Here is a 55,261-nt window from a genome sequence, read left to right on the forward strand (position 1 = left end):
CCGCAAAGGCGGTGATTCCGCAACTTTTCCGGATTGGATTCCGAGGCGGCGGATCTGCCGAGCCGTCTCGGCGGATGGCGTGAGAATCTTGCGGAAACAGTCAAAGGTCACCCGTGTGATGTCCGGCAACCAACGGGCGTTCCGGGACAGAGTGACGCTGAATTGGGCGTCGAACAGGACCAGCGGGATCGCCTGTTCGTCAGCGCGCGTGACAATGTTGGGCATCAGATCGCCACCGACCCACAACCCCATGTTCGGACGCCAGTATTCGATAAACTCGCGGGCGGCGCCACTCTGCTCCTGTGGCAGGTTGATCAAAGGGAACCTGCTGTCCGGCCAGTTGGACAGATCCTCATCCGGGGGGGCTGTCAGCAGGAAATTCAGCTTGGCCCTGACCTGCGACAGCCGACGGCAGAAGTCGGTCACAGCCCGCAGCCGATCCGGGGTGGCAACATGGATCCATAGCAGCTCACCTTCGGGGCGCGGCGGGTTGGATAGCGGCGCAACCCCGTTGCGCATCCCCCATGACAACACCCTGTAGGCGGCCAGGCTGAGTGAGCGCGGTTTGCTCATGTTCCGATTCCCGGCCCGGCCGGATCCAGCAGTGCCGACAGTTGCTGATGAATCAAGGCGCTGGCGGCGATCACGCCGTTCAACCTAGGACGCAAGTTGTTGAAGATCAGCCGTTGACCCGTACGGTCGGAACAGAGGCCACCGGCTTCTCGAATGATCAGGTCGCCGGCGGCAATGTCCCATTCCCAACTGGGGCGCAGGGTCAGCATGCCATCGAACCGCCCCTGCGCGACCAAAGCCATGCGATAGGCAAGTGACGGGCGATACGCGCGTTCGAAATCTGGCGCCTGCGCGTCGCGCCAGTGCCGAGCGTCAAGATTTGGCTTGGCGGCCAGAATTTCTGATTGCAAAAGCTCTCCGGTATCCGAGGTCGTGATCGTCTTACCATTGAGAGTGGCGCCCTGACCCTGTGCCGCCGTGTACAGCAAATCCCGCATCGGCAGGTAAATGACCGCCGCCGTCACCACGCCGTTATCGGCGACGGCTATGGAATGTGCCCAGGTGCGCGCGCCTTCTGCAAAGCTCCGGGTGCCGTCGATCGGGTCGATGATGAAAGTGCTGTTACGGTCCAGCCGGTCGGTGGAATCCTCGGATTCCTCACTTAGCCAGCCATAGCCCGGTCGCACCGAACACAACCGCTCCTCCAGCATCGTGTTCACGGCAAGATCCGCCTCGGTCACTGGGCCGGCGCCATCGGGTTTGTCCCAGCGCTGTGCTTGCGTGCCGGAATAGCGCGTGGCGATCTTGCCGGCCTCCAGCGCCGCCTCGATCAGCAGGGGCAGGTCAGTTGCCGGCAAGTGTCATTCCTTCGATCAGAAGCGACGGAACCACGCGCGACAGGTATGGGCGGGCATCGTTCGCCGGGATGATCCGGCGCAGCATGTCCCGCAGATTGCCCGCGATGGTGCATTCATTGACCGGATGCGTGATCTCGCCATTCTCGACCCAGAAGCCCGATGCACCCCTTGAATAGTCACCGGTATTGGGGTTGATCGTCGATCCGATCATGGATGTGACCAGCAACCCGGTTCCCATATCGCGCAGCAGGTCGGCGCGGCTTTGGTCACCTTGTGTCAGGCTCAGGTTCCAGTTGCTGGGCGATGGCGGGCCCGAGACCCCACGCGCGGCATTTCCCGTGGACGCCATGTCCAGTTTTCGCCCGCTTGACAGGTCCAGAGTCCAGCCGGTCAGAACGCCGTTTTCCACGATTGCCCGGCGTTGTGTCGGCAAACCCTCGGCATCAAAAGGGCGCGATCCCGAGATACGCGGGCGGTGCGGGTCTTCGATCAGGGACAGGTGCGCGGGCAGAACGTCCTGCCCCAAGCAATCCTTGAGCCAGGATGCGCCCCGTGCGATCGCCGCGCCATTGCTGGCGGCCAGAAGGTGGCCGATGAGCGAGGAGGAGATCCGTTCATCGAAGAGCACCGGAAAACTTCCTGTCTCAGGTTTGCGCGCACCAACCTGTTGCACGGCGCGTTCACCCGCTGTGCGCCCGATTTCCTCCGCGCTGCGCAGGTCGGATTGGAACGTCCGGCTGTCGCCGTCATAGTCCCGCTCCATCCCGGTGCCTTCGCCCGAGATCGCAACACAGGAAACCGACCGGCTGCTGCGCGCGTACCCGCCGGTGAACCCGTTTGTCGCGGCCAGATGCACATGGTGGGTTCCGTAACTTGCGGCCGCATCCGACACCTGGGTAACGCCGGCGACGGCCAGCGCTGCGGCCTCGGCCGTCAGAGCATCCTGCATCAGGGCTTCGGCGGACGGGGCCGGGGCGGGGTCTGACAATTCCAGTGACTCTATGTCCCAGCCTGTGGCCAGCTGGTCCTTGTCAGCCAGCCCGGAAAACGGATCTTCGGGGGCCTCCCTGGCCATCGCGACAGCGCGTTCCGCCATGGCGCGCAGGGTTTCAGGGCGGCTGTCGGAACTGGACACAATGGCGGATCGTTTGCCCAGAAACACCCGCAATCCCAAATCAGTCCCTTCCGAGCGTTCGGCATGTTCCAGCGCGCCGCCCCGCACTTCGACGGAAACAGAGGATCCGTCGATAACGATGGCATCCGCCGCGTCCGCGCCTGCCTTGCGGGCCACGTCAAGCAAGTGATGGCTGATTTCTTCTGGTGAGCAGGTCATGAGGCCTCCGGGTTGATTGCCAAGGACCTAGCCTTGGACCGCCCGTCTCGCAAGACCTGTGACCAGATTGTGCGTTGAGGATCGCGGTGAACCCGTGCCGTTTCAGAGGTTTGGGCAGGGGTTGGCAGGACAGAGAAAGGGCCGCATGTTGCGCGGCCCTTTCCGTTGATCGTCACTTGATACGCTGACCATTCGCCAAGATCTGGCCGTCTTCGGTGAACTCGATCTTCGAGTTCAGTGTGTCAGGTTCTTCGCCCGGAACTGCCATCAGACCCATCATCATGCGGGCACCCAGCGCGTCTTCGTCCGAGATGATTCCCATTCCGATCAGGGTGTCGATCAACTGGTTGGCACCAACCAATTGAAGGTTCGCCACGCCGCTTGGGCTGGGCAGGCCATCAAACTCTTCGGTGTTGGTGTTGTCGAAAGCAAAATCTCCGTCACCGGTCAGCTTGGCGCCAACCAGCGAAACCAGCAGTTCGTTAATCTTCAACGAGTGCAGTTCCCCCGGCGCTTCGTCGGATTCGACGTCGATTTCAGGATCGAAGATATTCATCAGCACTTTCGCGGTTCCCGTCGCATCCAGCGCAATCGTCGCCGGATCACGCGGCAGCGCACCCGCAGGATCGAAAATGCCCCACAATACGTCCGACATGGTGAAATCGGTCAGGTTCAGCCCAAAGCCGAAGGGTTGAACCTCGTCCGATTGCTGGATGGGGAATTCGAAGTTCAGGCCCGCCTTGGCCATCGAAAGTTCGATCGGGAATGGCAGGCCCGCCGTGGTAACGGCCATCTTCGTGCTGTTCTGGTCAATGTCATAGACGATACGCTCTGCATCGATGCTGGCTGCAAAACGCCCGCCTTCGGACGTGCTGTTCATCGAGAACGCCTGACCTTCGCTGGTCCCGCTCAGATCCGTGCTGCCCGCGGCATAGGTGAAGGTGCCGTCAAAGGAAAAACCGGCTTTGTAAAAGGCTTCTGGGTCCGAAAAGTCAAAATCCGGCGGGACCACGTTGTTGCCCTCAAATGCCAGTTGATCCAGTTGACCCTTGATCAACCCGTTTTCGCCGCTTTCAGGATCCTGAAAGTTCAGATCATAAGTTAACGTGGCTGCGTTGAATGTCTGACTGATGTTCCGATTGTCGCCGATCTGCATCCGCGAGCTGCCGGACAGATCGCTTGCTTGGACATCGATACCAAACACTTCATTGGGCAGAGCCTCACCATCGACCTCAATCGAATCCAGTTTCACGCCCAGATTGTCAGCCTTGTAGTCATAGGTCATGTCGTCCGGTGTGCCCGACACGACCATGTTCAGTTGGCTGTGGGAATAGGTGACAGTGGCTGCGAAGTTTTCGTCTTCGGCCTGACCGGTGATTTCCATGGGAAAACTTTCCGGCAGGTCAATGGTAACGGTCCCGTCACCATTTTCGGTCAGTGTCATTTCTGGCATGACCATCTGAAACTGTCCGTCCTCTTCGGGAAGGGCCACTGAAAGTGTCATGTTGGAAATCGTGGTGACGTCGCCCGAGGTGCTTTCGTCTCCTGTGACGGTGTAACCCATCGAGGTGAAATAGCTCTGCCAATCGGACCAGACGTCATCGGCGGACAGATCGGCAAACGCCCCTTGGGTGGCAACGGCATAAGCCAGAGCAGCGCCGCAGCTGCGGCGAAGGAAAACGGACATAAGGTAACCCTTCTTGATCAATTTGTGGCGCATGGTCGGTTTTGTGGCGGGTATCGTCAAGGGGGCAAGGGCTGGACCCTTTCCCCGTTTACGCGTTACGGCTGTAGCCGACCGAGATTGCAATGCGTGAGGAAGGGCAAATGCAGGGAAAAACTGTTCTCATAACCGGGGCCAGCCGAGGAATTGGGGCCGAGGCAGGGCGCGTTTTTGCCGCAGCCGGCGCCAATGTCGCATTGGTGGCTCGCAGCCAGGACCAGATTGACGCTCTGGCGGCCGCATTGGGCGATCAGGCCATCGCATTGGCCTGTGACGTCAGCGATTTCGCGCAGGTGGAACAAGCCGTGGCCACATGCGTGGACCGGTTCGGTGGGTTGGATGTTCTGATCGGCAACGCGGGTGTGATCGATCCGATCTTTCATCTCTCGAATGCTGACACCGAGGCGTGGAGCAAGGCCATCGACATCAATCTGAAAGGTATTTTCTACGGGATGCGCGCGGCGTTGCCAGTGATGCGGGCTGCGGGAGGAGGGAGCATTCTGACGATCTCGTCCGGTGCTGCATCGAATCCGGTCGAGGCCTGGAGCCACTATTGCGCCTCGAAGGCCGGGGCCAAGATGCTCACGGAATGTCTGCATCTGGAAGAAGCCCATAATGGTATTCGCGCCATGGGCCTGTCACCGGGGACGGTGGCCACCGATATGCAGCGGTCGATCAAGGCCAGCGGCATAAATCCCGTCAGTCAGCTGGACTGGGATGTGCATATCCCCGCTGATTGGCCCGCACGGGCGCTGTTGTGGATGTGCTCGGATGATGCCGATGAGTTTCTTGGCACTGAAATTTCGCTGCGGCTTGAAGACATTCGCAAACGGGCCGGGCTGATATGATCGATTTGACCAAAGAAGGCGGCCTGTGGACCGTCACGATCAACAATCCCGGCAAGGCGAACGCCCTGACCGGGGCCATGCTCGCGGAACTGGCCGAGATCGCCGAATCCGCGACAGAGGCCAAGGCGTTGATCCTGACCGGCGCAGGCAAAGTGTTCAGCGCCGGGGCAGATCTGGACGAAGCGCGCGCCGGTCTGGCCAAATCGGATGTCTGGGAAAGGCTGTCCGGCGCCATTGCCGCGTTGCCCTGTCTGACCGTTGCCGCGCTGAACGGCACTTTGGCAGGCGGGGCCAACGGTATGGCGCTGGCCTGCGATCTGCGCATTGCCGTGCCGTCGGCCAAGTTCTTCTATCCGGTGATGAAGCTGGGGTTTCTGCCACAACCGTCCGACCCCGCGCGGCTGGCGGCTCTGGTCGGACCGGCCAGGGCCAAGTTGATCCTTATGGCCGGTCAGAAAATCACCGCGCAGGAGGCGTATGAATTTGGCCTGGTGGACCGGATTGTCGATCCCGAACATCTGATGCAAACCGCACGCGATCTGGTGGCCGACAGCGTGAACGCCGACCCCGAGATCGCGGCGGGAATCGCAAGGTTGTGCTCATGAGGCTGTCTGCACTGCGCCTGCGGGTCGCTGACCCGGGTCGGCTGGCCGCGTTTTATCGCGACATTCTGGGCATGTCCGTCGGCCCAGCAGAAACCGGCCACCGTGTCGGCTATGACGGTGCAGACGCAGAAATTGTGTTGCTGCCGGGTGGAGGAGGGTACACCCACGACACGGGGCAGCGGTACTGGAAGATAGGAATCACCGTGCCGGATGTCGATCTTGCTGCGGCTCATCTGCGCAGGTTCGACGTTCCAGTGAGCACGCCGAACCAGTTTCTGGACATCGGCTACATGTGCCATCTTGCGGATCCCGAAGGGTTCGTCATCGAGCTGCTGCAACATGATTTCGAAGGCAACCGGCCGCCGCATGCAGCAGACCCCGACGCGCCTTTCGCGCAGGCTCGGATCGGTCAAATTACCCTTCGAACCGGCGATATTGCCGCCGAAGACGCGTTCTGGCGCGCCCGGGGCATGTCGTTGCTGTCAATGCAGGAGGTCGCCCCTTACGGCTTTGACCTGCATTTCTATGCCTTTACCAACGAAACCCCGCCCAATCCTGACCTTTGGGCTGTTGAAAACCGCGAATGGCTGTGGAAACGCGCCTATACGACGTTGGAATTCCAGCATGTTGCGGGCGCACAATTCGCCCATGTGCCGGACTTTCAGGGTATCGAGATCGAAGGTCTGTCCGAACCTCTCACAGATATTGTCGGCGACCAGATCCTGCCAGGTTGATCAGCGCCCGCGCCGCTTGCCCGGAACTTTCGAACGAAATCCGGGGGGGCGTTTGCGAACCCAAGTCAGAAATTTCTCGAGCCTTGGATGCGCACGCAGGGCCGCGACCGTGTTGAAACTGCGTGCCAGTTCGGCTTCGGTCAGGGTGGCGTGCACCTCTTTGTGGCAGATCTGATGCAGCAGAACGGTAGGTCCGCCCTTGCCTCCTTTGAGTTTTGGGATCAGATGATGCAGGCTGCCAGCCCCGTCGGGGATCGGGCGGCCGCAAAGCGGGCAGATCGGATCGCTGTTCGTCATGATGATGTGAAACTTGCGCCTGTGACGGGCGAAGGCAAGAGGGTGCGAATGGCGCAGGCAGTGGTGATCGGAGCAGGCCCCGCCGGGTTGATGGCGGCAGAACAGCTGGCCGCAGCCGGGCATTCCGTGTTGGTGGCCGAGGCCAAACCGTCGGTCGCGCGCAAGTTCCTGATGGCCGGGAAATCGGGGCTGAACCTGACCAAGGACGAGCCGCTTGACGACCTGATCCGCGCCTATGGTGAAGCAGCAGATTGGTTGCGTCCGATCATGTCTGACTTTGATGCCGAAGCTGTTCAGCACTGGGCGCGCGGGTTGGGGCAGACGCTGTTTGTCGGCTCGACGGGGCGCGTGTTTCCCGAAGCAATGAAGGCCTCACCCTTGTTGCGGGCCTGGTTGGCACGATTGGGCAAGGCCGGGGTCGAGATCAGAACCCGCTGGCGTTGGACTGGCTGGGATGGTGATGCGCCGGTGTTCGACACTCCGGACGGGCGGCGCAGCGTTTCGACGGATGTCACCGTGCTGGCACTGGGCGGTGCAAGCTGGGCCCGCCTTGGCTCGGACGGTCACTGGGCGCAGATATTGGCCGGAAAAGACGTGGCTTTGGCACCCTTTGAACCCGCAAACTCAGCCATTTCCGTTGATTGGAGCCCACATATGCAACCCCATTTCGGGGCCGCATTGAAATCGATCCGATGGATGGCAGGCGATTTGGTAAGCCGAGGTGAGGCTGCGATTTCCAGAACCGGTCTGGAAGGCGGAGGGCTGTATTCGCTGACACCGGCCTTGCGCGCGGGGCAGCCATTGTTTGCTGATCTGACGCCTGATCTGGACCAACAGGCTCTGCTGGCGCGGTTGTCCGCGAAACGGTCGAAAACAACGCTGTCCCAGTGGATGAGAAAATCGCTGAACCTGTCTGCTCAGAAAATCGCCCTGTTTCATGAAATGGCAAAACGCGGCGGCCATCCTCAATCCGTGCAAGTGAGCATGTTGAAAAAGCTGCCTATCCGGCATGCCGGCCTTCGCCCGATGGACGAAGCCATTTCGACCGCAGGTGGTGTCAAACGGACAGCGCTGGATGACCGGCTGATGCTGACGGCCCTGCCGGGTGTGTTCTGCGCCGGGGAAATGCTGGATTGGGAAGCCCCGACCGGGGGCTATCTGCTTACGGCTTGCCTGGCGACCGGGCGCTGGGCCGGTCGGTCTGCCGCGGACTGGCTGGAAAAGGCTGAGTGACCTAGCGGGATCGCGCCAACATCGCCAAACGGATCATCGCGCGTTCCACCAGCGCCATTGCGGGGGCTGTCTGCCCCGCAGACCGCAGCGCCAAATCCGTATCGGTCAGAACCGTCAGCGCGGTTTGCAGCTTGGCCGCCCCCCAACCTTGTGCCTGTCGCAGGATACGGTCACGCCGTTTGCCGTAAACCGGCGGACGCAGCTTGCCGATGCCCTGCGCAGCACCGCCGGGATCGGACGCGCAGGCATAGAGTGTCCGAAAATGCCGCATCGCTCCGATGCACAGAGTCACGCCATTGGTGCCCTGCGCCTGCAACCTCCGGATCAGCGGCCCGATCTCACCGGCGCGGCCTTCGGCCACGACGTTGAGAACATCATCCAGCGCCGCCTCGGTCGAGCGCGGAGCGCAGGCCTCGATATCTTCGATCGTCAAATCAGAGCTGTCACCGCGCTTGTAAAGAGACAGTTTTTCAATCGTTTGAGCGAAATCACCGGGGCTGAGGCTGACGGCCAATTCGCTGATTGCAGACATGACATCTTGGGGCACGTTTTTCATACCCGACTCGGCAAGAACCCGTTCCACTTCGGCGCGTGAGGGCGGGTCGTCATAAATGCCGACGGCATAGGCGGCAGGGTGGCCTTCGAACGCCTTGCGGATCTTCGAGCTGGGTTTCAATTGCCCCGCGGTCACGATGATCTGGGCGTCTCCGGGGGCCCAATCTTCGAGCGCGGCCAGAATTGCCGACGCCGCGGTTTCGGTTGCGTCTTCCACGAAAACGGCACGTGGACCGGGAAAGAAGCCGACCGCCTTGACCGCGTCCAGCAGCAGGGCGGGATCACCACGCAGATCGCCACCGGGCATGCGGGTCAGGCGCATTTCTTCTTCGGCTTGGGGGCCAAGCAGAGCGGCCAGCACCTGTTGCCGCTTGAGCGCAACCCGCATCGCATCCGCGCCATAGATCAGCAGCCCGGTCTTGTCCGCGTCCGGCTTGGCAAAATACCCCTCAGCCTCGCGCGGGCTCAGCTTCATGCGGCCAGATCCGGTGTGGCGTAAAGTCGGTTCATGATCTGACCCGACAGAATCATCATCAGCCGTCTCTTGGCATCGCGCTCATCCGCCAAGGTGGAAACGGTCGATCCTGCGGCAGAATATGACACAAAATCCGCCACCGAGCCCGAGGCGATGATCTGACCGGTTGCGTTGGACCGCAGCGTGTATTGCGCGCTTCCGTCGATCGTGTAGCGCTGCGTTTCGTTTGTGGTGGTGATTGCTGCGCCACGCGTTACGGTCGAAACCTGAACATCCAGCTTGTAATCGTTGACCGATCCGGCACTTCGCCCCAGTTGCTGTTCCAGGTTTTGGACCAGCAAATAGCTTTCCACGGTGTTGGGCGCCGACACCTCGACGCGGCCATATAAGGCCGAACCCGATCCGCCAGGTGCATAGACGGGCTCAAAGCCGCAGGCGGCCAGCGCCAGCGGCATCAGCAAAAACGTTCTGCGATCAAACGACAACATTCACAATCCGGCCCGGAACGACGATCACTTTCTTCGGCGCATTCCCTTCCAGCGCCTTTTGAACAGCTTCGGTGCTGAGCGCAATTTTTTCAACCTCGGCTTTGTCCAGATCCTTGGCCACGCTGATTTCCGCGCGACGCTTGCCGTTGATCTGGATCGGTAAGGTGACGGTGTCATCAACCAGCATCGCCTCGTCGGCGACGGGCCATGGCGCAACGGCCACAAGGCCTTCGCCGCCCTGATGGGCCCAAATATCTTCCGCCAGATGTGGTGTCATCGGCGACATCAGCTGTGCCAGCGTTTTGATGGCCTGCTTTTGGGCCGCAGCACCCGCTTTGGATTTCGCCAGAGTGTTGGTGAAGGCATAAAGCTTGGCGATGGCCGCGTTGAAGCCAAAGCTTTCAACACCCAAGGTCACATCGCGGATGGTTTTGTGCATCTCGCGCAAAAGCTCCTCATCGCCTTCGCCTGTGGCGTTCGTGTCCATGGCGCCGATCTTGTCGCAGAGGTTCCAGACTCGGTTGAGATGCTTGTACGCGGCCTCAGCCCCCGCAGCCGTCCATTCCACGTCCCGTTCGGGTGGCGAATCGGACAGCACGAACCAGCGCGCGGTATCGGCGCCGAAGGCCGAGATGATACTGACCGGGTCGACAACGTTCTTCTTGGATTTCGACATTTTGGCCGATGGGATGACTTCCAACGTCGGTTCCAATTCGCCGACACTTGATAGTTCATGAAAGCGAGCATTCCTCCACAAATCAATCACAGCATTGATGTCGCTCGAATCTACTCCCTTTGCCTCCACATAGCTGCGTAGGATTGCTTGCGGTTTGCCTTCAACCTCGAACCGAATAACATCTTCGGGAAAAAAGAACTCGAAGCGAGTTCCCCCGCCGGATTCCACCTCTAAGCCGTGTGAAACTTTTTTTCCAGGCAGATCGGTCATGACCGCGCCGCGATACATTTCGTGCGTCACCATGCCCTGCGTGAACAACGCGTCGAAGGGTTCGATGGCTTTGTCCGGCAAATGCCCGGTGATGTTCATCGCGCGGGCGAAGAACCGCGAATACAGCAGGTGCAGAATCGCGTGTTCGATCCCGCCGATATACTGGTCTACATTCATCCAGTATTCCGCCTCGGCCAGATCGGTGGGCGTTTCCGTGCGCGGAGCGGTGAACCGGGCGAAATACCATGACGAATCCACGAATGTGTCCATCGTGTCGGTCTCGCGCTTGGCAGGGGCGCCACAGTTTGGGCAGGCGCAGTCGCGCCAGGTCGGGTGGCGGTCCAGCGGGTTGCCCGGTTTGTCGAAGGTGACATCATCGGGCAGGCGAACCGGAAGGTTCTCTTTCTTTTCAGGGACCACACCACAGCTTTCGCAGTGAACGACAGGAATCGGACACCCCCAATAGCGCTGACGGCTCAAGCCCCAGTCTCGCAGGCGATATTTCGTGACCCCTTCGCCCCAACCGGCTTTTTCGGCGAAATCGATGGTGGTGTTGATCGCTTCTTCTCCGGTTGCTTCGGTCAGGCCCGCGAAATGGTTCACCCAGCGGACTTTCTCGGTTTTTGGCGGGACAAAGGCGATCTTGTCGACCGGTGTGTCGTCGTCCAGCGCAAAGAAGGTGTCGATCACCGGCAGATCGTATTTGCGGCAGAAATCAAGGTCGCGCTGGTCATGGGCCGGGCACGCGAAGATCGCGCCGGTGCCGTAATCCATCAGGATGAAATTGGCGATCCAGACCGGCAGTTCCCAGTTCGGGTCCAGCGGATGCTTGACGCGGATGCCGGTGTCGAAACCCAGCTTTTCGCCGGTTTCGATGGCCTCTTCCGTGGTGCCGCCCTTGCGGCATTCGGCGACGAATTCAGCGACTTCCGGGTTTTCGGCCTCAAGCTGTTTGGCGATCGGGTGATCGGGCGAGATCCCCACGAAGGACGCGCCCAGCAGCGTGTCGGGGCGCGTCGTGTAGACAGTGATCGGTTCCCCACCATCGGTGCGCTCGAACCCGAATTGCAGGCCGCGTGACTTGCCGATCCAGTTTTCCTGCATCAGTCGAACCTTGGCGGGCCAGTTTTCCAGCGTGTCCAGAGCGTTCAGCAGTTCTTCGGAATAATCCGAGATCTTGAAGAACCACTGCGTCAGCTCGCGCCGTTCCACCAGAGCACCCGAGCGCCAGCCGCGCCCGTTTTCCACCTGTTCATTGGCCAGAACGGTCATGTCGACCGGATCCCAGTTGACCACGGCATTCTTGCGATAGACCAGCCCGGCCTCGAGCATGTCGAGGAACAGCGCCTGCTGCTGGCCGTAGTACTCCGGATCACATGTGGCGAATTCACGGGACCAGTCGATCGACAGGCCCAGTGGCTTCATCTGGGCGCGCATGTCGGCGATATTGCCGTAAGTCCACTCTTTGGGGTGGCCGCCGATCGCCATGGCAGCGTTTTCCGCTGGCATTCCGAACGCGTCCCAGCCCATGGGGTGCAGAACATTGTGCCCGGTGGCCAGCTTGTGCCGCGCGATGACGTCGCCCATCGTATAGTTGCGCACATGCCCCATATGGATTCGGCCGGACGGGTAGGGGAACATCTCAAGCACATAGTATTTCGGCTTGTCCGCCTTGTGGTTGGCGGTGAAGATTCCTGCCTTGTCCCAGGCTTCTTGCCATTTTGCTTCGATTTCGGTGGCCGAATAGCGCGACATTGTGCGGTCCTTCGTGAATGAAAACGCCGGGTAGGAACCCGGCGTGGTATTAGTGTGATTTTCGGCGGAGTGCTAGAACTTGTTGTCCGCGATGCGCAGCTGACGCGCGCGGGACAGAATCGCATCCTCCACAGCACGGGTTGTTGCCGCGCTTACCGGGGCGCCTCCGCTGGATTGCAGGGCGACGGACAAAGACCGGGCCGCAAGCGCCGGATCACTGATGTGTACGGTCGCCCTGTATGACCGTCCTCCGCCCGGAGGAGTGCCGTAACCCGTTACGATCACTCCGGTAAACGGATCGACTTCCTGCACAGGCAAGAAGTTCAATATGTCCAGAGAAGCTGCCCACAAGTACCGGTTTACATTGGTGGTCTGCTCGGCCGTGCTGCGATCGAAAATGTCCCAAAGCGTGGTACGTTCAGGGTCGTTCAACTCGCGTTCATCGGAATTACCGCTGGCGGGATTGGGGGAATAAGTCGAAGTGCTTCGATTCTGCCCGCATGCCGCAATAGTGGTGGTCAGCATGATTAATCCCAAAATCGTAGGCAGGCGCATTGTCAGCAGGTCCTGTTTTCACTTGTTGTGCAGTATTCAGGGCATACTCCTAGCCAAGGACCCTCGCTGCAACAAGCCTATTCTTCTGAAATGTAGGCGTGTCAGCCTGATCCGGGCAAAAAGGAACTGTGGCATCCTTGCACCAATCTGACCCCAATGACGTGACCGGGTTTATGCCAAGCTTGCGCAATGGGGGCAAAAAGAGCGAAACGGTGTCCGTGCTGAGACATATGCCGAGGCATGTGTCGAGTAGATAACTCTTTTGAATGAAACCGAGGGAAACAAGATGAAAAAAGTTCTCTTCGCATCGACGGCGCTGATTGCGACCGCAGGCGTTGCAGCAGCTGAAGTTAACTTCAGCGGTTACGGCCGTTTTGGTATTGGCTACCAAGAAGATCGCACAGGTACTGTCACAGGCTCGGTGCGCCCGGCAGCTGCTCCGACTGTATGGACAACCCAGAACGGCGGTACTGTAACAACCACCAATGCCGTTACTGCTGACGTTAACGGCGTAGACGTCGACGATACCATCCTGGTATCGCGTTTCCGCCTGAACATCGACGGTATCGTTGAAACCGATAGCGGCGTTCGTTTTGAAGGCCGTGTTCGTCTGCAAGCTGATGAAAACGCGAACGGTGAAGCTGGCGAAGCTGGTCTGAACGGCGCGCGCTTCTCGGTCATCTATGGCGGTCTGCGTGTTGACGCGGGCAACGTGGCTGGCTCGTTCGACAACCTTGCAAACTACTACGGTAACGAAGTCGGCCTTGAGCTGTTCGCAGGTCAGTATTCGGGTGTTGACTACGGCTTCTTGGCCTATGATTCTACTGGCTCAGGTTCCAATGGCGTATTCTTCCAATACTCGGTTGGCGACTTCGCATTTGGCGCGTCGTACGATGTTGGCGCGACTACCGTAACCGTTCCCGCTCCTGGCACGCCTCCGGGCCCTGTCACTGTTAACGATGGCAACGACCGTTGGGACATCAGCGTAGCTTATACCTTCAACAACGTGACCGCTGCTCTGGCTTACGGTCAGACCGACTCGGCCACTGGCCCGAACCCAAGCCTGACCGTTCTGACACTGGGTGCTGAATTCGGCGACTTCTCGGGTACTCTGTTCGTCGCAGACGACGACAACACTGGGGCAACCCGTGGAACGGACTTCCGCCCTGCCGGTGCGGCCACAGATGGCACGGCATGGGGTCTGTCGGCAGCCTACAACTTGGGCGCCGCAACCACTCTGCTGTTCACTTATGGTGACGGTAGTGCAGATGGTGACAAACAGCAGATTGCGCTCGGTGCGATCTACGACCTGGGTGGCGGTGCATCGCTGCGTGGTGGTATCGGCCGCAACGACTGCTCTGTCTGCGCAAACGACCAGATCGTTGCTGACTTCGGTGCTCAGTTCAACTTCTAAGCTGATCTGAACCGTAAGGTTTAAGGGCGGGTCTTCGGACTCGCCCTTTTCTTTTGTGCCGACTTGGTGTTTTTCTGCGCCAAAGACAGATTGAGGGCCCCATGTCGTTGCAAGAAATCACCGCACGTATCGCCAAAGCCGAAGCCAAAGCTCAACGAAAGGCCGGTTCGGTCAAATTGATTGCCGTGTCCAAGGTGCAGCCCAACGAACGGGTTCAGGCGGTGCTGGAGCAGGGCCACAGGTGTTTTGGTGAGAATCGCGTACAGGAGGCGGCCAGCAAATGGCCCGCTTTCAAAGAGCAATTCGATGCCGTCGATCTGCATCTCATCGGCCCGTTGCAGACCAATAAGGCCAGGCAGGCGATGGAACTGTGCAATGCGATCCATTCGGTCGACCGCCCCAAACTGGCCAAAACCTTGGCGCGGCTGGCGCAAGAGGTGGGACACTGCCCCGACCTGTTCATTCAGGTCAATACGGGTGAAGAAGCGCAGAAGGCAGGCGTTCTTCCTGCGGAGGCGGACGGGTTTATCGCGGAATGCCGATCGCTGGACCTGCCGGTACGCGGGTTGATGTGCATCCCGCCGGTCGACGAAGAACCCACTTTGCATTTCGCCCTCTTGGCCAAGATCGCCGCGCGCAATGGGCTTGAGGGGTTGTCGATGGGGATGAGCGGTGATTTCGAGCAGGCCATCGCCTTGGGAGCGACCCATGTTCGTATCGGGTCGGCCATTTTTGGTGAGCGGGTCAAACCTCAGGGATGATTAGGCGCGTTCCAAGGGAGATTCGCCCTGCAATCCGGTGCAGATGGTCCCGACGGAAGGCAATGCAGCCCTCGGTGGGGTAGCCGGGCCTGCGCCATTGATGCAGAAAAATCGCCGATCCCTTGCCGGGAACGGCATTCGGCCAGTTCCAGTCGGTCAACAGGACCAGATCATAAAGCGGATCAGCCCGGCGCAGTTTTTCATGACTGAACGCATAAGGGGCCGGCACCATGTGATTGTAGTGGTTGTCCTCGACGTCATCCGACCACAAGTCCTGCGGCCCAATCGGGATCGCCCAAAAGTTGGGGGCGACCAGCCGGTCGGGCCGGTAGAGCATGCCAACGATTCGATGGCATCCGGTAGGTGTCGCCCCGTCACCCTCGTGTTTCGTGTTGCTCAATCCGCCTTTGCCAATCGAGCAGGGGAACGTCCTGCCGAGAAAGCGAACGCCACGCGGGGTGAGCACAAGATCGTTTGGGGTCACAACAGGTGCCCAGATTTCGCGGCTTTCGTGGCCAGGTATCCGCGGTTGTGCGCGGTTTCACCCACTTTCAAAGGAACGCGCTCGGTCACGGCGATCCCCGTGCGTTCCATCATCGAGATCTTGGCAGGGTTGTTCGTCAGCAGGCGCACCGAATTGAAACCCAGAGATTTCAGGATATCCGACCCGAGTCGGAAGTCGCGCTCATCATCCTCGAAACCCAGCCTGTGGTTTGCTTCTACCGTGTCAAAACCCTGATCTTGAAGAAAATAGGCGCGCATCTTGTTGGCCAGCCCGATACCACGCCCTTCCTGGTTCAGATACAGAAGAACGCCAGCCCCTTCGGCCCCCATTTGTGCCAGCGCGCCGCGCAATTGCGGACCGCAGTCGCATTTCAGGCTACCCATCAGATCGCCCGTGAAACAGGCGGAATGCAATCGGGCCAGCACTGGTTTGTCCCGATCCGGGCGGCCTATTTCGACCGCGTAATGTTCTTCTCCGCCATCTTCGGGGCGGAAAACATGCAGACGGCCGGCCTCGGATACTTCCATCGGAAGACGTGCGGCAACCACCTCATGCAGGGCGCTGCGGTCCGCCAGATGCGGGGCGGCGCGCGTGTGGTCAATGCAGGTCAGGCCGTGCGATACGGCAAAGGCCCGACCGTCTTCGACCGGTACGACGACCGCGGCGGGAAGAATGCGCGCGGACTTGGCCAACGCAATCGCGATGCGGTGCAAATTGGCGTTGCCGTGGCGCTCGGTCATCAACGGGCCTTTCATCGGCGCGTTCAGATCGTCAGAGGGATCAGCAACCGCCTGCACCCAAGTGATGTCTGCATCGGCGGGAAGCGAAACGCGCGCGAGATCGCCGTCATAGGCCCGCGCCTTGAGTGTTTCGGCCCGCCGCCCGGTAATGGCCACCACCGGGTCTCCGAGCTTTTTCAGATCGGCCAGGCGCTGCGGGTTGAGCGTTTCCGCAGAGATCGCCACAACGCTAAAGCCACTGTCATCGGTCAGCACCACTGGAACGCCCATGCGCAGGTCGGCCCGGGCCCGGGCAAGAAGTTCGGTGATATCGGGAATGAGGCTCATCTATGTTACCCTATAACGCTCAGCCCTTCTCCTAGCTGTTTCGAAAGGAAATGTGAAACATTTCTGCCAACTCTGACACGAAGGCGTGAAACCGTTGCAGCAAATCTTGTTGATTGCATATTCCGCGCGCAAGTGATGGAAAAGCGTTTGGAGGATCGGGAAATGGCTCAACTCAAGAAAATCCTTTTGGTGGACGATGACGAGGATCTGCGCGAGGCGCTCAGCGAGCAACTTGTCATGACCGAAGACTTTGACGTTTTCGAAGCGTCAGACGGCCAGTCCGCGATGGAGCGCGCACGCGAAGCGATCTATGATCTGGTTATTCTTGATGTGGGTTTGCCGGATACCGACGGGCGGGAACTGTGCCGCCTGATGCGCAAACAGGGCGTCAAAAGCCCGATTCTGATGCTGACCGGTCATGACAGCGATGCCGATACGATCCTGGGCCTGGACGCCGGCGCGAACGATTATGTCTCCAAACCGTTCAAATTTCCGGTATTGCTGGCCCGGATCCGCGCTCAGTTGCGGCAGCACGAACAATCCGAGGACGCGGTATTTGTTCTTGGCCCCTATACGTTCAAGCCGGCGATGAAGATGCTGATCACGGAAGAAGACCGCAAGATCCGTCTGACCGAGAAGGAAACCAACATCCTCAAGTTTCTGTACCGATCAACCGACGGTGTCGTGGCACGGGATGTGCTGTTGCACGAAGTGTGGGGATACAATGCCGGGGTCACGACCCACACGCTGGAAACCCACATCTATCGTCTGCGTCAGAAGATCGAGCCCGATCCGTCCAATGCGCGCCTTTTGGTCACAGAATCGGGTGGATATAGGCTGGTGTCTTAACTGGTTGTGGATTGATGTGGATCAAAGTGATACTCTGCACTCATAATTAGGTTACTCCCAACCCGTGCATGTCCGGGTTATGACATGTACCTCCCTGTTGGACTGCCGGGCCGAATGGCCCGGCTTTTTTTCGTTGCTGAGGGACGGTTTCCACACGAAGGCAGACAGCAGCACTGACCGATATTCGACCAATGATGGAGGTGAGTTCTGCCGCGTTCACCCTTCCGCCGGGGCAATGGCGCGCTGGTAAAGGTGCCACGTGGTGTGGCCAAGGATCGGAAGGGTCAAGATCAGACCCAGAAACGCCGGAACCAGCGACAACAGCATGGTGACCGAGATGATCGCCGCCCAGCCCAGCATGACCACCGGGCTTTCGGATACGACGCGCAAAGAGGTCAACATGGCGGAAATGAAGTTGGTTTCCCGGTCCAGCAGCAAGGGCATGGCGACGACGGTCACCGAAAACAGTACGGCCGACAGGAATGCGCCGACACAGGTGCCTATGGCAAGGAATATCCAACCCTGCGGTGTGAAGAATACGGCGTTCAAAAACCCGTCGAAATCCGAAAAGGATGCGTTCTGGAGGATGATCGCCAGCCAAAGCCGAACCTGGTAAATCCATACCCAAAAAATGAAAAGAGTGACAAAGGCCATCCAGCCCATTTCGCGTTTGCGTTGATTGGCCATAACGGTCAGGATTTCAGACCAGCCAAAGCTTTCGCCTTTCTGCAAGCGGCGCGACATTTCATAAAGCCCGGCGGCGGCAAAAGGGGCGATCAGCGGAAAGCCTGCAATGGCAGGGATAATCATCCAGATCTGGCCAAGCCAGATCAGGGCCCAAACCAACAGAATTCCGAAAACCGCAAAGAAAAGGCCGAAGAAACCGCTCATGACAGGGCGGGCCAGAAAGTCGGAAAACCCTGCCTTCAGTGACGCTGTGATATCATCTACAGTGACCCTGTTGACATTGGGCATGGTCTGCTGCTGTGGCGTCAGGTTTTCCGGCGGCGTAGAACCTGCGGATTCGGATGCCATGACACACTCCTCCCAAAGCATCGTGCCGGGCCGGTCTGTTCGCGAACAGACCCAGCGGTGAAACAGACATTCCTCATTCGCACACAAGTCTGCATCAGGCGAGGTATCAGGGCAAGAGGAAGCTCGACGGCGAAGCTCGTTGACCTGCCAACGGATAGTCCAGGGATGAAGCCGCCTTTTCTCGTGGCAACTGGCTTTGTGCCACGCTAACCTGCGCCAATCGCGACAAAGGAATCCCCGACATGCCTTTCACCCTTGCCACATGGAACATCAATTCCGTTCGCCTGCGTGAGCCTATCGTTTTGAAATTGCTGCAAGAAGAAGCCCCTGACGTATTGTGCCTGCAAGAGTGCAAGTCACCGGTTGAGAAGATCCCGACCGAAGGGTTTGCCGAACTGGGCTACACCCACATGATCGCGCGCGGGCAGAAGGGTTACAACGGCGTCGCCATCCTGTCGCGCCTGCCGATGGAAGAGGTGGGTGACAAGGATTTCGCGGGTCTCGGACATGCCCGCCATATTGCCGGGCGGTTGGAAAACGGTGTCACGATCCACAATTTCTATGTCCCGGCGGGCGGCGACGTGCCGGACCGGAACGTGAATGAGAAATTCGGCCAGAAGCTCGACTATCTCACTGATATGCGCGATTGGTTCCGTGCGGAAAAGCCGGCTAAATCCATCCTTGTCGGCGACCTGAACATCGCCCCGCGCGAGGATGATGTGTGGTCACACAAACAACTGCTGAAGGTCGTCTCGCACACGCCCATCGAGGTCGAGCATCTGGCCGACACACAGGAAGCAGGCGGCTGGGTCGATATCACCCGTCAGGATATTCCGGAAGGGCAGCTTTACAGCTGGTGGTCCTATCGCGCCCGGGATTGGGATGCGGCGGACAAGGGGCGCCGGCTGGACCATATCTGGGCCACGGCCGATATCTCGAACGCGGGCCATTCCAGCCGTATTCTGCGGGACGCCCGTGGATGGGAAAAACCCAGCGATCACGCTCCGGTCTTTGCCAGTTTCGACGTCTGATCCGCAACTCAGCCCTTGGTTTCCGCGGCAAGCGGCTGCATATAGGGCGCAAGTTCGAACGAAAGAGTGATTGCCATGGACCTTCTGAACGGCGGAAACGCCCCAGCAACCGATCTGATCAAAGACGGGACCGAGGCCACTTTCATGGCCGATGTGGTGGAAACCTCGCAGGAAACACCTGTGATCGTTGATTTCTGGGCACCTTGGTGTGGCCCGTGCAAAACCCTTGGGCCGATGCTGGAAGAGGCTGTGACAGCCGCGAAAGGCGCGGTGAAGATGGTCAAGATCAATGTGGATGAGGCACAGACAATTGCCGCGCAAATGCGCATCCAGTCGATCCCGACCGTCTATGCCTTTTTCAAAGGCCAGCCTGTGGACGGGTTTCAAGGCGCGTTGCCGGGATCCGAGATCAAGGCTTTCGTCGACCGTGTGATCGAAGCCGCAGGGGGGGAAAGCCCGGGGGGCCAACTGGATGATGCTGTGCAGGCCGCCGAGGAAATGCTTGCCGAAGGCGCGGCTGCGGACGCGGCTCAGACCTTTGTCGCAATTCTGGGCGAAGATCCGAACCACGCCGCGGCGTACGGTGGGCTGGTGCGGGCGCATATCGCCACCGGTGATCTGGAGCAGGCAGAAGCGATCCTGAACGGCGCTCCGGCCGAGATCTCCACATCGGCCGAGCTGGAGGCCGCACATGCGCAGCTGGAGCTCGCCAAGCAGGCGGCAGATGCCGGCCCCGTCGCCGAGCTGACGGCAGCAGTCGAGGCGGATCCGGACAACCATCAGGCCCGCTTTGATCTGGCGCAGGCGCTGCATGCGAACGGCAATGTGGAAGAAGCCGTGGCACAATTGCTGGAACTGTTCCGCCGGGATCGTGAATGGAATGAAGGCGCAGCCAAGACACAGCTTTTCACCATCTTCGATGCGCTCAAGCCCAATGACCCGATTGTTCTGAACGGACGTCGCAAACTCAGTTCTATGATATTTGCCTAATCTCTCATCAGAGCTAGAGTCGGGTACATGATGCATCCCGCCGACCTGCCGGAAACGGTATCAGTTTTTCCCTTGCCCGGGGCGCTGCTGCTCCCGCGTTCGCGCTTGCCGCTTCACATATTCGAGCCGCGCTATCTTCAGATGCTGGACGACGCGCTGAAAACCAAGGAACGGTTGATCGCAATGGTTCAGCCGAATCCTTCGGTCAATGACGACGACAAGCTGCACCGTATTGGATGCGCAGGGCGGGTGACGCAGTTTTCGGAAACCGAAGATGGCCGGTACCTGATCACGTTGACCGGTATATCCCGGTTCAGGGTCATGTCAGAGCTGGATTCGTTCACGCCCTACCGGAGGTGCGCGGTCTCGTGGGACGGGTTCGACCGTGATCTGGGAAAGGCCGAGAAAGACAACGGGTTTGACCGCAACGCGTTCCTGACACTGTTAGAGCGTTTCTTTTCATCCCGTCAATTGTCCACCGACTGGGATTCGCTCAAGGACGCAGAGGATGAACTTTTGGTGAATTCCCTGTCGATGCTTCTGGATTTCGACCCCGAGGACAAACAGGCCCTGCTGGAAGCCCCCTGCCTGCGCACCCGGCGCGAAACGTTGGTGACGCTGATTGAGTTCGCCTTGCGCGGCGGATCAAACGAGGAAAAACTGCAATGACCGACCCTGAACACGCCTTTGATCGCCACATGCTCGAGGCGATGATCTGCCCGCAGACACATACGACCCTGCACTATGACGCCGAAAAGCGAGAGCTCGTTTCAAAAGCGGCGGGTTTGGCTTTTCCCATCCGCAACGGCATTCCGGTCATGCTGGTCGATGAGGCCCGGCAGCTGGACTAAATCGGGCGCCCTTGCAACAGCTTGGGCAGATCCCCGGTCAGCCCGGCCGCTTCGCGAACGAAACCGCGACGGAGGCCGGGCAAAGCGCCGACAACCCCCATGCCAATGTCACGCCCAAGCCGCAGCAGCGGGTTGTCGTTGGAAAACAGCTTGTTGAAGACATCCGTCGCCATCGCCAGCGAGGCCGTGTCGAAACGGCGCCATTCCTGATAGCGCTCCAGTACCATCAACGAGCCGATATCCTCGCCGCGCCGTCCCGCCAAGGTCAGAACCTCAGCCAGAGCGCCGACATCGCGCAGGCCAGCGTTCAGGCCCTGACCGGCAATGGGGTGCATTCCGTGCGCGGCATCCCCGACCAGCGCCATGCGATCGCTGATGAAGGAATTGGCGATGGTCAGGTTCAGCGGATAAGTGAAACGATCACCCGCCAGACTGATTTCACCAAGAAAATCGCCAAATCGCGGGCGCAGCACTTGCACGTAGTCATCCCCGGGCAGGGCGTTGATGTGCTGTGCGGTGTCGGCGCGTTCGCTCCAGACGATGGAACTGCGATTGCCGGTCAACGGCAGAATCGCCAGCGGACCGGGTGGCATGAAAAACTGATGTGCAACGCCATTATGTGGCAGCTCATGTTCGATGGCGCAGACCAATGCCGTCTGGCCGTAATCCCAACCGGTGCGTTTGATGCCGGCCCGTGACGCGGTTCCGCTGCGGCGACCGTCACAGCCAACCAGCAGGCTGCCGCCCAGGGTTGTGCCGTCATCCAACGTCACGGTCACGCTGGCCGCGTCGGCCTGTTGCGAAACGACGGATTTGCCGCTTACCTGGGTGATGCGCGGTTCTTCGGCCATCGCGTCCAGAAAAGCACGGCGCAGGTGGCGATCCTCGACCATATATCCCATCGAGCCTTCTTCGATTTCGGCATGGTCGAAATGCATGAAAAAAGGCGATGGCCCTGTTCCGGCATGGCCATCTGTGACCTTGATTTCCAGCATCGGTTGGGCGTGCTGCGCGACGCGGTCCCAAATGCCGATGGCATCCAACAACCGCTGTGAGGCCAGAGCCAGCGCATAGGCGCGCCCGTCGAATGCCGCGTTCTTGCGCACCTTTTCGGCCAGCGCATCGATCACCGTGACCGAATGACCGGTTTGTGCCAGTGCCAGCGCCAAAGCAGGGCCGTTCAACCCGCCGCCCACGATCAGAATGTCAGAAGCCTGTGTCATGCCCTGCAATATGCGCGCCCTTTCGGGATTGTCCATGTGCAGTCCTGTCGCTACCGTCACCCAAAGCCGAAAATTCCGGAGGGGCAAGATGCAGGATTGGTTGACAATGACCGCGTGTGATTTGGGCCGTGGCATTGGCATGGGTCAGATCGATCCCGTCGAACTGACGGAAACCTACCTGTCCGCTATTGACGCTCATCCGCATCGGGACCGCATCTATGCCCGCGTCACCCATGACCGCGCGCGGGCTGAGGCTGAAGCCGCTCGGCAACGCGCGCAACTGGGCCTGCGCCGGTCGCTGCTGGACGGGGTCCCGATCAGTTGGAAAGATCTGTTCGACACCGCCGGCACCGTGACCGAGGCGGGTTCGGCTCTGCTGAAGGATCGCGTGCCGGATGCGGATGCGCTGGTGCTGCGCAATGCGACTCAGATGGGCACCGTTTGCCTGGGCAAGACGCATATGAGCGAGCTGGCCTTTTCCGGCCTTGGGTTGAATCCGATCACCGAAACCCCGCCCTGCATTCATGACGAGGCAGCAGTGCCCGGGGGGTCATCTTCGGGGGCGGCGGCCTCGGTCGCCTGGGGGTTGGCAGCGTGTGGCATCGGCTCGGACACGGGCGGTTCGGTGCGTATCCCGGCGGCTTGGAATGATCTGGTGGGGCTGAAAACCACTGCGGGGCGGCTCAGCCTGGAAGGTGTGGTGCCGCTGTGCCTGCGTTTCGACACGGTTGGACCTGTGGCGCGTTCGGTCGAGGACGCAGCGCATGTGCTGGCTCTGCTCGAGGGGGGAACACCTGCTGATCTGCGTGGCGCTTCGCTGAAAGGACGCCGTTTTGCCGATTTGCAGAACATTGCCAAGGACGACCTGCGCGACACACCGTGCAAGGCATATGACGAAGCCGTTGCCAAACTTGCCGACGCGGGGGCCGAGATCGTGCCGTTGGAAGTGCCCGAGTTGAACGAGGCCATGACGTTGACCAGCATCGTATACACGACCGAGGCCTATGGGCTGTGGCGCGATGTCATCGAAGCCAATCCCGAGGCAATGTATCCCGAGATTCTCGAACGCTTCCGCATTGGCATGGGGTATTCAGGCCCCGACTATGTGGCGGCCTGGGCCAAACTCAAGGCATGCCGCAGCGCCTGGGACGCGGCAACCGCCGGGTTTGACGCGGTTCTGGCGCCGACAGCGCCGATTTTGCCGCCCAATCTGGAGCGCTTGCTCAGCGATCACGACTATTACGTAACCGAGAATCTTCTGGCCTTGCGGAACACGCGGATTGGCAATCTGATGGGGCTGGCGGCACTGAGCCTGCCCACCGGAACGCCCGGCTGCGGGTTGATGATGCTGGGCTATCCCGGCTCGGAAGAGGCGTTGTTGCGGCTGGGTTCGGCAGCGGAAACGGTGCTGGCCTGAATGCCACAATCCCCTGATTCGGAACCTCTTTGTCTGGACGAAGAGGCACACGGACTGTAATCTGCCAAAAAAACGGGGCGCCAATGACCCCGATATTGAGGCAGTACCATGGTTTTCCCCGAGCGGTTTTCGAACCTACCGGCTTATGCATTCCCGCGTCTGCGCGCCCTGTTGGATCACCACCAGCCGGGCGGTGATGTCGTTCACATGACCATTGGTGCACCGACACATGATTTTCCGGCTTGGGTGACGGATGTCATCATGGAAAACGCCGCCGGGTTCCAGGGATATCCCCCGAACGAAGGGTCGGATGACCTGCGCACGGCGATTACGGATTGGATCAAGCGGCGATATGGGGTTCAGATGGACCCTGATGCCAACGTGATGGCGCTGAACGGCACGCGCGAGGGGCTATACAACGCCGCCATGGCTTTGTGCCCGGAACAGAAGAACGGTCAGCAGCCGATCATCCTGTGCCCGAACCCGTTTTATCAGGTCTACATGGTCGCCTCGCTGTCGGTCGGCGCGCAGCCCTATTTTGTGCCCGCTACCGCCGCGACAGGCCATCTGCCGGACTATGCCGGCCTGCCTGCGGACGTGCTGAACCGCACCGCCGTGGCCTATATCTGTTCACCCGCCAATCCGCAGGGGGCGGTTGCCTCGCGCGAGTATTGGGCCGACCTGATCCGTCTGGCCGAGCAGTACGATTTCCGTATTTTTGCGGATGAATGTTATTCCGAGATTTACCGTGAAGAAGCCCCGACAGGTATTCTGACTGTCGCGCAGGAGCTGGGCGCTGATCCTGAACGGATCACGCTGTTCAACTCGCTGTCCAAACGTTCGAATCTGGCCGGCTTGCGGTCGGGGCTTGTCGCCGGTGGCCCAAAGACGATCAAACAGGTCAAGCAGTTGCGCACCTATGCAGGGTCGCCTCTGCCTCTGCCCTTGCAAGCTGCCGCCGCAAAGGTTTGGGCGGATGAGGAACACGTTCGGCAAAACCGCGCGCTGTATCAGGAAAAATACGCCATTGCGGATGAGGTATTCGCAGGCGTGCAGGGCTATATGCCGCCCGAGGCCGGATTCTTTCTGTGGCTGCCGGTCGAGAATGGTGAAGACACCGCATTGAAAGTCTGGAAGGAAACCGGTGTCCGGGTCCTGCCGGGCGCATATCTTTCACAAGGCGATCCGGGGCAAAACCCGGGCACAGGATTTATCCGGGCTGCATTGGTGGCCCCAAAAACAGAGTTGCAGCGTGGTCTGATCACACTCCGCGACTGCATCTATTCGTGAGGTACGAGGGCAAAATGGCATCATATAACGCGCGCAACCGCGATCCATTGCTGGACAGCACAACGCAGGCAGCCCTGGAGCGACGCAGCAAGGAGTTGATTGGCATCGCCCTGATCCTGCTGGGTTTGGCTGCGGCCGCGATGATCTGGTCCTACACGCCCGATGATCCGAACTGGATGGTGTCCACCGACGCGCCGGTGCAAAACTGGATGGGGCGGATTGGGGCCTCGATCGCCGCTCCCTTGTTCATGATCGTCGGCTGGGGAAGCTGGGGCATCGCATTGGTTCTGATCGGTTGGGGATTTCGGTTTGCGGGCCATTTCGGCGAAGATCGCGCCATTGCGCGTCTGATCTTTGCGCCGATCTGGATCGCCGTCGTCTCGGTTTATGCCGCAACCCTCGTTCCTGATGCAGACTGGCGCGCGACTCACAGTTATGGTCTGGGCGGTTTGTTCGGCGATACGGTCATGGGCGCGTTGCTGACGCTGTTGCCGATTTCGTCACATTTTCTGGTGAAGCTGATGTCGCTGGCCATGGCGGTCGGGATGATTGCGCTGGGTATTTTTGTGCTGGGTTTCACCAAAACCGATGTCAAGCGGGGTTTCCGCGCCTTCCTGCTGGGGCTTGTGATGGCATACGACATACTGATGACCCTGATGGGCCGTGGTGCAGCTTCGGCTGCGCAGGCAGCACGGGATCGCCGTGCACAATGGGAAGAGCGCAAACTTGCACGTACCGCAGCGGCCGAAGCCGTGTTCGAGGATGATCTGGCTTATGCCGATCCAATCTTTGAAGAGCCCGAACTGGAAAGTCCCGAGCCTGTGGCCAAAACCGGTCTGTTGGCGCGCATGCCATCGCTGATCCGGCGCCCGGAACCGATGCCCGAGCCAGAGCTGGTCGATCCCGAACCGATCGCGGGTTTCGCCGAAATGCCGGGCGAGGACCGCATCCGATCGAAAATCTCGGCCGCTGTGCGCAATCGCAAAGTGGCCACCGGCGAGTTGACGCCCGAACCCGACCCGAACCTTCCGCTGACCAAGGGCCGTGGCCGTCGCCCGGGCCCGCTGATCCTGAACGCAAGCCAGCCGGATGGCCTGCCAATGGAACCGCCGGTGACAGCAGCAGGACTGCCGCCCGAGCCGCCCGTAACAGCGGGTGACATGCCAGACTGGCAAGAATTCACGCCGTTTGAAAATGCGCCCGAACCCATGCGGAACCACTATGCACCCGAGCCGGATCTGGAGGACGAGGTATTCGAGGATGCCGAAGAAGCTGTTTTGCAACCACGCCCGGCGATGAAAATCCCGGTGGCCGAGCCGCGCAAGCCCGTGGTCGCGCAACCGGTACGCCGCACACCGCAACCGTCTCGCCGCGCACAGGCCGAGGCACAGCCTGCATTATCCTTTGAAGAGCGGCACTCGGACTTCGAACTGCCACCTCTGGGCCTTTTGTCGAATCCGGCCAGCATTCAGCGCCACCATCTGAGCGATGAAGCCTTGGAAGAAAACGCGCGGATGCTGGAAAATGTGCTGGATGATTACGGCGTGAAGGGTGAGATCGTCAGCGTTCGCCCCGGCCCGGTCGTCACCATGTACGAACTGGAGCCCGCTCCGGGGCTGAAGGCAAGCCGCGTGATCGGCCTGGCCGATGACATCGCACGTTCGATGTCGGCACTGTCAGCGCGGGTTTCGACCCTTCCGGGCCGTTCGGTGATCGGCATCGAACTACCGAACGAAAACCGCGAAATGGTGGTTCTGCGCGAAATCCTGGCCAGCCGCGATTTTGGCGATGGCAACCAGGCACTGCCGTTGGCCTTGGGCAAGGATATCGGCGGCGAGTCCGTCGTGGCAAACCTCGCGAAGATGCCTCACCTACTGATTGCTGGTACAACCGGTTCCGGTAAGTCGGTGGCGATCAACACCATGATCCTGTCGCTGCTGTACAAGCTGACGCCGGATGAATGCCGCCTGATCATGATCGACCCGAAGATGCTGGAACTGTCGGTCTATGACGGTATCCCGCATCTGCTGTCGCCCGTTGTGACCGACCCGAAAAAGGCGGTGGTCGCCCTGAAATGGGTCGTGGGTGAGATGGAAGATCGCTATCGCAAGATGTCCAAAATGGGTGTCCGCAACATCGCGGGCTATAACGGTCGGGTGAAGGATGCGCTGGCCAAAGGCGAGATGTTCAGCCGCACGGTGCAAACCGGGTTTGACGATGAAACCGGCGAACCCACATTTGAGACGGAAGAATTCGCGCCCGAAGCGATGCCCTATATCGTCGTCATCGTCGATGAGATGGCCGACCTGATGATGGTGGCGGGAAAGGAAATCGAAGCCTGCATCCAGCGTTTGGCGCAGATGGCGCGGGCCTCGGGCATTCACCTGATCATGGCCACACAGCGCCCTTCGGTCGACGTGATCACCGGTACGATCAAGGCGAACTTCCCAACGCGGATTTCCTTCCAAGTGACGTCGAAAGTCGACAGCCGCACCATTCTGGGTGAAATGGGGGCCGAACAGCTGCTGGGGCAGGGCGACATGCTTTACATGGCTGGGGGTGCCAAGATTACCCGCTGCCACGGACCCTTTGTCTCAGATGAAGAGGTCGAGGAAGTCGTCAACCACCTGAAACAGTTCGGTCCGCCGGACTACATTGGCGGTGTCGTCGAAGGTCCGGCCGAGGAAAAGGCTGACAATATCGATGCCGTTTTGGGCCTGAACACTGGCGGCAATACGAACGGAGAGGACGCGTTGTACGATCAGGCGGTGGCAATCGTGATCAAGGATCGCAAATGCTCGACCTCGTATATTCAGCGAAAACTTGCCATCGGCTACAACAAGGCTGCGCGGCTGGTTGAGCAAATGGAAGACGAAGGTGTTGTTTCGTCAGCAAATCATGTCGGGAAACGCGAAATCCTCGTCCCCGAGCAATAGGATATTTAATAACAAGGGCAAAAGACCTATCTGTACGGCATGAAACAGATTGCTTTTGCCCTTGCTTTGACACTGGCCGCACCCGCCGCATGGGCGGCGGAGAAGCTGCCGCTCTCGCAGATTTCCAATTACCTGAACGGGTTGAAGACGGTTCAGACGACATTCACCCAGGTGAATGACGATGGCTCGCTGAGCACCGGCAAGCTGTGGATGCAGCGCCCCGGCAAGATGCGGTTTGAATATGACCCGCCCAACAGTTCCGTGGTGCTGGCAAGATCCGGAAGTGTTCAGATCTTTGATCCGAAATCGAACCAGCCGCCCGAGCAATACCCGCTTAAGCGCACACCACTGTCCATCGTGCTGGCGCGCAACGTGAACCTGAGCCAGGCGAATATGGTTGTAGGTCACAGCTTTGACGGCACGGCCACCGTCGTCACCGCGCAGGATCCCAAGAACCCCGAAGCGGGCCGGATCGAACTGATGTTCACGGACAATCCGGTCGAGCTGCGCAAGTGGGTGATTTACGACAATGCGGGCAGCCAGACAACGGTATTGCTGGGCGCCATGAATGAAGGCGGTCGCCTTGATCAGAAGCTGTTCTCGGACAAAAAGAGAAGCGGGTCAGGCAATCGCTGACTCGCTTGTATGTGTCAATACCGACAGTTTGCCAACTGTGCCTGATATAGTTGTGCGCGTGCGTCTACGTCATTGGCAACGTTCAACAACCAGGATTTGCTGTTGTAGCTGCCACGGGCGTACCCTGTGTGACCTTCGTGATAGGCCAGGTATTGATTGCGCGTATCTGCCGGGTGGATACCGTTTCGCTCGTAGCTTTTGTTCATGTACCAGCCGATAAAATCCGAGGCGTCGCGGATGCGATCGCGCTTGGCCCGGCGTTTTCCTGTTTCACGCTGGTACTGTTCCCATGTGCCGTCCAGTGCCTGACCATAGCCGTAAGCGCTGCTTTGACGACCCATCGGGATGACGCCCAATACGTATCTATGCGGAGTGCGCGCATCGTGCCGATAGCGGCTTTCCTGATAGATGGTCGCCATCTGAACGTGAACCGGAACGCCCCATTTGCGCTCGGTGTTCTTGAAGGCTTTGATATAGTCGGGTTTTTCACGCGCAATACTGCACGCATCGTTTAATCTGCTGGGCGGCTGTTTAGAGCCGCCCCCACAGGATGCCAGAAGCAGCACCCCTAGGAGTACGAAAAGAATTCTGCTCATGTGCCTCGTGCCTTTTTTTGTGTATTCTAGCGCAGATTGAGCGCTGAGGAAATCACAATCGCTATAAAATGATAGCCAGAACAGCCGGTAACGCCGCTACGGAAAGCAGTGTGGACACCATGACCATGCCGGCGACGGCATCGGACTCGGCCCCGAACCGTTCGGCCAACAGGTAAGAGGTTACGGCAACCGGCGTACAGATTTGAAGAACCAGAACGCCAAATGCGATCGTATCCAAATCAAACCATCGTCCGATTCCCCATCCCAGCGTAAAGCACACCGCCAGTTTCAGCGCTGACAGCCACAGCGCCCGCCCTAGGCTGTGCGAGGTCAGGCGGGCGATTGCCACACCCAACGTGACCAACATCAGCGGAACAGCCATTTGCCCCAAAAGCTCCAGCGTGTTGGTCAGAAATGTCGGCGTCTGCCATCCTTGCCACAAAAACACTGCGCCAAGGATCGTCGCCCAGGCCATTGGTTGGCGCGCAACCTGTCCCCACGCCCCTTTCCCGGCGACCAGATAAATCCCGTAAGTGAAAGAAAACAATGCGGTAACTGACAGAAAGACAACAGCATATCCCAGACCAATCTGACCAAAGGCAAAGATACACAGCGGCAGGCCCAGATTGCCTGTATTGCCGAAGATCAAAGGCGACAGGTAAGTTCGCGGGTCCAGTCTCAGCCCTCGAACGATCAACCAGAACACAACCACCAGCAGCAGATTTGCGACCAGCGTCGCCATCGTGAAGCGCGACAGATCATTGCCCGGGATTTCGGTTTGCATCAGGGCAACAAAGATCAGACTGGGCATTGCCAGCATAGTTGCAAAGCGGGTAACGAATTGCAGGCGGTATTCAAAGCCCAGCTTAACCCATGTAAAACCAACAGCCGCCAACAGAAAAACCGGCGCCACGATTTCGAACACTGTCAGTATAAGGTTCACAGACTGTTTCCCTGATTTTCACATCAATGATTGGCTTTTCCGCCCGGAAACGGGTAAAAAAAGCGTTGGGGGCTGATACAATGCTAAAGACACGTGCAAAATACGGCTTGGGCCAGGTGGTTCGTCACAAGAAACACCCTTTTCGAGGGGTGATTTTTGACGTGGATCCCGAGTTTTCGAATACCGAAGAATGGTATCAGGCCATTCCGGAAGACAGCCGCCCAAGGAAAGAGCAACCGTTCTACCATCTGCTGGCCGAGAACGACCAATCCTTCTATGTTGCTTATGTTTCAGAACAAAATCTGGTTGCAGACTATTCAGGCGAACCGGTCGAGCACCCGGATATTCCCAATATGTTCGGACCGTTCGAAGATGGTGCATACCCCCTGCATTTCCACCTGAACTAGCAGAGCCGAACCGGCGGGCATAGGTCTGCCGCAGATCAATATCCAAGCGCACAGCCGTCCTTGCGTGGGTCGCTGGCGCCTTCCAAAACGCCGTCGTTCCGGATTCGGATCGCTTGCGCTCCGCCAAGAGGTGTTTCCGGCACTTCAATATTGTGGCCGATATCGGACAATTGTTTCGCGATTGCCTCGCTGTACCCACGTTCCAGTTTCAGAACCGATCCGTCGAAGAAAGCGCGCGGCGCATCGATGCTTTCCTGCAACCCAAGCCCGAAATCGGTAAGATTTGACACGAAACGCGCGTGTCCGGTTGGCTGATAGGCACCGCCCATGACACCAAACGGCATCGTGACCCGACCGTTCTGCGCCAACATTCCCGGAATGATCGTGTGCATCGGGCGTTTGCCGCCGCCCAGTTCGTTGGGGTGGCCGGGTTGCAATGTGAATCCAGCCCCGCGGTTTTGCAGCAATATGCCGTATTTTTCCGACGCGATACCGGACCCAAAGCTGTGAAAGATCGAATAGATCAACGAAACAGCCATTTGGTCGCGGTCGACGACTGTGATGTAAACCGTGTCCTTGTGAACCGCTTCGGTCAGAGGCGCCGCAGCAGGCATCGCCTTTTGGGGATCGATCAAAGCAGCCAGTCTGGCAGCGATATCCGGATCCAGAAAGCGCTCCACTCTTGCCATGTGGTCGGGATCCGCGATGAACCGGTTTCGAGCGTCATAGGCCAGTTTGGTGGCCTCGGCTTCGATATGAATACGCTCCGCTCCGAATGGATCCATCGAGGCCATGTCAAAATGCTTGAGGATATTCAGCAGCAAAATCGCGGTTGCGCCCTGGCCGTTCGGCGGATGTTCCACCAGATCCACACCTTTGTAGGCCCCATGTATCGGCTGCGTTTCAGTACATCTCGTGTGATGAAAATCCTCAGCGGAATGGACACCACCCCTTTCCGAAAGCGCGGTGATCATATCGTCGGCGATTTCACCTGAATAGAACGCGTCGCGCCCGTGGGCCGCGATCTGGCACAATACCTCCGCCTGTCCCGGCGCACGGAAAACCTGCCCGATCGACGGGGCTTGCCCGCCGATCAGATAGTGATCGCGGGCGGCGCCCTGAAGTGTTGCGGCACCCGATTTCCAATCGAAAGCGACCCGAGGAGCCACCGGAACACCCGTTTCAGCATAATGAATCGCCGGTTTCAAAATCGCGCCCAGCCCCAGGCGACCCTCGGTCTGGGCCAGGTGGCAGAAGGCATCGACGGCTCCGGGAATGGTCACGGCATCCGGCCCATTCAAAGGTACGGATGACAGGCCCTGATCGCGCAACACCTGGGAATGCGCGGCAGCCGGCGCGCGACCCGATCCGTTGAGCGCGCGTATCCTGCTTTCGCCGACACGATTGAACAGAACGAAGCAATCGCCGCCCAATCCGGTCATCTGAGGTTCGCAAACCCCCAGAAGAACAGCCCCGGCAATCGCGGCATCCATCGCGTTGCCGCCCTGGCCCAAGATATCGATGGCCACTTTGGCCGCCAGCGGATGCGACGTTGCGCACATGCCTTGCGTGGCAAAAACTTCGGATCGGCCCGGACTATGCAGATCACGCATGGCGAATTCTCTCTCGTTGGAACAAGAGAAAGCTATTCACTGATCAGCGATTGTCCAGCGATTTCAGGATGGGAAGTTCCTCGGCGCCATTCACTGGGTGGGGGCTGTGATATGTGGCGCCGAGGGAAGCTATCTGAGCTACGAGTCACTGTATGGCGGTTGTTTGCGGCGCTACAATGTTTCGAAAATGACCTTATTGTGACCAATTGTGGTCGATCACCCGTTGGGTTCAAAGTCAAACCGTAGGGACAGACGATTGCATCCCCCGCGCCGCTCGTACCTGATATCACTGGTGAGGCGATGAATCAGGAACCAGCCGAACCCACCTTCGGGGAGGTCTTGCAGATCCGTTCCAATCGGAGCAGGGGTGCCATCCGGAAGTCGGTATCCAGGCAGCGGGCGCCCCGTATCCGAGATCAAGATGTCCAGAAGATCCCTGTCCAGCCGGCAGGTGACCTGAACCTTGGCCGCGGCGATGCCATTGTAAGCGTGTTCCACGACATTGTTGATGGCTTCAGCCAAAGCAATCTTCACATCACCGGCTTTATGCGGGGGCAATCCCCGTTCCGCCAGACCGACGCTGAGCTTTGCAATGCCCTCGCTGGCCTCTGATTCCGTCGCAGGGAAGGTCAATTCCAGACAGGTCTTGTTTTCAATCGGCTCCACGCCATCTATCCCCTGCTGCCGTCAGGCGTCTGTCTCTGACAACGCGTCATCCAGTGTTTCAAAAAGCCTGAAAACCGTATCCATGCGTGTCAGGCGAAAAACTTTTTCGACCACTGGCTGCAATCCGGCCAGATCAAGCCTCCGGTCCTTGCCCAGCTGTTTCATTGAGGCAACGATTGCACCTAGACCGCTGGAGTCAATGAACTCGACATCGGACAGATCCAGCACAACGCGATGAGCGCTGTCCTCGGTACTGGCGCGCATGTCTTCCTTGAACTGAATGGCCATTGCAGCATCGATCCGGTCGGCATGAACGGTGATGATCTGAGTTTCGCCGGTTGTCTTGCTGGTCAGCCCCATGATCCTGCCGCCTTCCAAACTGAAATTGAGTCGTAGAAATACGCTAGACGGCAATTCTTACCATTCGGTATTCAAGAGCCCGAAAGCAGGAGGAAAACCCGGATGAGAGACGTTGTTATAGCAGGGGCCGCCCGTACACCGATGGGCGGGTTTCAGGGCATGTTTGACGGTGTTGCTGCGGCTGACCTCGGGGGCGAAGCAATCCGCGCGGCTTTGCAGCAGGCAGGGGTGCAGACGGTCGACGAAGTGCTGATGGGCTGCGTTTTGCCGGCGGGGCAGGGCCAGGCACCTGCACGGCAGGCCGGATTCGCGGCGGGATTGGGCGAAGAGGTTCCCGCCACGACGCTGAACAAAATGTGTGGTTCGGGGATGAAGGCGGCAATGATGTCCTTTGACCAAATTGCATTGGGTCACGCAGATACGATGGTTGCGGGCGGCATGGAAAGCATGACCAACGCGCCCTATCTTCTTCCCAAGATGCGCGGCGGTGCCCGCATTGGCCACGGCCAGGTGGTTGATCACATGTTCCTCGACGGCCTTGAAGATGCCTATAACAAAGGTCGTCTGATGGGGACTTTCGCCGAAGACTGTGCCGAGGCGTATCAGTTCACCCGTGAAGCACAGGATGAATACGCGCTGCAATCTTTGTCCAACGCGCTGTCTGCACAGGAAAATGGCGCATTCGATCAGGAAATCACGCCCGTTACCGTCCGGACGCGCAAGGGTGAAACTCTGCTGGAGACAGATGAGCAGCCGAAATCCGCCCGCCCCGAGAAGATCCCGACGCTGAAGCCTGCGTTCCGCAAGGACGGTACGGTGACGGCGGCCAACTCCTCTTCGATTTCGGACGGCGCGGCGGCGCTGGTTCTTGCGTCGGCAGAAACCGCCGAAGCGCAGGGCATGACAGTTCGGGCCCGGATCTTGGGTCATGCGAGTCATGCTCAGGCCCCCGGCCTTTTCACGACGGCTCCGGTTCCGGCGGCGCAGAAGCTCTTGTCGCGCATTGGCTGGAGCAAGGATGACGTCGACCTGTGGGAAGTGAACGAGGCCTTCGCGGTTGTGCCGATGGCATTCATGCACGAAATGGGCTTGCCGCGAGACAAGGTGAATGTGAATGGCGGCGCCTGCGCCCTGGGCCATCCCATCGGTGCCTCTGGTGCCCGCATCATCGTTACGTTGTTGAATGCGCTGGAAAAACGTAACCTCAAACGGGGCGTCGCGGCGATCTGCATTGGCGGGGGGGAAGGCACGGCCATTGCCATCGAACGCGTTTGACCCTTCATCTTTTTCCAAATACTCCGGGGGGTTCGGGGGCCGTGCCCCCGACCATCCGAAGGGGTTGCAATCAATGACTGCCGATTATGAAACGCTTGCCAAAACCATCGCGGCCCTGACCGAAGGCGAAACGGACCAGGTTGCTCTTATGGCCACTGTCGCCTGCGAAGTTCACCATTCCGACGATCGTTTCGACTGGACCGGGTTTTACCGTGTCACTGAACCGGGCGTTCTCAAGATCGGCCCCTATCAGGGTGGGCATGGTTGTTTGGTCATCCCGTTCGAACGGGGCGTCTGCGGTGCCGCCGCAAGAACGGGCGAAACGCAACTGGTGCCGGATGTCGATGCGTTTCCGGGTCACATCGCCTGCGCCAGCTCAACGCGGTCCGAACTGGTTCTGCCCGTGCGGGATTCGTCGGGAAAAGTTATCGCCGTTTTTGACATTGACAGCGACCAGCCGGATGCTTTCACGCAACAGGATGCGCAAAATCTGGAAGACATTCTGACCGCCGTGTTTGCCGGGCTCTGACCGCTGCGGTCGTTGCGGATGTGCATCAACCCAAGGGATTCCCGGGCGATTGAACGGCCCGGCTGACTTCGTCTTGCAGGCTTCGAAGCGATCTCCTATCAAAATCCATAGTGAAGTTTCGTTTTGGGGTGTTTCTCAGGGATGCAAGAGTCTGACATCAATCCGACGGTCGCGGATGAAGCGCCTCCAAAAGGGATCAGACGCGCCCATATGGCGACATTCCCGGATCGCATCGGCGTATTGCCCCATTCGGTGGCAAGCATCGCGCATCAGGTCGACAGAGTTTTCATCTGCCTGAACGAATATCAGGAAATTCCCGATTTTCTGGGCGAGTTCGACAACGTCACCGCCGTGATCCCTGACCGGGATTACAAGGATGTCGGCAAGTTCATTTTCCAGCCGGATCCGGCAGATACCGTTTTTCTGGTCGACGATGATATCGAATATGCGGACAACTATGTCCGTCAGACCATACGCCGGGCGCGGGGGGTCGGACTGGAAAAACGTGTCTTCGGCTATCATGCCACGACGTTCACAAACCCGACGCCCAGGTCGATACGGCAGCGCACGTTGTTGCGTATGAACCAACGGCTGACCTACTCGACCAGGGTACACCAGCTGGGAACCGGAACCGTCATGGTGTCCGGGTCGCTGTTCCCGACACTGGAATTCATGGAAGGCAGCGAGAAGTTCGTCGACGTGCGTTTTGCCCGTTACTGTTTCGAAAACGGCATCGAAATGTGGACGCTGCCCAGAAATCGCCGCCGCTTTCCCAGCTTGCTTGCCGGGCTGGAGCCGGAAAAGCGTGAAACGATCGCCGACAGTTTCACCCGTCGTTGGCCTCAACATGTGTTGGATGAAGTGAAGGTTTTTGCCGGCCTTCAACTCTAAAGCCAGGCGGGCTTTGCACGATTCAGGCTTTTCCAGAGCTGTCTCTGTCGCGAAGGTTTTCCCATGTCGCCGCAGCGCCACGGGGGAGCGATATGTGCTGTCTTTTTGAAATGAAGTCCTTGTACGGCAAAAACTGAAATTCGGCTGCTGCACCCCTGCGGTTTTTCTGGTGTTTCAGGGGCCTGTGCGCCTGCTGGTCCTCAATTCTGTCTTTCGCACACGATGATGATCGACACCCAAATGAAACCGAGCGTGAAAAAATGCTTGGAAATTTCACCAGCTTGCTCCATCGTGAAAAACGAAGGAAGAATTTCACGAGATTCGGAGTGGCCTGTGAACAGCCAAGCCCCCCAAAGCGCGACCCTTGGTGCTGACCTGAGGGCCTTGCGCAAGGCCCGAGGGTTGACCCTGACCGAGATTGCAACTCGGCTGGATCGCTCTGTCGGTTGGTTGAGCCAGGTCGAGCGCGATTTGTCCGAGCCTTCAATCTCGGACCTGCGCCAGATTGCAGAATGCCTTGGCGTGCCAATGTCGATGCTGTTTGCGCATTCAGCCGCACCTGCGAACGAATTGGGCTACGTTGTGCGCGCTGGGTCGCGTCGCCCGATGGGGTCGAACGAAGAAGGGCTGATCGAAGAGTTGCTGTCGCCGGATCTGACCGATGATTTCGAAATGGTGCATTCCACGTTCGAGCCTAAATCACGGATGCAGACGCCGGCCAACCGCCCGACGCAGGAAGTGGGCTATATGATTTCAGGTCGATTGAACCTGACGATCGGGTCACGTGAATTCCTGGTGGGGCCGGGTGACAGTTTTCGGATCAAACATGAGCCTTATCAATGGGCCAACCCCTATGACGAACCCGCCGTGGCCATCTGGGTCATTGCTCCGCCGGTGTACTGATGAGCTTCGAGGCCTGGACCATATTCGCGCTGTTCTGGGTGGTATTCGTCACCACACCGGGGCCAAATGCAGTCAACTGCATCTCGAACGGGATGAGCCTGCCGTTTCCGAAGGCCATGATGGGTGTATTGGCCATACTGACGCAGGCCAGCATGTTTTTGATTCTGTCCGCGCTGGGCGTCACAGCCCTGATTGCCGCTTCTCCGACCGGGTTTTTCGTGGCCAAGCTGGTCGGCGCGGGCTTTCTGATCTGGTTGGGCGTGCGGGGATGGATGAACGCCGGCAAGCCCGCTCCGGTCTCGGAACGCCCGGCCCGGCACGTTTATCTGCACGCGCTGGCAGTGGCCACGATCAACCCAAAAAGCGTCGCGGGCTATCTGGCCGCGTTTTCGCAATTCGTGCAGCCGGACGTGCCGATCTGGCAGCAGATGGTCGTGATCATGCCAACCGCACTTTTCATCACAACGCTCAGCTATACCGGTTTTACCGTGTTGGGCGCTTTGATGGGCAAGGCGGCGCTGGGCGCAGTGTTCAACATCTGGGTGCGCCGGGTGATGGCGGCCTGTTTCATAATCTACGGCGTGTTGTTGGGAACCAGCACCGCGCCTGCGGCAAGGGGGTAATCTTATGTACAGAGGGTCTTGCCTTTGCGGTTCAGTTGCTTTCACCATCGACGGAGGCCTTTCTCCGCCTTCGGTCTGCCATTGCGGGCAGTGCCGAAAGCAATCCGGCCATGTCTGGGCCTCGACCACGACCCATCAGGACAACCTGAGTTTCTCGGCCCGCGACACGCTGAACTGGTTTCGCGCATCAGACATCGCACGGCGCGCGTTTTGCAGCAAATGCGGTTCATTTCTCTTCTGGCAACATACCGAAGAGGACACGATTTCGATTGCCATGGGCGCGTTCGATGCGCCCACGGGCCAAAAGCTCTCGAAGCACATCTTTGTGGCTGACAAGGGCGACTATTACGACATCACGGACGATCTGCCCCAACGGGCACAGTAACAGGGACCAAGACACATGAGTGATTTTCCGACAAAAGCCCGCGTGGTCATTATCGGTGGCGGTGTGGTGGGGGCTTCCTCGCTGTATCATCTGGCCAAGAAAGGCTGGACCGACTGCGTTCTGCTGGAAAAGAACGAACTGACCGCAGGTTCGACCTGGCATGCGGCCGGTAACGTTCCGACCTTTTCGACCTCGTGGGCGATCATGAACATGCAGCGCTATTCGACCGAGCTGTATTCGCGTCTGGGCGAAGAGGTCGACTATCCGATGAACTACCATGTTTCGGGGTCGATCCGTCTGGCGCACAGCAAAGAGCGGATGCAGGAGTTCCAGCGGGCCATGTCGATGGGCCGCTATCAGGGAATCCCGATGGAAATGTGGACGCCGGAGCAGGCCAAGGAACGCTACCCGTTCCTGGAAACTCATGATCTTGAGGGTGTCCTGTATGACCCGACCGATGGCGATATCGACCCCGCGCAGCTGACCCAGGCGCTGGCCAAGGGCGCGCGCGACATGGGCCAGAAGATCATCCGGTTCTGCCCCGCCACCCGCGTCACCCAGCATGACGACGGCACCTGGACCGTGCATACCGAGAAGGGAGACATCGACTGCGACTATGTCGTCAACGCTGCCGGATACTATGCGCAACGCGTCGGCGAGTGGTTCAAACCCTATGGCGGCCGCACCGTGCCGGCGATGGTCATGAGCCACCAGTATCTGCTGACCGACGAAGTGCCGGAAGTTGAAGAATGGTCCAAGAAGAACGGCGGCAGGAAGCTGCCGCTGCTGCGCGATGTAGACGTCTCGTACTACCTGCGGCAGGAAAAGAACGGCTTCAATCTCGGCCCCTACGAGCCCAACTGCAAGGGCCATTGGATGACCGAGGATGACCCGATGCCCGAGGATTTCAGCTTCCAGCTTTGGAACGATGATCTGGACCGGATCGAGGACATCGTCACCGACGCGATGGAGCGGGTGCCGCTGATGGCGACCTCGGGCGTGGGCCGCGTGATCAACGGGCCGATCCCCTATGCGCCCGACGGCCTGCCGCTGATCGGCCCGATGCCGGGCGTCAAGAACGCCTTCGAGGCGCATACCTTCACCTTCGGCATCGCCCAGGGCGGCGGCGCGGGCAAGGTGCTGGCCGAATGGATCGTGGATGGCGCCACGGAATGGGACATGTGGGCCGTCGATCCGCGCCGCTATACCGACTACACCGATCAGGACTACTGCAATCAGAAGGGCATGGAGGTCTATGGCAACGAATACGCCATGCACTTCCCCCATCACGAATGGCCCGCCGCGCGCGACAAGAAGCTGTCGCCCGTGCATGCCAAGGTCAAGGAACTGGGTGGCGTCATGGGGGCCTATAATGGCTGGGAGCGCGCCAACTGGTTCGCGCAGCCGGGCGATGACACCTCCGAGGAAAGCACCCACACCTGGGGCCGCTCGGGTCCGTGGGAGCAGCGGATCAAAGAAGAATGCGAAGCTGTGTGCGACCATTGCGGCGTGCTCGACCTGCCGGGTTTCTCGCGGTTCGTCGTCAAGGGCGAAGGCGCGGCCGAGGCGCTGCGCGGGCTGGTCACCGGTGGTCTGCCCAAGGTGGGGCGGATCAACCTCGTCTATATCGCTGACGACCGTGGCCGCATCCTGACCGAGATGTCCTGCATGCGACTGGGCGAGGATGATTTCGTGATGATCACCGCGGCCACCGCGCAATGGCACGACCGCGACATCCTGATGAACGCGATGCCCGCGGGCGTCACCGTCGAGGACGTGACCACCACCCGCGACACGCTGATCGTGACCGGGCCGAAATCGCGCGAGATCCTGTCGGGTCTGACCGATGCCGACCTTTCGTTGGGCTGGCTGACCCATCAGGCCGCCACCGTGGCCGGGCAACCCGCCCACCTGATCCGCGTGTCCTTCGCCGGTGAACTGGGCTGGGAGGTGCATGCGCTGAACGAGCACATGCCCGCGATCTACGACGCGATCCTCGCCGCCGGGGCCAAGCCGTTCGGCATGTATGCGCTGAATTCTCTGCGCATCGAAAAGGGCTATCGCGCGTGGAAGGGCGACCTCAGCACCGATTACTCGCTGCTGGAAGCGGGTTTGGAGCGGTTTGTCAAACTGGACAAGCCACAGGACTTCCCCGGAAAGGCTGCAATCCTGAACGAAAAGCAGCAGGGTGTGAAAAAGTCGTTCGTCACCCTGACTGTCGATGCAGGTGATTGCGATGCGCCTTACATGTCGTGCATCTGGCAGGGCGATCAGATCGTGGGCGAGACCACTTCGGGCGCATGGGGGTACCGCGTCGGCAAATCCATCGCGCTGGGCATGATCAAGTCAGAACTTGCAAACCCTGGTACCGAGCTCGAGGTGGAAATCTACGGCCAGAAGTGCCGCGCCGTGGTACAGGAGGATCAGCCGCTGTGGGATCCCGCAAACGAGCGGCTGCGCGCCTGACAAAAAGGAGGCCCCCATGCGCCCGCGATATTCCAAGATGGGACCTGGTGAAGGTCCCAACTATGACTGGGAAAACGACCATACCTTCGTGAAGGTTTCCGGTCAGGACACGGGCGGAGCCTACACACTGATGGAAGACAACTTGAAGGCCAGCTTCGCGCTTGGCCTTCATCGCCACGACAGCCATGCCGAGACGTTCTATTTCCTGGAGGGCGCCGTGGACTTCTATGTCGACGGAGACTGGCACCCGTGCACGCCGGGCACCACCATGCATGTTCCGGCGGGTGTGCCGCATGCCTGCCGGGTTGCCGACAAAAAACCGGCACGGATGCTCATGATCTTTCAACCATCCGGGTTTGATGGTTTCCTTGCGGAACTGGCAACCATGACCCCGGCGGATTTCGAGGACGAGGCCAAGATGGCCGACCTGAATGCCCGATATGACATCGTGCCGATGGGACCGGTTCCGCCCCATCCCGACGACCAGACCTGAGAAGCCAGCGAAATGAATGCTCCAAAGACGATGTCCGGTGTCTATCTGACGGGTCACGGTGGCCCCGAAGTTCTGGAATGGCGAGATGATATCCCGGTTCCTGAACCCGGGGCAGGGCAAGTTCTGGTTCGGGTCGCCGCCGCAGGCGTGAACAACACGGATATCAACACACGGGTCGGTTGGTATTCCTCGGACGTCACCGGCGCGACGGATGCCGTTGATCAGAAGGTCGAAGCGGGCGGTTGGGGCGGTGCATTGCACTTTCCCCGCATTCAGGGCGGAGATCTTTGCGGCATCGTGGAACAGGTTGGGCCGGGTGTTGCCTTCAAACCCGGGCAGCGCGTGACCTGTCCGATAAACCTGCCGCGCCCGCGCCCGGGAAACCCACAGGGCTTCATTGCGCTGGGTTCCGAAATCGACGGGGCTTTTGCGCAGTATTGTCTGGTTGAAGCCGATGATCTCTATGACGTCAGCGCCTCGCCCCTTTCGGATGTGGAAATCGCCGCCATTCCTTGCGCCTTCGGGACGGCGGAAAACCTGCTGACCCGCGCAGGCGTGACGGCCGGGCACAAGGTGCTGATCACCGGTGCCTCAGGCGGCGTCGGGCTGGCGGCGGTGCAACTGACCGCCCTGCGCGGGGCGTCGGTTTGGGCTGTAACAGCGGGCACGAAAGCCGAGATCGTGAAATCCCAGGGGGCCGAGAATACGTTTGACCGGAACGACCCGCTTCCGCAGGATATGTTCGATGTGGTGATCGACGTTGTGGGTGGCCCGGCCTGGCCATCGCTGATCCTTTCCCTGAAACCCGGCGGGCACTATGCCGTTTCGGGGGCCATAGCAGGCCCGATTGTCAAAGCTGACCTGCGAGACATCTATCTGCGCGACATCACCATACATGGGTGCACGCACCAGGCACCCGAAGTCTTTGCCCGTCTTGTGGAACTGGTGAACACCGGACGGATCAAGCCGCTGGTTTCCCGGACCTATCCGTTGAAGGAAATTGGCATCGCACAGGCTGATTTTCAGTCAAAGACTCTTCCGGGAAAACTGGTATTGGTGCCCTGAGGAGTAATGACATGGCAGATATCACTCTTTTGGACGGCTCTATCGGGCAGGAACTGGTAAAACGCAGTGGCGATCAGGCGACACCGCTGTGGTCGACGCGCGTGATGATCGATCACCCCGATTTGGTCGCGGAAGTGCACCGCGACTATTTCAGCCGGGGTGCGACGGTTGCGACAACCAATACTTATGCCGTGCATCGCTCTCGTTTGGTGCGGGTGGGGATGGAGGATCAGATGCCCACACTGATCGACACTGCCCTGACACAGGCCGAACGTGCCCGCGCGGCAACCGGGGGGCGGATTGCGGGTGCACTGGGGCCATTGCTCGCTTCATATCGCCCCGACCTTAACCCAGACCCTGCGGATGCGGCTGAAAAGTTCGCCGAACTTGTGGCCATGATGGCCGCGCGGGTCGATCTGTTTTTGATCGAGACCGTGTCCTCGGTGCAAGAGGCCGAGGGCGCATTGCGTGGCACGGTCGGATGCGAAAAACCGGTTTGGCTGTCCCTGTCAGTCAATGATGACGATGGCAGCCTTCTCAGGTCCGGCGAACCGTTGGCGGACATTGCTCCGTTGGTGGAAGAGTTTTCACCCAATGCCGTTTTGATCAATTGTTCGTGCCCCGAGGCAATCCCGGCAGCGCTCGAGGTTCTGTCCGGCATGGGTCGGCCCTATGGGGCCTACGCCAATGGCTTCACGCATATTTCGGATGATTTCCTTCGGGACGCGCCGACCGTGGATGCTCTGCAAGAACGGCATGACCTTGGCGCCGGGGCTTATGCGGATCAGGTGATGCGGTGGATCGATCAGGGGGCAACGATTGTTGGCGGATGCTGCGAAATCGGGCCGGATCATATCGAAGAACTGGCGAACCGGTTGCGGGCCGCCGGTCATAACATCGTTTGAAGAAAATGGCGGCAAAATCTACTTCGGACGCTCCAAAACAGGCCATCCGGCATTTCGACATCCTTGTCGCGCCGGGTTTCGTGCTGTTGGAGCTGGCGTCGTTGGTAGAGGTATTGAGGCTGGCCAACCGCGTATGCCCAAGCCCTCCGTTCACCTTCACCTATCGCTCGCTCAAAGGTGGCCCGATTGCCAGCAGCAGTGACGCCGTGGTTCAAACAGAAGCAGTGCCGTCACAGCCAAGGGCGGATTACCTGTTCGTAATTGGCAATTCAGACCCGGACCATCCGGATTTGTCGTTGGGGCGGGTGGTGTCGGACTATACCTTCCGGGACGCCAAGGTGTTCCTGCTGGCCGAAGCCGCCAGCCGCTATATCGACGAGCAGGGAACGGCCGACCTGGCAACCCATTGGGAAAACGCATCGTTTCTGCGGGAACGCGGCGCCCGGTTCGAAGCCAAACTGTCGATTGCAACCGAACAGGGCGCGGTTGTGACATGTGCCGGGATGGAGGCCACGACGGATATCGCCTTGGCGGTGATCGGGCGCCATATCTCGGGGCCTGCGAAGATGACCGTGGCCGACATCATGCTGCATGAGAATATCCGCGATTTCGCTTCGATGCAGCCATTCTCGGGCGCCAAATTGACGGCGACAGGCGATTCGAAGCTGGATCAGTGCATAAAGCTTATGCAGGCCAATATCGAAGACCCCCTGCCGATCAATCAGATCGTCGAATCGCTGCACCTGTCGAACCGGTCCCTCGAGCGTAAGTTCAAAACCTTTTTTGGAACCACTCCCAACGGATTCTACCGGGAAATGCGACTGGCCAAGGCAAATAACCTGTTGCTGAACACCACGATGAGCGTACGCGAAATTGGTTTGGCCTGTGGTTTTCCGAACGGGTTTTCGTCTGTTTACAAAAGCTTCTTCGGGGTCACGCCCTTTGTCGTACGTCGGCAAAAGCGAGCGGCATCACATCGGTGAAAACTGCGGATTTCGTGACGCTTTTGGTGCATTTGTTGTCGATCTTCCGTGGCAACCTATGCCAAACCTGACACAGCGGAGATTTCAGGATGGTTGATCTTCCCAGCAAGGCCCGAGCGGTCATCATCGGCGGTGGCGTCATCGGATGCTCGGTCGCTTATCATTTGACCAAGAAGGGTTGGAAAGACGTCGTGTTGCTTGAACGAAAGCAGCTGACAAGTGGCACCACCTGGCATGCAGCGGGTCTGATCGCACAGCTGCGCGCCACCGCAAACATGACCAAGCTGGCGAAGTACAGTCAGGAGCTGTATGGCTCACTCGAAGAGGAAACCGGTGTCGCCACGGGCTTCAAGCGCTGCGGGTCGATCACCGTGGCGCTGACCGAGGAACGCAAAGAGGAAATCTATCGTCAGGCTGCGATGGCGCGGGCGTTTGGCGTCGAGGTCGAAGAAATCTCGAATGAGCGCGTGCAGGAACTGTATCCGCATATCAATCTCGAGGGCGTCAAGGGTGCAGTTTATCTGCCGCTGGACGGGCAGGGTGATCCGGCCAACATCGCGCTGGCTCTGGCCAAGGGCGCCCGCCAGCGCGGCGCCATCGTCAAGGAACGGGTAAAGGTTACCGATATCGTCAAACAGGGCCGCAGCGTGACCGGCGTGGACTGGGTGGCCGATGACGGCAGCGCCTCGGGCCATATCGAGTGTGACATAGTGGTCAACTGCGCCGGCATGTGGGGGCACGAAGTTGGCCGAATGGTGGGCGTCAACGTCCCGCTGCACGCCTGCGAACATTTCTACATCGTGACCGAGAACATCGACGGCCTGACGCAGCTGCCGGTGCTGCGGGTGCCGGATGAATGCGCCTACTACAAGGAGGACGCCGGGAAAATCCTGCTGGGCGCCTTCGAGCCCAACGCCAAGCCCTGGGCGATGGAGGGCATCCCAGACAGTTTCGAGTTCGATCAGCTGCCCGAGGATTTCGACCATTTCGAACCGATCCTCGAAGCCGCCTGCAACCGCATGCCGATGCTGGCCGAGGCGGGCATCCACACCTTCTTCAACGGGCCCGAAAGCTTCACGCCCGACGACGCCTATCACCTTGGCCTTGCGCCCGAGATGGACAACGTCTGGGTCGCCGCCGGCTTCAACTCGATCGGGATCCAGTCGGCGGGCGGCGCGGGCATGGCGCTGGCCGAATGGATGGACACAGGCGAAAAACCCTTTGACCTGGGCGATGTGGACATCAGCCGGATGCAGCCCTTCCAGGGCAACAAGCAGTATCTTTTCGAACGGTCCAAGGAGACGCTGGGCCTGCTCTATGCCGACCACTACCCCTATCGCCAGAAAGCCACCGCGCGCGGCGTGCGCCGGACGCCATTCCACCACCACCTGAATGAACACGGTGCCGTGTTCGGTGAACTGGCCGGGTGGGAGCGCGCCAATTGGTTCGCCAACGAAGGGCAGGAACGCGAATACAACTACAGTTGGAAGCGTCAGAACTGGTTCGAGAACTCGACCGCTGAACACCACGCTGTGCGCGAAAACGTGGGCATGTACGACATGTCCTCCTTCGGCAAGATCCGGGTCGAGGGCCCCGATGCCGAGAAGTTCATGAACTATGTCGGTGGCGGCGACTATGCCGTGCCCAATGGCAAGATCGTCTACACGCAGTTTCTGAACCGTTCCGGCGGGATCGAGGCAGATGTCACCGTCACCCGCCTTTCCGAGACCGCCTATCTGGTGGTCACCCCGGCGGCGACGCGCCTGGCGGACCAGACCTGGATGATGCGTCATTCGGGCGATTTCAACGTGGTCATCACCGATGTCACGGCGGGTGAAGGCGTTCTGGCGGTGATGGGTCCGAATGCGCGGGCCTTGCTGGAAAAGGTTTCGCCAAACGATTTCACCAACGCGGCAAACCCCTTCGGCACCGCGCAGGAAATCGAGATCGGCATGGGCCTCGCCCGCGCCCACCGTGTCACCTATGTGGGCGAGCTTGGATGGGAGATCTATGTCTCTTCCGACATGGCGGGCCACGTCTTTGAAACGCTGCACGATGCGGGGCAGGACATAGGGCTGAAACTCTGTGGCATGCACATGATGGACAGCTGCCGGATCGAAAAAGGTTTCCGCCATTTCGGCCATGACATCACCTGCGAGGATCACGTAGTGGATGCGGGGCTGGGCTTTGCCGTCAAGGTGGACAAGGGCTGCGACTTCATCGGCCGCGAGGCGGTGATCGCGCGCAAGGAAAGCGGGCCGAAATCGCGCCTGGTTCAATTCCGCCTGACCGATCCCGAGCCGCTGCTGTTCCACAATGAACCGATCATCCGCGATGGCGAGTATGTGGGCTATCTCAGCTCGGGCAACTATGGCCACACGCTGGGAGGCGCCATCGGTTTGGGTTACGTGCCCTGCGAAGGGGAGAAGGCCGCAGACGTTCTGGCCTCGACCTACGAAATCGACGTGTGTGGCACGAAAGTTCGGGCCGAGGCGTCGCTCAAGCCGATGTATGACCCGAAATCCGAACGGGTGAAGGTGTGACCACGGGGTTTGGTGGGGGCGCTGCCCCCGCCGCCTTCGGCGACTCCCCCGGGATATTTGTGGCCAGATGAAGAGCGGGTCCCTTGTTCATCTGGCCACAAATATCCCGGAGCGCGAGGCAGAGCCTCGCATTTCAGACCTGACCTAAAAAGCGTGGTTTGACAACTCATCAAACATTGTTATGTGACACTTCACTGTTTTCAGAGTTTTCAACCCGTTCATTTCTGCCTTAAACCGAACCGGTATCAACCGGAGACCCGATGTGGCAGACACGCTTCTACCTTCACAGAACACGGACACACCAAAGGGGCTTGCGCTGGCAGTCACGGCCTATGTCCTGTGGGGGTTCTTGCCTCTGTACATGAAAGCGCTGGATCATATGGGCGCGGTTGAGGTTGTAGCGCACCGTGTTATCTGGTCAGTGCCTGTGGCCGGGTTGTTGCTGGTTGTCCTGGGCCGAACCCGAGATCTGAAGGCCGCGCTTGGCAATCCGAAGATGTTGGGTATGGCCGCTTTGACAGCAGCGCTTATTTCCGTGAACTGGGCGATTTACGTATGGGCCATTTCCACGGGCAACGCACTGGATGCGGCGTTGGGTTATTACATCAACCCCCTGTTCAGTATCGCGCTGGGGGCAATCCTGTTGAGGGAACCCCTGACACGGACACAATTGTTCGCGGTCGGATTGGCCGCGCTGGGTGTGGTGGTACTTGTGGTGGAAGCCGGTCGGTTGCCTTGGGCGGCTCTTGGGTTGATGATCAGTTGGGGATTCTACGCGTTCTTCAAGCGCTCGCTGCCGATTGGGCCGAACCAGGGTTTCCTGCTTGAGGTCCTGATCCTTTTGATTCCGGCACTGGTCTATGTCACCTTTCTGGGTGTGCGGGGCACTGGTCATTTCGGTGTCGCGATGTCGGACACCTTGTTGTTGTCCTGTGCAGGGGTCGTGACGGCGGTGCCGTTGTTGGTCTATGCAAACGGCGCCAAACTGGTGCGCCTGTCCACGATGGGCATCCTGCAATACATCGCACCGACCATGATCTTCATTACAGCGATAACCCTGTTCGGCGAGAAGATAGACACGGGCCGGATGATCGCATTCCCACTGATCTGGGCGGCTCTGGTCGTTTACTCGATCCCTATGATCCGGCAGGCTCGCGGTCAGGCCTGAAGCAACAGGCGCGCGGCTGCATCCGCCCAAAGCGCATACGCCCGGGGGCTGGGATGATAGCCATCCGGTGCAGCCAATGCCGGGTCGTCCGGCAGGTCGAGTGGCAGGTGTTGAACATGCGGAAATGCAGCCGCAACCTCTTGCAACCCTTGATCCAGGCGCGCAGCCTGGCGTCCAAGCACCCAGGCCAGCGGCTGAGGCAGGGCCGGAAACCTGTTCATCTGCGGGACTGCGGTTACGACGATGCGACGAGTCCCCAGGTTTTCTGAAAGCAAGCGGATAAGGCGGGTCTGGCGGCGCGCAAATTGCTGGCGTGTCACAGCCCGGGTGACATCATTGACGCCGAGTGCCGTAACGACAGCATCGAATTCGCCTTCCATTTGCGAAAGACGGTCGATCGTGTCCTGGGTGGTGTGCCCGGTTGTCGCTTCCAGCCGCCATTCGACCGCATAGTGCCCGGCCAGACAGTTGACCAGATGGCCGGATAATGCCTGATCCTGCGTGCCTGCGCCTACTCCGGCTGCCGAACTGTCACCGGTGATCAGAAGCCGCAGACGCGGCCCGCGCCCTGTGCGGCCTTCGCGCGGGCCAGTTGGTTCCGGCAGCAACTGCGCGTTCCTGCGTACCGATAGGCCCTGCGCGGCAAGCACCGGAAGCAACGGAACCCGCAAAATCTGATCGGCAGCCAGTGAACGAGGCATTGTCAGCTCAGCGCGTTTTTGAATTCCAGAAAACGAGCGTCTGTCATGACCCGCGCCATCATGGCATCGCGCAAGGCACCTACCGTTTTGTAAGGGCGCATGACGACCTCGAAAACTTGGATCAACCCATCGTCGTTCAACGTAACAAGATCCACGCCGATACCATCCAGATCACCGACTTTGCATTGAAACTCCAATGCCCAGTCTTTCCCGTCGCCCATGACGCGCCGATAACGAAAATCTGAAAACACCTGCCCGACATGCCCCAGAACGGCAGCGACCGGTGCGCGCCCTGTCCAGGTGCTGTAGTATGTGGGTGGCAGGAACTGCACATCTTCGGCCAGGAGCTGATGGATCAAGGCCTCATCGCCCTTTGCGACAACCTCTTGCATGCGTTCAATTGTCGGGTGCATGGCATCTCCTCCGCTTTTGAAGAGAAGGTCACCGAACATGGGCGGGCATGCAAGGACGACGTTGCGGGAGGTCACGAGCTGCGATAGGCACCCTGCATGAGCGACACCTATGAACCCCCTCAAACCCCACTGGATGTGTTGCATGAAGATGCACAGCTGATCGTGGTGAACAAACCATCGGGCCTGCTTTCGGTTCCGGGGCGGGGCGCGAATCTGTCAGATTGTCTGTTGACCCGGGTGCAGGATGCATTTCCACAAGCACTGCTGGTGCACCGGCTGGACCGGGACACGTCCGGTGTCATGGTCTTTGCCCAGACGCCGCACGCGCAGCGCAACCTGAGCATGCAATTCGAGCAGCGTCAGACCCGCAAAACCTATGTCGCCCGTGTCTGGGGGCAGCTGGAACCTAAGACCGGCACCGTGGACTTGCCTCTGATCGTGGACTGGCCCAACCGGCCCAGACAGATGGTTTGCCATACGACGGGCAAACCTGCCGTGACGGACTGGCGTGTCGTGAAGACCGAAGGCAATACGACGCGTGTGCGTCTGTTTCCCAAAACGGGCCGGTCTCATCAACTTCGCGTTCATATGCAGGCGCTGGGCCACCCGATCCTGGGCGATCCATTCTATGCGACGGGCGATGCGCTGGACTTCCCCAGATTGATGCTGCATTCGGAAGAACTGCGTCTGAAACACCCGGAAGGTGGGGTTTCGATGAAGTTTCGGGCCCGGCCCGAGTTCTGATCTCAGGCCGTGCTGGTCCAGAGCATCTTCAGATTTCCCAAAGAAAATCGTCTGGATCGTTTCTGTGAAACGGGCTGCTTGCACTGCCGGGCCATGGCGATTTCGCGCTCGATCTCGAAGGCGCGCAGAGTATGGTCCTGAGACCATTGCCCCAGCCTGAGTGTCATCATGACATGGGTGTCGAGGTAAGGCATTTTTCGTGCTCCTTCTTTCGATGCTATTCCAATCTGGCCCATCACTCCTGACACCCTCTTGTCAGTGGGGTGTGCTAGGGTGTCAGCATGTTGACAGGAGGATGCAATGCGCCGTTCGACCCGATTGTTTGAAATCATCCAGATCCTGCGGGCTGCGGGCGCTCCGGTCACGGCAGAGGCGTTGGCCGCAAGGTTGGAGGTGTCCGTGCGCACGGTTTATCGGGATATTGGCGAGTTGCAGGCGCAACGGACGCCCATCGAAGGTGAGGCCGGTATCGGGTACGTGATGCGGCGCGGCTATGATCTGCCGCCGCTCAATTTCGATGCAGAAGAGGTTGAAGCCTTGTGGGTCGGCCTGTCTCTTCTTGCGCGTACCGGCGACAGTCACCTGCAAAGGGCCGCCAGCCGGATATGCCAGAAGATCGACGCGCTGCATTGCCCAGCGGATTGGTTGCAGGTTGCCCCATGGGGTGCCCCGGCGGATGATCCAAACAAGGGTTGCGTTTCGATCGCGCATTACCGCGAAGCCATCAGGGCAGAGCGGAAAATCCGTATCACCTATGAAGATGGCGAAGGCGAACGCACGATTCGGGTCGTGCGCCCTTTGGCGCTGATCTATCACATCGAATGCACGATGCTGGCAGGCTGGTGCGAATTGCGTAACGGGTTTCGCCATTTCCGCACCGACCGTATCTGGTCCAGTGAATGCACCGAAGATAGCTTTTCAGGACAAAGCAGGTCGTTGCGCGAGCTCTGGCAGGAACAGCAGAATGCAGAAACGTTCGTTGAAGCGGTTTGAATACGTGTTTGGCGGGTATTCGCCGACTTCACCGCATTGTTGCTTGAGCCGCCAAGCCTGCACAGTGATATACTGAGGAAAACGAAGCACGCCCGAATAACGGGTGCTGGAGCAGAAGGTGATATCATGACGATTTCCAAGTTTTTCGTGGCCACAGGTTTGTGTTCAGCCCTTGTGTTGGCGGCCTGTACCGACCCGGGCACGCTGACAGTACAAGACGACCCGAACCAGAACGCCAAACAGGGCGCCGTTCTGGGTGGGCTGGTCGGCGCTGGAATCGGGGCGATTGCCAATAATTCGAACCCCGGTTTGGGCGCGCTGGCCGGTGCTGCAATCGGTGCTGCTGGGGGCGGCGTGATCGGCAATCAACTGGACAAGCAGGCTGCGGAGCTGCGTCAACAACTGGCAAATGACGGAATTACAATCGTCAACGCAGGCGATCGCCTGATTGTGACGGTCCCGAATGACATCACCTTTGACACCGACAGTTCGACCGTGCGCCCGGCGTTACGGTCTGACCTGGTGAAAGTGGGCCAGAACCTGGTCAACTACCCGAATTCGAACGTGCAGATCATCGGGCACACTGACAGCGACGGCGACGCAACCTACAATCAGGGCCTGTCAGAGCGTCGCGCGAATGCCGTGGCCGATATCCTTCAGGCCAATGGTGTCAGCTACAACCGCATTCGCACGATCGGGCAGGGCGAAAACAACCCTGTCGCGTCCAACCTGACGCCCGAAGGAAAATCGCAAAACCGGCGTGTCGAGATTGTCGTGGTGCCCAGCGGGAACGCGTAACCACTGCGCGGCGTGAACAGCGGGGCCGCCCGATGGGCGGCTCGGTTTGCGCAATGACTGTGCGTCAAATGGGGTTTGGATCGGGGTGATCTCGGTCTAACTTGCGGGAAACACAGAAACGGAGCTTTCCCGATGTCTCAACCGACCCTTCTTGGCCTGTCCGGTTCCCTGCGCCAGAACGCGACCAACCGTAAGCTTCTGCGCGAGGCGGCACGGTTGTTCGATCCGGCAAGCTTTGTCGAAGCGGATTTGAACCTGCCCCTCTACGATGGTGATCTGGAAGACGGAGAAGGGATTCCCGAGGCGGTTCATACGCTGGCCAATCAGATCGCACAGGCCGATGCGGTGATCATTTCGACACCTGAGTACAACAAGGGTCCATCAGGCGTTCTGAAAAACGCGCTGGACTGGGTCAGCCGAACGCAAGGCAATCCATGGGCCGACAAACCGGTTGCGGTAATGTCGGCGGCCGCTGGTCGTGCAGGCGGGGAACGGGCGCAGATGATCCTGCGGGCCTGTATGGTTCCATTTCAGCCGCGCATCCTGCAAGGGCCCGAAATCCATCTGGCGAACAGTTCGAACGAATTCGACGATCAGGGAAAGCTGCGTTCGGACCGGTACGAAAAGTCTTTGCATGACTTGATGCAGAAACTCCGGGCCGAGGCCGGTTTCTGATCGCGGTTCAGGCAAATGACGCAAGAGCGACAGACCGATCTCTTGGATCCGGCCCGCGCGGCGGCATTTCAGGTGGCGCTGGGCGGTGTGGCAACGATCGCCAGTGGTTCGGAATTGCCGCCCTTCTTCCATCAGCTTTATTTCTGGACCCCGCAACCGGCCGCCGAATTGGGTCGGGATGGGCATCCCAAGGTTGGGGGCCTGATCCCGGATATGGGATTGCCGCGCAGAATGTGGGCCGGCGGGCGGTTGACCTTTCACGTTCCTCTGATCGCAGGGATCACCGCCGAAAAGAAATCGGTTCTTGAAAGTCAAAGCGCCAAGGTGGGGCGGTCCGGCCCGTTGGGCTTTGTCACTTTGCGGCACGAGATCTGGCAGAACGGTCAGTTGCGCGTGACAGAGTGGCAGGATCTCGTCTATCGCGAAGATCCTGCGCCGGATGCTGCAATGCCCCAACCGCCCAGAGCGCGCACTGATGAGACCGATTCCCGCGAAGTCGGGTTCGATTCAACGTTGTTGTTTCGATACTCGGCCCTGACCTTCAATGGCCACCGTATTCACTATGATCTGGACTATGCGCGCGATGTTGAAGGATATGGCGGGCTGGTCGTGCACGGGCCGCTTCTGGCGCAGCTTCTGATGCTTTTCGCGGTTGACCTGATCGGTCCGCTCGCCTCGTTTTCGTTCCGCGCGACTTCGCCATTGATGCATTTCGAAACTGCCCAGTTGTGTCGGAGGGGTGAAAACATGTGGGTGCGCGGCCCTGACGGGCGGCAATGCATGCAAGCCGTCGCGCAGTCACAATGAGGCTTCGGGCCGGAACTCATCAGGGATCGTATCCCGATCTTCAAGCATAAGATCGGCCATGACCTCGGCGATTTTGGGGGCCATGCCGAAACCGATTTTGAACCCGCCATTGGCGATGAACTGCCCCTGATGCAGGGGATGGGCGCCCAACATCGGCGCACGGCTTTTGCTGCGCGGGCGCACACCAGCCCAGCGTTCGATCACCTCGGCCCCGTGCAACAGGGGCAGGACGCGCGTGGCGCGGTCTATCACGTCGTCCAGAGCTTCGTCCGTGCTGGTCGGGTTCTCATAATTCCGTTCCGAGGTCGATCCGATCGCAAGTGTTCCGTCAGCATGCGGGACAATGTGAATCGCGTCGGCGAATAGTTGCGGCACTTCCCCCGCGTCGAAGCGCAACAGGGCGGCCTGCCCTTTGACACCATTTCCGACGGTCTTGCCGTAGGCGTCGTTCAGTTCCTGCAATCCTGCAAGGCCCGTGGCGTGGATGACCTGCCCCTTGTCCCTGGCTTCACTGACAATGTGAACGCCCATGACCTCCAGGGCTGCGACCAGCGCGGCACAGGCCCGCCGGGGGTGCATTCGTGCCGTCAACGTATCGCGAATGACAAAGCCTGTGGGGCTGGGTGGGCACCAAGAACCCGCTTGGGCCGTGGTGATGACACGCCATTCCGCCCGGCCTTGCCAAAGCTCATCTGCGGTGCCTTCGCGCTGGCGGGCCAGTTCCAGACCACGCGCGTCCGGGATCGGCTGCAGGCGGCCCAGCTGGCCATAGCCGGGGGAAACCCCGCCAGTGTCTTCGATCTGTCGCCAGAATGGCTCAGCCATGATCAGACTGTCGAACTGAAATGCTTTCTTGGCGTTCCAGTTTTCCGGCACATGCGGGGCCAATGCGCCGACCAGACCTCCGCTGGACCCGGCGCCGGGACCGGACGGATCGACAACCTGCACTTTCGCACCGCGGCGCGCACATATCCAGGCGATGGACAGGCCGAAAATTCCTGCGCCGCGAACCGTCACATCGACCATTGCCAATTCCCTTTTCCTTGTTCAGTGTCGCGCCGCTTAGCTACAGGATTCCCCAATGGCAGACCAGCGCGCCGAATTGACGTGGACCGAAGATCAGATACCGGTCTCGGACCGCTTCGACGACCCATATTACTCGTTGCAGAACGGGCTGGAAGAGACGCGCCATGTGTTTCTGGCGGGAAATGATTTGCCTGCGCGGTTTGCACCGGGGTTTCATATTGCCGAGTTGGGTTTCGGCACCGGCCTGAACCTGCTGACCGCCTGGTCGGAATGGGAGGCATCCGGTCACAAAGGGCCATTGCGCTTTACCAGTTTCGAAGCCTTTCCCATGGCACCGGACGACATGCAGCGCGCGCTTGGGGCCTTTCCCGAATTGCATCCGTGGAGCAGCCGGTTTTTGGCGCATTGGACAGGGCGCACATGTATGTTGGATTCGCTTCGGTTTGAGGTGGTGATCGGCGATGCACGCAAGACATTGCCGAACTGGGACGGAACGGCCGATGCCTGGTTTCTCGACGGGTTTTCACCAGCCAAGAACCCCGAATTGTGGGGCGCGGACCTGTTGCAGGACGTGGCAAACCACACTGTCAAAGGCGGTACCGCGGCCACGTATACGGCCGCGGGTTTCGTGCGCCGGGGACTTGAAAGCGCCGGTTTCAAGGTAACCCGCACGCCTGGCTATGGTCGCAAGCGGCACATGACACGGGCACACAAAGCATGACCCAGAAGAACAATGTCGGCGCGGGCATCGCTTTGATGGTGGGAGCGACAATTGTCTTTGCGTTGCAGGACGGTATCTCGCGCCATCTGGCCGGAACCTACAACACCTACATGGTGGTCATGATCCGCTATTGGTTCTTTGCGGCTTTTGTCATCGCTCTGGCCGCGCGGGCCCCCGGTGGGCTGAAGGCGGCCACAAAGACAAGTCAGTTGGGTTTGCAGATCGTGCGGGGCTTGTTGCTGGCGGCCGAGATCTGCATTGCGGTGTTCGGCTTTACGGTCCTTGGCCTGATCGACAGTATGGCGGTTTTCATCTGTTATCCTTTGCTTGTCGCCGCGCTGAGCGGGCCGGTGCTGGGCGAAAAGGTCGGATGGCGGCGATGGGCTGCGATCGGTGTCGGCTGCATCGGCGTTCTGATCATCCTGCAACCGGGCGCCGGGGTCTTCAACCCGTGGGCTGTCATACCTTTGATTTCTGCATTGCTGTTTGCGATCTATGGTCTTTTGACGCGATATGTCGCCCGCCAGGACAGCGCGGCGACCAGCTTTTTTTGGACCGGTGTCGCCGGTGCCGTGGCGATGACCGTGTTTGGCATGTGGTTCTGGGAGCCGATGGCGCACGACGACTGGCTCTGGATGGCGCTGCTT

The 55,261-nt window shown here is 59.4% G+C and carries 58 protein-coding genes (2 of these 58 only partly in view); 36 read left to right on the forward strand and 22 right to left on the reverse strand.

Going from position 1 to position 55,261, the window contains the following annotated elements:
* The 4 genes from ACR0A2_RS19470 to ACR0A2_RS19485 all read right to left on the reverse strand — a co-directional run.
* Window positions 1-573 carry the beginning of a 3-deoxy-D-manno-octulosonic acid transferase gene (locus tag ACR0A2_RS19470; RefSeq protein ID WP_480836752.1) on the reverse strand. Its footprint begins 666 nt before the window's first position, so only the first 573 of its 1,239 coding nucleotides appear in the window; its start codon is at window positions 571-573; its stop codon lies beyond the left edge, outside the window.
* Complete coding sequence (locus ACR0A2_RS19475) at window positions 570-1,370, reverse strand: inositol monophosphatase family protein (protein WP_480836754.1); 801 nt, start codon at window positions 1,368-1,370, stop codon at window positions 570-572. The genes ACR0A2_RS19470 and ACR0A2_RS19475 overlap by 4 nt, the downstream gene beginning before the upstream one ends.
* On the reverse strand, window positions 1,357-2,703 hold the full coding sequence (locus tag ACR0A2_RS19480; RefSeq protein ID WP_480836756.1) for a TldD/PmbA family protein: 1,347 nt from the start codon (window positions 2,701-2,703) through the stop codon (window positions 1,357-1,359). Before ACR0A2_RS19480 ends, ACR0A2_RS19475 begins: the two co-directional genes overlap by 14 nt.
* 172 nt (window positions 2,704-2,875) lie before the next feature.
* Window positions 2,876-4,390 (reverse strand): DUF2125 domain-containing protein, encoded by a 1,515-nt coding sequence (locus ACR0A2_RS19485; protein WP_480836758.1) that lies wholly within the window; start codon window positions 4,388-4,390, stop codon window positions 2,876-2,878.
* Between the two features lie 140 nt (window positions 4,391-4,530).
* Between ACR0A2_RS19485 and ACR0A2_RS19490 the strand changes: the two genes are divergently transcribed.
* Genes ACR0A2_RS19490 through ACR0A2_RS19500 form a run of 3 tightly spaced genes read left to right on the forward strand, consistent with a single transcriptional unit; the run spans window position 4,531 to window position 6,613 of the window.
* Window positions 4,531-5,274: an SDR family oxidoreductase gene (locus ACR0A2_RS19490; RefSeq protein ID WP_171642135.1), complete on the forward strand. Its 744-nt coding sequence runs from the start codon at window positions 4,531-4,533 to the stop codon at window positions 5,272-5,274.
* Window positions 5,271-5,879, forward strand: coding sequence for an enoyl-CoA hydratase/isomerase family protein (locus ACR0A2_RS19495; RefSeq protein WP_480836760.1), 609 nt, complete (start codon window positions 5,271-5,273; stop codon window positions 5,877-5,879). The genes ACR0A2_RS19490 and ACR0A2_RS19495 overlap by 4 nt, the downstream gene beginning before the upstream one ends.
* A complete protein-coding gene (locus ACR0A2_RS19500) occupies window positions 5,876-6,613 on the forward strand; it encodes a VOC family protein (protein WP_480447375.1) in 738 nt (245 codons plus the stop codon). Before ACR0A2_RS19495 ends, ACR0A2_RS19500 begins: the two co-directional genes overlap by 4 nt.
* Here ACR0A2_RS19500 and ACR0A2_RS19505 read toward each other — a convergent pair whose 3' ends face one another.
* The gene (locus ACR0A2_RS19505; RefSeq protein WP_171230594.1) at window positions 6,614-6,910 is read right to left on the reverse strand and encodes an HNH endonuclease; all 297 of its coding nucleotides are present in this window, start codon (window positions 6,908-6,910) and stop codon (window positions 6,614-6,616) included. It abuts the gene before it with no gap.
* Between the two features lie 48 nt (window positions 6,911-6,958).
* Between ACR0A2_RS19505 and ACR0A2_RS19510 the strand changes: the two genes are divergently transcribed.
* On the forward strand, window positions 6,959-8,143 hold the full coding sequence (locus tag ACR0A2_RS19510; protein WP_480836763.1) for a TIGR03862 family flavoprotein: 1,185 nt from the start codon (window positions 6,959-6,961) through the stop codon (window positions 8,141-8,143).
* A gap of 1 nt (window position 8,144) precedes the next feature.
* On the opposite strand, the gene holA is transcribed toward ACR0A2_RS19510, so the two are convergent.
* From holA to ACR0A2_RS19530, 4 genes are all read right to left on the reverse strand, one after another.
* A complete protein-coding gene (gene holA / locus ACR0A2_RS19515; RefSeq protein ID WP_480836765.1) occupies window positions 8,145-9,173 on the reverse strand; it encodes a DNA polymerase III subunit delta in 1,029 nt (342 codons plus the stop codon).
* Complete coding sequence (gene lptE, locus ACR0A2_RS19520) at window positions 9,170-9,661, reverse strand: LPS assembly lipoprotein LptE (protein ID WP_480836767.1); 492 nt, start codon at window positions 9,659-9,661, stop codon at window positions 9,170-9,172. The genes holA and lptE overlap by 4 nt, the downstream gene beginning before the upstream one ends.
* Window positions 9,648-12,362 carry a leucine--tRNA ligase gene (gene leuS / locus ACR0A2_RS19525; RefSeq protein WP_480836769.1) on the reverse strand — a complete coding sequence of 905 codons (2,715 nt, stop codon included), beginning with the start codon at window positions 12,360-12,362 and terminating at the stop codon, window positions 9,648-9,650. Before leuS ends, lptE begins: the two co-directional genes overlap by 14 nt.
* 72 nt (window positions 12,363-12,434) lie before the next feature.
* Entirely contained in the window at window positions 12,435-12,917 is a 483-nt protein-coding gene (locus tag ACR0A2_RS19530; protein ID WP_152459265.1) for a DUF3576 domain-containing protein, read from the reverse strand.
* A gap of 286 nt (window positions 12,918-13,203) precedes the next feature.
* Between ACR0A2_RS19530 and ACR0A2_RS19535 the strand changes: the two genes are divergently transcribed.
* Together ACR0A2_RS19535 and ACR0A2_RS19540 are read left to right on the forward strand one after the other, a co-directional pair.
* Complete coding sequence (locus ACR0A2_RS19535) at window positions 13,204-14,331, forward strand: porin (protein ID WP_480447379.1); 1,128 nt, start codon at window positions 13,204-13,206, stop codon at window positions 14,329-14,331.
* A 101-nt stretch (window positions 14,332-14,432) separates the two neighbouring features.
* Window positions 14,433-15,092 (forward strand): YggS family pyridoxal phosphate-dependent enzyme, encoded by a 660-nt coding sequence (locus ACR0A2_RS19540; RefSeq protein WP_480620510.1) that lies wholly within the window; start codon window positions 14,433-14,435, stop codon window positions 15,090-15,092.
* Here ACR0A2_RS19540 and ACR0A2_RS19545 read toward each other — a convergent pair.
* Together ACR0A2_RS19545 and ribA are read right to left on the reverse strand one after the other, a co-directional pair.
* Complete coding sequence (locus ACR0A2_RS19545; protein WP_480620508.1) at window positions 15,076-15,576, reverse strand: L,D-transpeptidase family protein; 501 nt, start codon at window positions 15,574-15,576, stop codon at window positions 15,076-15,078. The genes ACR0A2_RS19540 and ACR0A2_RS19545 overlap by 17 nt on opposite strands.
* Window positions 15,573-16,664 carry a GTP cyclohydrolase II gene (gene ribA / locus ACR0A2_RS19550; protein ID WP_480836771.1) on the reverse strand — a complete coding sequence of 364 codons (1,092 nt, stop codon included), beginning with the start codon at window positions 16,662-16,664 and terminating at the stop codon, window positions 15,573-15,575. The genes ACR0A2_RS19545 and ribA overlap by 4 nt, the downstream gene beginning before the upstream one ends.
* A 162-nt stretch (window positions 16,665-16,826) precedes the next feature.
* Between ribA and ACR0A2_RS19555 the strand changes: the two genes are divergently transcribed.
* Window positions 16,827-17,513 carry a response regulator transcription factor gene (locus tag ACR0A2_RS19555; protein WP_117872957.1) on the forward strand — a complete coding sequence of 229 codons (687 nt, stop codon included), beginning with the start codon at window positions 16,827-16,829 and terminating at the stop codon, window positions 17,511-17,513.
* A gap of 216 nt (window positions 17,514-17,729) precedes the next feature.
* On the opposite strand, the gene ACR0A2_RS19560 is transcribed toward ACR0A2_RS19555, so the two are convergent.
* The gene (locus ACR0A2_RS19560) at window positions 17,730-18,548 is read right to left on the reverse strand and encodes a DUF2189 domain-containing protein (protein WP_480620504.1); all 819 of its coding nucleotides are present in this window, start codon (window positions 18,546-18,548) and stop codon (window positions 17,730-17,732) included.
* Window positions 18,549-18,790: 242 nt separating this feature from the next.
* On the opposite strand from ACR0A2_RS19560, the gene ACR0A2_RS19565 reads away from it, so the two are divergent.
* The 4 genes from ACR0A2_RS19565 to ACR0A2_RS19580 all read left to right on the forward strand — a co-directional run bounded on the left by ACR0A2_RS19565 (window position 18,791) and on the right by ACR0A2_RS19580 (window position 21,420).
* Window positions 18,791-19,579, forward strand: coding sequence for an exodeoxyribonuclease III (locus tag ACR0A2_RS19565; protein ID WP_480836774.1), 789 nt, complete (start codon window positions 18,791-18,793; stop codon window positions 19,577-19,579).
* Window positions 19,580-19,654: 75 nt separating this feature from the next.
* Window positions 19,655-20,569, forward strand: a complete 915-nt coding sequence (trxA, locus tag ACR0A2_RS19570; RefSeq protein WP_171230603.1) for a thioredoxin — start codon at window positions 19,655-19,657, stop codon at window positions 20,567-20,569.
* 27 nt (window positions 20,570-20,596) lie between these two features.
* The gene (locus tag ACR0A2_RS19575) at window positions 20,597-21,238 is read left to right on the forward strand and encodes an LON peptidase substrate-binding domain-containing protein (protein ID WP_171119908.1); all 642 of its coding nucleotides are present in this window, start codon (window positions 20,597-20,599) and stop codon (window positions 21,236-21,238) included.
* On the forward strand, window positions 21,235-21,420 hold the full coding sequence (locus tag ACR0A2_RS19580) for a Trm112 family protein (RefSeq protein WP_171119907.1): 186 nt from the start codon (window positions 21,235-21,237) through the stop codon (window positions 21,418-21,420). Before ACR0A2_RS19575 ends, ACR0A2_RS19580 begins: the two co-directional genes overlap by 4 nt.
* Here the strand turns inward: ACR0A2_RS19580 and ACR0A2_RS19585 are convergent.
* A complete protein-coding gene (locus ACR0A2_RS19585; protein WP_480836776.1) occupies window positions 21,417-22,643 on the reverse strand; it encodes an FAD-dependent monooxygenase in 1,227 nt (408 codons plus the stop codon). The two genes, ACR0A2_RS19580 and ACR0A2_RS19585, sit on opposite strands and share 4 nt — an antisense overlap.
* An 88-nt stretch (window positions 22,644-22,731) precedes the next feature.
* Here ACR0A2_RS19585 and ACR0A2_RS19590 point away from each other — a divergent pair, with 88 nt between their 5' ends.
* The 4 genes from ACR0A2_RS19590 to ACR0A2_RS19605 all read left to right on the forward strand — a co-directional run bounded on the left by ACR0A2_RS19590 (window position 22,732) and on the right by ACR0A2_RS19605 (window position 28,922).
* The gene (locus ACR0A2_RS19590) at window positions 22,732-24,060 is read left to right on the forward strand and encodes an amidase (protein WP_480836778.1); all 1,329 of its coding nucleotides are present in this window, start codon (window positions 22,732-22,734) and stop codon (window positions 24,058-24,060) included.
* 108 nt (window positions 24,061-24,168) lie between these two features.
* On the forward strand, window positions 24,169-25,350 hold the full coding sequence (locus ACR0A2_RS19595) for an aminotransferase class I/II-fold pyridoxal phosphate-dependent enzyme (RefSeq protein ID WP_171642167.1): 1,182 nt from the start codon (window positions 24,169-24,171) through the stop codon (window positions 25,348-25,350).
* A 14-nt stretch (window positions 25,351-25,364) separates the two neighbouring features.
* Complete coding sequence (locus ACR0A2_RS19600) at window positions 25,365-28,286, forward strand: DNA translocase FtsK (protein WP_480836780.1); 2,922 nt, start codon at window positions 25,365-25,367, stop codon at window positions 28,284-28,286.
* A 39-nt stretch (window positions 28,287-28,325) separates the two neighbouring features.
* Window positions 28,326-28,922, forward strand: a complete 597-nt coding sequence (locus tag ACR0A2_RS19605) for a LolA family protein (RefSeq protein ID WP_480836782.1) — start codon at window positions 28,326-28,328, stop codon at window positions 28,920-28,922.
* A 14-nt stretch (window positions 28,923-28,936) separates the two neighbouring features.
* On the opposite strand, the gene ACR0A2_RS19610 is transcribed toward ACR0A2_RS19605, so the two are convergent.
* Together ACR0A2_RS19610 and ACR0A2_RS19615 are read right to left on the reverse strand one after the other, a co-directional pair.
* Window positions 28,937-29,518 carry a transglycosylase SLT domain-containing protein gene (locus ACR0A2_RS19610; protein WP_152459251.1) on the reverse strand — a complete coding sequence of 194 codons (582 nt, stop codon included), beginning with the start codon at window positions 29,516-29,518 and terminating at the stop codon, window positions 28,937-28,939.
* Between the two features lie 61 nt (window positions 29,519-29,579).
* Complete coding sequence (locus ACR0A2_RS19615; RefSeq protein ID WP_480836785.1) at window positions 29,580-30,461, reverse strand: AEC family transporter; 882 nt, start codon at window positions 30,459-30,461, stop codon at window positions 29,580-29,582.
* An 80-nt stretch (window positions 30,462-30,541) separates the two neighbouring features.
* Here ACR0A2_RS19615 and hspQ point away from each other — a divergent pair, with 80 nt between their 5' ends.
* Entirely contained in the window at window positions 30,542-30,868 is a 327-nt protein-coding gene (gene hspQ / locus ACR0A2_RS19620) for a heat shock protein HspQ (RefSeq protein WP_050604943.1), read from the forward strand.
* 35 nt (window positions 30,869-30,903) lie between these two features.
* Here hspQ and ACR0A2_RS19625 read toward each other — a convergent pair whose 3' ends face one another.
* From ACR0A2_RS19625 to ACR0A2_RS19635, 3 genes are all read right to left on the reverse strand, one after another.
* Entirely contained in the window at window positions 30,904-32,481 is a 1,578-nt protein-coding gene (locus tag ACR0A2_RS19625) for a gamma-glutamyltransferase family protein (protein ID WP_480836787.1), read from the reverse strand.
* A gap of 216 nt (window positions 32,482-32,697) precedes the next feature.
* Entirely contained in the window at window positions 32,698-33,147 is a 450-nt protein-coding gene (locus ACR0A2_RS19630; protein ID WP_152459248.1) for an ATP-binding protein, read from the reverse strand.
* A 21-nt stretch (window positions 33,148-33,168) separates the two neighbouring features.
* Window positions 33,169-33,507 (reverse strand): STAS domain-containing protein, encoded by a 339-nt coding sequence (locus ACR0A2_RS19635; RefSeq protein ID WP_480836789.1) that lies wholly within the window; start codon window positions 33,505-33,507, stop codon window positions 33,169-33,171.
* Between the two features lie 102 nt (window positions 33,508-33,609).
* On the opposite strand from ACR0A2_RS19635, the gene ACR0A2_RS19640 reads away from it, so the two are divergent.
* From ACR0A2_RS19640 to rarD, 13 genes are all read left to right on the forward strand, one after another.
* Window positions 33,610-34,782 (forward strand): thiolase family protein, encoded by a 1,173-nt coding sequence (locus ACR0A2_RS19640; protein WP_480836791.1) that lies wholly within the window; start codon window positions 33,610-33,612, stop codon window positions 34,780-34,782.
* 73 nt (window positions 34,783-34,855) lie between these two features.
* Window positions 34,856-35,311 carry a GAF domain-containing protein gene (locus ACR0A2_RS19645; protein WP_171119899.1) on the forward strand — a complete coding sequence of 152 codons (456 nt, stop codon included), beginning with the start codon at window positions 34,856-34,858 and terminating at the stop codon, window positions 35,309-35,311.
* Window positions 35,312-35,452: 141 nt separating this feature from the next.
* Window positions 35,453-36,202: a hypothetical protein gene (locus ACR0A2_RS19650; protein ID WP_480836793.1), complete on the forward strand. Its 750-nt coding sequence runs from the start codon at window positions 35,453-35,455 to the stop codon at window positions 36,200-36,202.
* Between the two features lie 333 nt (window positions 36,203-36,535).
* Entirely contained in the window at window positions 36,536-37,105 is a 570-nt protein-coding gene (locus ACR0A2_RS19655; protein ID WP_480447393.1) for a helix-turn-helix domain-containing protein, read from the forward strand.
* Window positions 37,105-37,728: a LysE family translocator gene (locus ACR0A2_RS19660; protein ID WP_152459242.1), complete on the forward strand. Its 624-nt coding sequence runs from the start codon at window positions 37,105-37,107 to the stop codon at window positions 37,726-37,728. Before ACR0A2_RS19655 ends, ACR0A2_RS19660 begins: the two co-directional genes overlap by 1 nt.
* A 4-nt stretch (window positions 37,729-37,732) precedes the next feature.
* Window positions 37,733-38,113, forward strand: a complete 381-nt coding sequence (locus tag ACR0A2_RS19665; protein WP_480836796.1) for a GFA family protein — start codon at window positions 37,733-37,735, stop codon at window positions 38,111-38,113.
* 15 nt (window positions 38,114-38,128) lie between these two features.
* Window positions 38,129-40,579 (forward strand): GcvT family protein, encoded by a 2,451-nt coding sequence (locus ACR0A2_RS19670; RefSeq protein WP_480836798.1) that lies wholly within the window; start codon window positions 38,129-38,131, stop codon window positions 40,577-40,579.
* 16 nt (window positions 40,580-40,595) lie between these two features.
* Complete coding sequence (locus tag ACR0A2_RS19675) at window positions 40,596-41,072, forward strand: cupin domain-containing protein (protein ID WP_480836800.1); 477 nt, start codon at window positions 40,596-40,598, stop codon at window positions 41,070-41,072.
* A 12-nt stretch (window positions 41,073-41,084) separates the two neighbouring features.
* A complete protein-coding gene (locus ACR0A2_RS19680) occupies window positions 41,085-42,137 on the forward strand; it encodes an alcohol dehydrogenase family protein (protein WP_480836802.1) in 1,053 nt (350 codons plus the stop codon).
* 11 nt (window positions 42,138-42,148) lie between these two features.
* Window positions 42,149-43,042, forward strand: a complete 894-nt coding sequence (locus ACR0A2_RS19685) for a homocysteine S-methyltransferase family protein (protein WP_480836804.1) — start codon at window positions 42,149-42,151, stop codon at window positions 43,040-43,042.
* Window positions 43,043-43,047: 5 nt separating this feature from the next.
* Window positions 43,048-44,025 carry a GlxA family transcriptional regulator gene (locus ACR0A2_RS19690; protein WP_152459236.1) on the forward strand — a complete coding sequence of 326 codons (978 nt, stop codon included), beginning with the start codon at window positions 43,048-43,050 and terminating at the stop codon, window positions 44,023-44,025.
* Window positions 44,026-44,114: 89 nt separating this feature from the next.
* Window positions 44,115-46,568 (forward strand): GcvT family protein, encoded by a 2,454-nt coding sequence (locus ACR0A2_RS19695; protein WP_480836806.1) that lies wholly within the window; start codon window positions 44,115-44,117, stop codon window positions 46,566-46,568.
* Window positions 46,569-46,830: 262 nt separating this feature from the next.
* Window positions 46,831-47,736 carry an EamA family transporter RarD gene (rarD, locus tag ACR0A2_RS19700; protein ID WP_171119891.1) on the forward strand — a complete coding sequence of 302 codons (906 nt, stop codon included), beginning with the start codon at window positions 46,831-46,833 and terminating at the stop codon, window positions 47,734-47,736.
* On the opposite strand, the gene ACR0A2_RS19705 is transcribed toward rarD, so the two are convergent.
* Both ACR0A2_RS19705 and ACR0A2_RS19710 read right to left on the reverse strand, forming a co-directional pair.
* A complete protein-coding gene (locus ACR0A2_RS19705) occupies window positions 47,727-48,437 on the reverse strand; it encodes an SGNH/GDSL hydrolase family protein (protein ID WP_480447404.1) in 711 nt (236 codons plus the stop codon). The genes rarD and ACR0A2_RS19705 overlap by 10 nt on opposite strands.
* 2 nt (window positions 48,438-48,439) lie before the next feature.
* The gene (locus tag ACR0A2_RS19710) at window positions 48,440-48,850 is read right to left on the reverse strand and encodes a nuclear transport factor 2 family protein (protein WP_152459232.1); all 411 of its coding nucleotides are present in this window, start codon (window positions 48,848-48,850) and stop codon (window positions 48,440-48,442) included.
* 96 nt (window positions 48,851-48,946) lie between these two features.
* On the opposite strand from ACR0A2_RS19710, the gene ACR0A2_RS19715 reads away from it, so the two are divergent.
* Window positions 48,947-49,594: an RluA family pseudouridine synthase gene (locus ACR0A2_RS19715; protein WP_210093811.1), complete on the forward strand. Its 648-nt coding sequence runs from the start codon at window positions 48,947-48,949 to the stop codon at window positions 49,592-49,594.
* 2 nt (window positions 49,595-49,596) lie between these two features.
* Here ACR0A2_RS19715 and ACR0A2_RS19720 read toward each other — a convergent pair whose 3' ends face one another.
* Entirely contained in the window at window positions 49,597-49,788 is a 192-nt protein-coding gene (locus ACR0A2_RS19720) for a hypothetical protein (RefSeq protein WP_480447407.1), read from the reverse strand.
* A 106-nt stretch (window positions 49,789-49,894) separates the two neighbouring features.
* On the opposite strand from ACR0A2_RS19720, the gene ACR0A2_RS19725 reads away from it, so the two are divergent.
* The 4 genes from ACR0A2_RS19725 (at window position 49,895) to ACR0A2_RS19740 (ending at window position 52,867) form a co-directional block, all read left to right on the forward strand.
* A complete protein-coding gene (locus ACR0A2_RS19725) occupies window positions 49,895-50,587 on the forward strand; it encodes a helix-turn-helix transcriptional regulator (protein WP_480447408.1) in 693 nt (230 codons plus the stop codon).
* Between the two features lie 126 nt (window positions 50,588-50,713).
* Entirely contained in the window at window positions 50,714-51,385 is a 672-nt protein-coding gene (locus tag ACR0A2_RS19730; protein ID WP_152459228.1) for a YiaD family glycine zipper/OmpA-like lipoprotein, read from the forward strand.
* Between the two features lie 132 nt (window positions 51,386-51,517).
* Window positions 51,518-52,060 carry an NADPH-dependent FMN reductase gene (locus ACR0A2_RS19735; RefSeq protein ID WP_171119885.1) on the forward strand — a complete coding sequence of 181 codons (543 nt, stop codon included), beginning with the start codon at window positions 51,518-51,520 and terminating at the stop codon, window positions 52,058-52,060.
* A 15-nt stretch (window positions 52,061-52,075) separates the two neighbouring features.
* Complete coding sequence (locus tag ACR0A2_RS19740; RefSeq protein WP_171642198.1) at window positions 52,076-52,867, forward strand: HTD2 family dehydratase; 792 nt, start codon at window positions 52,076-52,078, stop codon at window positions 52,865-52,867.
* Here ACR0A2_RS19740 and ACR0A2_RS19745 read toward each other — a convergent pair.
* Entirely contained in the window at window positions 52,859-53,893 is a 1,035-nt protein-coding gene (locus ACR0A2_RS19745) for an NAD(P)/FAD-dependent oxidoreductase (RefSeq protein ID WP_480836811.1), read from the reverse strand. The genes ACR0A2_RS19740 and ACR0A2_RS19745 overlap by 9 nt on opposite strands.
* A gap of 55 nt (window positions 53,894-53,948) precedes the next feature.
* Here ACR0A2_RS19745 and mnmC2 point away from each other — a divergent pair, with 55 nt between their 5' ends.
* Window positions 53,949-54,614 carry a tRNA (5-methylaminomethyl-2-thiouridine)(34)-methyltransferase MnmC2 gene (gene mnmC2, locus ACR0A2_RS19750; protein ID WP_480836813.1) on the forward strand — a complete coding sequence of 222 codons (666 nt, stop codon included), beginning with the start codon at window positions 53,949-53,951 and terminating at the stop codon, window positions 54,612-54,614.
* Window positions 54,611-55,261: the 5' portion of a DMT family transporter gene (locus ACR0A2_RS19755; protein ID WP_171617232.1), read on the forward strand. The gene runs 219 nt beyond the window's last position; the window shows 651 of its 870 coding nt (coding positions 1-651); its start codon is at window positions 54,611-54,613; its stop codon lies off the right edge, out of view. The genes mnmC2 and ACR0A2_RS19755 overlap by 4 nt, the downstream gene beginning before the upstream one ends.

The organism is Ruegeria sp. H8, from assembly GCF_056532905.1.

Excerpts from the sequence above, each read along its gene's own strand:
- ACR0A2_RS19480 (WP_480836756.1), bottom strand. The coding sequence starts at position 2,703 with ATGACCTGCTCACCAGAAGAAATCAGCCATCACTTGCTTGACGTGGCC.
- ACR0A2_RS19485 (WP_480836758.1), bottom strand. The coding sequence starts at position 4,390 with ATGTCCGTTTTCCTTCGCCGCAGCTGCGGCGCTGCTCTGGCTTATGCC.
- ACR0A2_RS19490 (WP_171642135.1), top strand. The coding sequence starts at position 4,531 with ATGCAGGGAAAAACTGTTCTCATAACCGGGGCCAGCCGAGGAATTGGG.
- ACR0A2_RS19495 (WP_480836760.1), top strand. The coding sequence starts at position 5,271 with ATGATCGATTTGACCAAAGAAGGCGGCCTGTGGACCGTCACGATCAAC.
- ACR0A2_RS19500 (WP_480447375.1), top strand. The coding sequence starts at position 5,876 with ATGAGGCTGTCTGCACTGCGCCTGCGGGTCGCTGACCCGGGTCGGCTG.
- ACR0A2_RS19505 (WP_171230594.1), bottom strand. The coding sequence starts at position 6,910 with ATGACGAACAGCGATCCGATCTGCCCGCTTTGCGGCCGCCCGATCCCC.
- ACR0A2_RS19510 (WP_480836763.1), top strand. The coding sequence starts at position 6,959 with ATGGCGCAGGCAGTGGTGATCGGAGCAGGCCCCGCCGGGTTGATGGCG.
- holA (WP_480836765.1), bottom strand. The coding sequence starts at position 9,173 with ATGAAGCTGAGCCCGCGCGAGGCTGAGGGGTATTTTGCCAAGCCGGAC.
- lptE (WP_480836767.1), bottom strand. The coding sequence starts at position 9,661 with ATGTTGTCGTTTGATCGCAGAACGTTTTTGCTGATGCCGCTGGCGCTG.
- leuS (WP_480836769.1), bottom strand. The coding sequence starts at position 12,362 with ATGTCGCGCTATTCGGCCACCGAAATCGAAGCAAAATGGCAAGAAGCC.
- ACR0A2_RS19530 (WP_152459265.1), bottom strand. The coding sequence starts at position 12,917 with ATGCGCCTGCCTACGATTTTGGGATTAATCATGCTGACCACCACTATT.
- ACR0A2_RS19535 (WP_480447379.1), top strand. The coding sequence starts at position 13,204 with ATGAAAAAAGTTCTCTTCGCATCGACGGCGCTGATTGCGACCGCAGGC.
- ACR0A2_RS19540 (WP_480620510.1), top strand. The coding sequence starts at position 14,433 with ATGTCGTTGCAAGAAATCACCGCACGTATCGCCAAAGCCGAAGCCAAA.
- ribA (WP_480836771.1), bottom strand. The coding sequence starts at position 16,664 with ATGAGCCTCATTCCCGATATCACCGAACTTCTTGCCCGGGCCCGGGCC.
- ACR0A2_RS19555 (WP_117872957.1), top strand. The coding sequence starts at position 16,827 with ATGGCTCAACTCAAGAAAATCCTTTTGGTGGACGATGACGAGGATCTG.
- ACR0A2_RS19560 (WP_480620504.1), bottom strand. The coding sequence starts at position 18,548 with ATGGCATCCGAATCCGCAGGTTCTACGCCGCCGGAAAACCTGACGCCA.
- ACR0A2_RS19565 (WP_480836774.1), top strand. The coding sequence starts at position 18,791 with ATGCCTTTCACCCTTGCCACATGGAACATCAATTCCGTTCGCCTGCGT.
- trxA (WP_171230603.1), top strand. The coding sequence starts at position 19,655 with ATGGACCTTCTGAACGGCGGAAACGCCCCAGCAACCGATCTGATCAAA.
- ACR0A2_RS19575 (WP_171119908.1), top strand. The coding sequence starts at position 20,597 with ATGATGCATCCCGCCGACCTGCCGGAAACGGTATCAGTTTTTCCCTTG.
- ACR0A2_RS19580 (WP_171119907.1), top strand. The coding sequence starts at position 21,235 with ATGACCGACCCTGAACACGCCTTTGATCGCCACATGCTCGAGGCGATG.
- ACR0A2_RS19585 (WP_480836776.1), bottom strand. The coding sequence starts at position 22,643 with ATGACACAGGCTTCTGACATTCTGATCGTGGGCGGCGGGTTGAACGGC.
- ACR0A2_RS19590 (WP_480836778.1), top strand. The coding sequence starts at position 22,732 with ATGCAGGATTGGTTGACAATGACCGCGTGTGATTTGGGCCGTGGCATT.
- ACR0A2_RS19595 (WP_171642167.1), top strand. The coding sequence starts at position 24,169 with ATGGTTTTCCCCGAGCGGTTTTCGAACCTACCGGCTTATGCATTCCCG.
- ACR0A2_RS19600 (WP_480836780.1), top strand. The coding sequence starts at position 25,365 with ATGGCATCATATAACGCGCGCAACCGCGATCCATTGCTGGACAGCACA.
- ACR0A2_RS19605 (WP_480836782.1), top strand. The coding sequence starts at position 28,326 with ATGAAACAGATTGCTTTTGCCCTTGCTTTGACACTGGCCGCACCCGCC.
- ACR0A2_RS19610 (WP_152459251.1), bottom strand. The coding sequence starts at position 29,518 with ATGAGCAGAATTCTTTTCGTACTCCTAGGGGTGCTGCTTCTGGCATCC.
- hspQ (WP_050604943.1), top strand. The coding sequence starts at position 30,542 with ATGCTAAAGACACGTGCAAAATACGGCTTGGGCCAGGTGGTTCGTCAC.
- ACR0A2_RS19625 (WP_480836787.1), bottom strand. The coding sequence starts at position 32,481 with ATGCGTGATCTGCATAGTCCGGGCCGATCCGAAGTTTTTGCCACGCAA.
- ACR0A2_RS19635 (WP_480836789.1), bottom strand. The coding sequence starts at position 33,507 with ATGGGGCTGACCAGCAAGACAACCGGCGAAACTCAGATCATCACCGTT.
- ACR0A2_RS19640 (WP_480836791.1), top strand. The coding sequence starts at position 33,610 with ATGAGAGACGTTGTTATAGCAGGGGCCGCCCGTACACCGATGGGCGGG.
- ACR0A2_RS19645 (WP_171119899.1), top strand. The coding sequence starts at position 34,856 with ATGACTGCCGATTATGAAACGCTTGCCAAAACCATCGCGGCCCTGACC.
- ACR0A2_RS19650 (WP_480836793.1), top strand. The coding sequence starts at position 35,453 with ATGCAAGAGTCTGACATCAATCCGACGGTCGCGGATGAAGCGCCTCCA.
- ACR0A2_RS19660 (WP_152459242.1), top strand. The coding sequence starts at position 37,105 with ATGAGCTTCGAGGCCTGGACCATATTCGCGCTGTTCTGGGTGGTATTC.
- ACR0A2_RS19665 (WP_480836796.1), top strand. The coding sequence starts at position 37,733 with ATGTACAGAGGGTCTTGCCTTTGCGGTTCAGTTGCTTTCACCATCGAC.
- ACR0A2_RS19670 (WP_480836798.1), top strand. The coding sequence starts at position 38,129 with ATGAGTGATTTTCCGACAAAAGCCCGCGTGGTCATTATCGGTGGCGGT.
- ACR0A2_RS19675 (WP_480836800.1), top strand. The coding sequence starts at position 40,596 with ATGCGCCCGCGATATTCCAAGATGGGACCTGGTGAAGGTCCCAACTAT.
- ACR0A2_RS19680 (WP_480836802.1), top strand. The coding sequence starts at position 41,085 with ATGAATGCTCCAAAGACGATGTCCGGTGTCTATCTGACGGGTCACGGT.
- ACR0A2_RS19685 (WP_480836804.1), top strand. The coding sequence starts at position 42,149 with ATGGCAGATATCACTCTTTTGGACGGCTCTATCGGGCAGGAACTGGTA.
- ACR0A2_RS19690 (WP_152459236.1), top strand. The coding sequence starts at position 43,048 with ATGGCGGCAAAATCTACTTCGGACGCTCCAAAACAGGCCATCCGGCAT.
- ACR0A2_RS19695 (WP_480836806.1), top strand. The coding sequence starts at position 44,115 with ATGGTTGATCTTCCCAGCAAGGCCCGAGCGGTCATCATCGGCGGTGGC.
- ACR0A2_RS19705 (WP_480447404.1), bottom strand. The coding sequence starts at position 48,437 with ATGCCTCGTTCACTGGCTGCCGATCAGATTTTGCGGGTTCCGTTGCTT.
- ACR0A2_RS19710 (WP_152459232.1), bottom strand. The coding sequence starts at position 48,850 with ATGCACCCGACAATTGAACGCATGCAAGAGGTTGTCGCAAAGGGCGAT.
- ACR0A2_RS19715 (WP_210093811.1), top strand. The coding sequence starts at position 48,947 with ATGAGCGACACCTATGAACCCCCTCAAACCCCACTGGATGTGTTGCAT.
- ACR0A2_RS19720 (WP_480447407.1), bottom strand. The coding sequence starts at position 49,788 with ATGCCTTACCTCGACACCCATGTCATGATGACACTCAGGCTGGGGCAA.
- ACR0A2_RS19725 (WP_480447408.1), top strand. The coding sequence starts at position 49,895 with ATGCGCCGTTCGACCCGATTGTTTGAAATCATCCAGATCCTGCGGGCT.
- ACR0A2_RS19730 (WP_152459228.1), top strand. The coding sequence starts at position 50,714 with ATGACGATTTCCAAGTTTTTCGTGGCCACAGGTTTGTGTTCAGCCCTT.
- ACR0A2_RS19735 (WP_171119885.1), top strand. The coding sequence starts at position 51,518 with ATGTCTCAACCGACCCTTCTTGGCCTGTCCGGTTCCCTGCGCCAGAAC.
- ACR0A2_RS19740 (WP_171642198.1), top strand. The coding sequence starts at position 52,076 with ATGACGCAAGAGCGACAGACCGATCTCTTGGATCCGGCCCGCGCGGCG.
- ACR0A2_RS19745 (WP_480836811.1), bottom strand. The coding sequence starts at position 53,893 with ATGGTCGATGTGACGGTTCGCGGCGCAGGAATTTTCGGCCTGTCCATC.
- mnmC2 (WP_480836813.1), top strand. The coding sequence starts at position 53,949 with ATGGCAGACCAGCGCGCCGAATTGACGTGGACCGAAGATCAGATACCG.